Consider the following 57,671-nt stretch of genomic DNA (forward strand, 5'->3'; position numbering starts at 1 on the left):
AACACAACCCCTTTTTTTAATTATTTCATTTGTTCGTACAAATATTATCCATTAATCAAATTTATTCACACTTTTTAATCAAATTTGCTTTAATACATATGCAACAACTACTGTTAGAATACGAAAGTGTCTTTAATAATATTATCGACCATTTTTACTATAAGCATATTTCAAGGAATTCTATGCGTCCTTATCACGTACTTTGGGCTTGTTTACTCAGCATTGGTCTGACGAGCCATGTATTTGCTCAAGAAGAATTATCTACCCAAGAAAATTCTGACAATGCTGTTGACTCTGTTTCAGCTGATAAGTTGTCTCAAGAGAATTCTTCTGATCCAGCAATGTCTAAGCACCCAAGAATTGAAGCACTTAAAGAGCTCAAAAACATTACAAAAAATGATTTAAAAGTAAATGCAAATGCTGCTCAACCAGATGCTGTAAAAGATCCCCTACAACCGTTAAACCGCGAAATTTATGCATTTAACGATATGATTGACCGTAATGTCGTTCGACCAGCAGCCATTCAATATAAGCAAAAAGTTCCTGAAGATGTACGCTCTTCATATAGTCTGTTTCGTAAAAATTTAAGCGAGCCGTGGAATGCGGTTAATCAGCTTGCTCAAGGTCGTTTTAAGCGTGCAGCTAAATCATTGGGTCGTTTTACACTGAATACTGTTACTTCTTTAGGTCTAGCAGACCCTGCAACTCGTTTAGGTTTATCGACTGAAGAAGAAAGTCTAGGCATTACACTTGGCTATTATGGTGTACCGAGTGGTCCTTATCTCATGTTACCTGTCTTAGGACCAAGTACACTTCGCCACTCTGTGGATTACGTTGCTGAAAGCTATGCAAATCCCATTAGCTATCCAATGGATGATAACAATCAAACAGGTTTAATTTGGGGAAATCGTGTTTTAGGCGGGATCAATACACGCTCAAAACTATTAGATGTGGAAAATGTATTGCAAGGTGATCGCTATTCAGCAATCCGTGATATTTATTTACAGCGCCTTGCTTTCCAAATCGCAGAGAAAAAAGGCGGTGGTGCAGAAGCTGTTTCTTTTGTTGGTGATGACGACGATGATACTGATGATTCATCTGATACAGGCACAAACAAATAATCACAATATTTTGTTAAACTTATTTGCTAGTAATCTCTTTAGTTTTACTAGCAATGTGGTGTTATCTATAGTAAATCTAGTGGGTATCGCTTTTTATATTGATTAAGGATCATTCATTTCTTCTATGTATTTCATTCAACCCAGTCGCCAGATTTCAAGTTTAGAGCACGTATTAAATACGCTTCCAAGCTTGCAGATGATTACCATTGAAGAGATTCATCTTTATGATCCGACCAGAATCGCGATTGCAGATGTACATGATTTTTTAGAATATCAATGGGCACTGCCAACGATTGTCATTGCACAAGAGAACGAAGGTGCTGAGCTTTCCCAAGCATGGGAACTCGGTGCGCTTGCTGGTTGGATCTGGACCAAGCTTCCTAGCAACCTTGAAGGTTCGCTCTTTAAGATAGATGCCCAATATAAACGAAACCAAGATAGTCGCGATCTACCCTCTGCTGCAGAATTACAAAAAAAACTCCTCCCCAATCCAATAGACTTGCAAAACTATAAAGTTGAAACCCTTTTTCAGCCTTCAGCTTACTTGTCTGGTGACTGGTATGATTACTGGAAAATCAGTGATAAAGAAATCATGTTCTATTTGGCGGATGTCTCTGGTCATGGCGTAACCAGCTCTTTGTTGACTTCATGGATGGCAGCTTTTCACGGGCGTTCAAAAACACCAAGAGAGTTAATTAAGAAACTGAATGGAATGCTTGTCCAAGAGAATATTGAAAAACACATCACTATGCTGGCAGGAATTCTCAACATTGAGACACATACATTAAAGTGGTCAAGTGCGGGACACTATCCTCCCCCTATTATTTTTGAACCCAATCAAGCTCCTCGTGTTTTAAATACCAGTAGCTTTCCTTTAGGACTTACAGAAGACTTAGAGGTTGAAGAATTTGAATGTACTTTAAATAAGCATGCGCGGTTCATTATTTGTTCTGATGGTGCACTTGAACCTTTTTCTGGTGGCTTGAATGAACAATTCGCTCAATTGGTCTATCATTTGCAAAATCAATCATTCCGCGCGCCAGATCACGTCGCAGATGACATTGCCATCCTCAGTCTTCGTAGAATGAATTAACATTATAATCAAATACATATAACTAATTAGACTATTAACTGATATGCAAACGCTTGAGTATAGACTTGCGCTATGTGATAATTTTCCTATCCTTCTCTGCAAATGGCATTTATATGTCAACAGGTCATGTTGAATATGCAAGCTTGAATGGAACGCATATTTTCAAACTTATTGGTGAAGTGCGAGCCCAATCTTGTATTAGTTTAGACAAACTTTTGGCAAGGATTGAACAACAGAAAAACGTCATTGGCGCAATTGTTGATTTAACCCAAACCACATTTATTGATAGTACTGTTCTTGGAATACTTGCGAAACTTGGTTTAAAGTTAAAACAAGTACACCACATCCAAGCAGTCATGCTATCCACAAATCCAGACATTACCACTCTAGCCAATAGCATGGGCTTAGGGCAGGTGTTTGTCATTTTAAATTATTGTGGTGACCCTAAAGTATGTACCAATGCTTTGATTGACGACAATGTGAATCACAGCACCATGTTGTGTACCGTTCTCGATGCACACAAAACGTTAATGAAGCTCAACGAAAACAATCAAAATATGTTCGAGCCATTAGTGAAACAACTTGAAAAGCAGCAAGATACTATGGAATGTGTATCTTCAGATCAGCAAAACGCTTAATCTTTTCAAAATTGTTATGATTAGGGATAGCACATGACTTTACTTTCTGTTGTTCAAATGAATTCTCAAAATGACATTGAAGCTAACTTCAGTGTGATTGAGTCATTGGTGCAACAAAGTAAAGCTGATGGTGCATCTTTGATTGTTTTCCCAGAAAACTTTGTCTGTTTCGCGGCTGGAAAACAACGAGAAACTGCGACACGCTTTGAAGATATTCAAAAGCGTTTAGAGCATTTAGCACATCGTTATCAAATATGGATAGTTGCCGGTACATTACCGTGCCCGTTCCGTCCAGATGGCTCTATCATTGAAGATGGTCGTGTACGTACAGTAAGCTTATGTATTAGCCCTGAACGTACTGAGGCGCGTTATGACAAAATTCACTTGTTTGATGTGCAAGTGGGCGATGCTGTTGGTGGCTATCAAGAATCAAAATTCTTTGAACCAGGCAATGATGTTGTGGTTGCAAAAACACCTTTTGGCAATATCGGCTTGATGGTGTGCTATGACCTACGCTTTCCTGAACTTGCACTGATACTTCGCTCCGAAGGTGCAAATCTTTTAACAGCGCCTGCTGCATTTACTTATACCACAGGTCAAATGCATTGGCAGTTATTACTGCAAGCTCGTGCGATGGACAGTCAATGTCAAGTTTTAGGTGCTGCTCAACAAGGTTGGCACGGTGAGAAACGCCAAACTTGGGGCCATGCTGGGGCAACCAATAGCCGAGGTCAAATTTTGGCAATGTCAAATCAGGAAGGCGCTCAACTGCTGACTGTACCTTTTGATTTAGCTGAACAAGATGCTGTTCGTGCATCAATGCCACTGATACAACATCGCCGATTGATTACTCTCTAATATTTTCCCAAATGACTTTATTTTATGAATATGACAAACAGCGTTATACTCAGTATGAGTCATATCTTTTGAGACAAGCATGCAACAAGACTATTCACATTTAAATCTTGATCATCAAGTTTGCTTTCTTGTTTATTCTACGAACTTGGCACTCAATCAACTGTACCGAAAAATACTTGCACCATTGGGCTTAACTTACCCACAATACTTAGTCATGCTCGTGCTTTGGGAAAAAGATGGTGTAACTGTCTCTGAAATAGGTGAAAAGCTGTTTTTAGAATCCTCTACGCTAACCCCTTTGCTTAAAAAATTACAAAGTCATGGTTTACTTAATCGGGAACGTTCGACCCTTGATGAACGTCAAGTGATCATTAGCCTAACTGAAGAAGGACAGCAATTAAAATTAAAAGCCGTTGATATCCCACTTCAAATCGCTCAAGCCAGTGAATGTAATTTAGATACTCTGGCTGAGCTTAAAGCGCTTCTTTCAACTTTACGCGACAACATTTCAAAATAATTTTTTATTAAATTTTACACAAACACTACTTGTTTAAATATTTATATCGTATACGATATATTTGAACACAATCAAAGGAAGCATCCAATGTCTTTAGAAAAAGTGGTTTATACAGCACATGCAAAAGCAACAGGTGGTCGTGATGGTCGTGCAACATCATCAGATGGAATTTTAGATGTTAAACTCGCTGTTCCAAAAGAAATGGGCGGTGCTGGTGGTGGAACCAATCCAGAACAACTTTTTGCAGCAGGTTATTCAGCTTGTTTCTTAGGTGCGATGAAATTTGTTGCGAATCGTGATCATTTAAAAATTACCCCAGATGTATATATCGAAGGTGATGTCGGTATTGGTCCTATTCCTACTGGCTTTGGTATTCAAGTGACGTTAAACATTCATTTAGAAGGTTTAGAGCAAGAAGAAGCACAGAAATTAGTCGATGCTGCTCATATTGTTTGCCCATATTCAAATGCGACTCGTGGCAATATTGATGTGACATTGAATGTGATTGTTTAATGCTATACCCCTACTTAAAAATAGAATTTTTATTTCTTAAGTAGGGGCTCACTGTTTTATTTCTGGTTGAACTTTATGAACAAAATAGAATTAATTGCTACTCCAGCCACACACTCAGTAAAGCGAAAAAAAATTCCAATTATACAACCAAGTCAACTCTAACTATTCAGCTGCCTCATTGGTCACACGTAATACTTCTTCCATGGTCGTTTTACCCGCCAATACTTTACGTAAACCATCATCACGAATTGAACCCGCATCTCTACGTGCATATTCTTCAAGTTCGTACTCAGCTGCATTGCCATGAATTAAACGACGCATTTGCTCATCAATCGGTACAATTTCATAAATTGCAGTACGTCCTGTAAAACCCGTATGTGAACAATAATCACAACCGTTTGGCACAGGTAGTTTCAGATCCGATTCTAAACTCACAGGTTTAAATACATCTTTTTCAAAATCATCTGCTTCACGCCATGTATGGCAATGAGAACATAAAGTCCGTACCAAGCGTTGTGCAATCACACCAATTAATGAACTGGATAATAAGAAGGGTTCAATTCCCATATCTTTCAAACGTGTTACCGCACCAATTGCAGTGTTGGTATGGAGTGTAGATAAAACCAAATGACCTGTTAAAGAGGCTTGAACTGCAATTTCTGCGGTTTCTAAGTCACGAATTTCCCCCACCATCACAACATCAGGATCTTGGCGAAGCATCGCTTTCAGCGCACGCGCAAAAGTCATATCCACTTTGGTGTTAACTTGGGTTTGTCCAATACCTTCAAGTTGATATTCGATTGGATCTTCAGCGGTCAGAATATTTTTTGAACCATCATTTAAGTCAGAAAGTGCGGCATATAAAGTTGTTGTTTTACCAGAACCTGTTGGTCCCGTAACCAAAATAATGCCGTGTGGACGGTGAACCAATTGAGTCAAGCGATCATAGTCGTTTTTCATCAGTCCCAAATGCGTCATGTTTAAACGTCCAGCCTGCTTATCCAGCAAACGCATCACCACACGCTCACCATGAGATGATGGCAGTGTGGATACACGAACATCCACCTCACGCCCAGCAAGACGTAAAGAAATACGACCATCTTGCGGAATACGCTTCTCAGCAATGTCCAGTTTTGCCATCACCTTGATACGTGATACCAACAACGGTGCAAGCTCTCGACGTGGTTGTACAATCTCACGCAACTGACCATCAACACGTAATCGCACAGATAATTTCTTTTCAAATGCTTCAATATGAATATCAGATGCGCCCACACGAATGGCTTCTGACAATAAGGCATTGATGAGTCGGACAATAGGTGCATCATCCTCCTGATCCATCAAATCTTCCATTTCAGGGACTTGATCGGCAAGGCTTAATAAGTCGGGATGATCTTCCAAGCCAGCTGCGACTTGTTGTGACTCACCTGTTTCACCTGCATAGCTTGAACTGAGCATTTGATTAAATTCAGTTTCATTGCATAATTGATGTTGTGCAACGCGACCAAGATAACGACGTGCTTCCTGAATCGCAATTTGTGCGGTATCCTGACGACGAACAATAAAAACTTGATCACCTTCATAACGCAACAGCACTCCATGCCGTTTTGCAAAACTATATGGTATTTGTAATTGTTTAAGAACTTGCATTACAACTTATATTAATCATTTAAATTGCTTTGAGTGTACTCTATGCACATGACAGCGTGAAGTCTGTTTGTTAAAGATTTGATGATGATTTTATGAATAGGATGAACACTTTTGTCTAAAAAGAAAGACCATCTTGAACCAGAACTCCCTGACTTAAAATGGTGGGGAGAACAAAATTTTGAATTGAACCAATCCAAAGCATGGCAATTTGGTTCAATGATGATGCGCATTACACGTGGTTTACAAGAATGGCGTTTAGAATACTATCGCCCACACTTCCAGTACGACTATGAACAGCAATGGCATAAAATTCATGATGTGAATTTTGGTTTTCCTGAACCCGTGCATGTTGAGCGCTACATGTTTAGAGAAACCCACAAAACATTTCAGCTAATGCCCCGATTGGCTGACCGTTCTGTAGTTATTCGTCCTGTCGATCCTATTTATATTCCAGCAGGACAACGTGGTACGCTTTATATCAGTACCCCCTTATGGATTTCAGGCTTTGTTCAGGCACAGAAAGAGCCACTATTTGATATTCCTGTGATTTTGCCTAAGGATACATGGTTTGGCCCAGATCACCGTACAGGTGAAATGTGTTATGCGACCTCAGTCGATGGTCGTACAGAATTGAATTTATTGCGCCCCCGTGCTTTTCGTGCTGTTACCCCGATTGATTTTCACAATGTCAGCAGTCATCAATTACGCTTTGATCGGATGAATGTGCCTGTTCCTGCATTGCCTTTATTTTATAGTGAAAGTACAGGTCGTCTATGGACCTCACAAATTAAGGTCATTTATGAAGGCAATGATCGCCCAGCTCGCGTTAGAATTGAAAATCGTACCCCACCACTGGCTGGAGAAGTGATTTATGTTCATCCACCACGTTCACCGGGTGGCGCATTATTTAACATGTTTGATTCATTTTTCTAAGGGATGAGGTAAACAATGGCTCAATCCAATATTCCCAAAGATATCGCGGACAGCTTAAAAGGCATTTTCACCAATGTAAATTTAGATCGTTTAAGTGAAATTGCCGTTGCACTGATTCTCTGCTTTGTTGGCTTTGTACTGGCGCGTGTTATTTCCAATACTTTTATTCGAACTATAGGTGCACGTTTTAATGCACATCAACGTTTGGTGTGGCGTAGAGGTATTTTTTATTTTATTTTCTTGCTGTTTGTAATTGCCAGTTTAAAAGAAGCAGGATTTAAACTCAGTGTATTTTTAGGTGCAGCAGGGATTTTGACCGTAGCACTGGGTTTCGCCTCACAAACCTCAGCATCTAACTTGATCAGTGGATTATTTTTAATCGGTGAAGGTTCTTTTGAAGTCGGTGATACAATCCAAATCACCCTCATTCGTGGGCATACGATTGAAGGTGAAGTGATTTCGATTGACCTTTTGTCTGTGAAACTTTTAACCATGGACAATGTTTATGTACGCTTGCCTAATGAGCAACTGATTCGGGCACCAGTCCATAATCTATCAAAATTCCCGATACGACGATTGTCGATCACGGTAGCAATTAATTTTAATGAAAATATTAACAAAGTCCGTGAAGTATTGATTGAGGTCGCCAACGATTACCCATTGGTTTTGGCAGATCCTAAACCACGTGTAACTGTATCCGCGTTTGGTGAATCATCCATTGAAATTTTATTTGCACTTTGGTGTATGCAAGCCAACTATCTACAAGTTAAAGATGAAATTCATGAGCTGATCCGTAATCGTTTTGTCGAAAATCAAATTGAGATTCCTGTGCCTAAAATTGGTTTTGTGGATCGTCCAAATCCAAATGAACCACTGCAAGATGCAGACATTGATGGATATGCCAATCAACAAGATTTAAAGTTAGAGCAAAAACAAGATAAACAGCTTTAAAGCTCAATGGACAGATGAATCCTTGGTATCAAGCATTCATCTGTCCAATTACAAAACCTTCATCAATTTTTAAACAATGAGCTGATAAATTAGTCACTTCAAAACAACAAAATGGACACAAGCACAATGCAACTCAATCATTATTTAAATTTTGAAGGTCAAACAGAAGCCGCTTTTAACTTTTATAAGTCGGTTTTTGGTGGAGATTTCTCTTTTTTAAAGCGCTATTCAGAATTGCCTGATGTCCAAGTCCCTGAACAAGAGAAAAATTATATTTTGCACGTTTCTTTGCCCATTAATGACTTTACTGTATTGATGGGCTCGGATACAACTGAACAGTTCTGTGCACCAAATAGTGCTCCATTCAGCAAAGGAACTAATCATTATATTTCGATTAATTTAGAAGCACATGAAGCGGATGAAGCTCAACGATTATTTACAGCACTCTCTGCCAATGGTCAGATTGAAATGGCTTTGGATAAAACGTTTTGGGGTGCTCTATATGGCGCTTTCACAGATCAGTTTGGTATTCGATGGATGGTAAACTGCCAACTCAATGAAGTTTAGGGGCTGTGGACATTTCATAAATGGCTTGCGTTGTAAGTTAAAATTGAGCAGGCAAGGCATGAAATGAAGAGAATAGCGAGACTATTTTTAAGTTTCATAACGTAGCCTGAGATAATTTTAACCACAACCCTTCGGGACTAGCGTGTTTTTTAGCGCTTCGTCGTTACGAACTACTCATTTAGAATGACTAAATTTCGTATTTCGCGCCTAGAATCGCCTAAAAAACACACCTAGTCGCAAACATAGACGAATTGCCCACAGCCCCTAATCATCTCATTAAAATATAGCCTATTGATTCGACATGATATAGGCTATAGTTCACTCAAGAAAACGACATCATTTATAACAAATATGATCACAGGGCTTACCCATACACTTCTGATTATTCTCATCACGATTGCAATTTCTATCATTGCTTGGCAACAACGCCATGTCATGAATCGTTTGATTTTCAATATTTCAGCAATTAAGCATGGTCAATATGATCGCTTTTTAACACATGGTTTCATCCACAATGATGGTATGCATTTATTCTTTAATATGTTTACCTTGTATTTCTTTGGACGAAATATTGAATGGTTTTTCCGTGGTTATTTAAGTGGTATGGGCTTTGTCTTATTTTATTGTAGCGCCATCATTATTGCTGCTATTCCAAGCTATTTGCATCATCGGAATTTAAACTCTTATCGAAGTTTAGGCGCCTCAGGTGCTGTCAATGCAGTACTGTTTAGTTCGATCTTATTTAATCCTTGGGGCATGATCTATATCTATATTTTACCTGTTCCCGCAATTATTTTTGGAACAATATATTTGTGCTATAGCATGTATGCGATTCGTTCTGGGCATTCACCACTGATTGACCATCGTGCTCATATTACTGGTGCAATCTATGGTTTCTTATTCCCATTACTTTTAGAACCTTCTCTGGGCACAGCATTTTTTTATAAGTTTATTAATTCACCACTTTTTTAAATTTTGCATTCACCCACTGATGTCTAAGCTATGGTTAAGCTTTAGACATCAATATTGGAAAATTGCGCAATAATTGTGAGACCAACAGTAATAAAAGCAATCCCGACCCAGCCAGCAAAATCAATATTTTGACCTAAAAATGTCTTGGCTAATAACGCAGTGGCAATCACCCCAAGCCCAGACCATAAAACATATAGAATTCCAGCTTGCATAAATTTCAACGCATAAGCCGCACATGCAAAAGAAATGATATACAAAACTAGAGCGATGCCTTGATCAAATTTATTGACCAAACCATTGCCTTTAGCAGAATAAAATGTGGATAGAACATCAGTCGCAATTGCGATTAACAACCAAAATACCCCAGGATTAATTTTTGCAAGTAAGAAAGACATTGTCGTTTTAGTTCAAATCATCATCGGCAAATTTTATCTTGAGTAAACCTCAACAACCAGTAGAATCTTTGAATAAATAAAAAGGTGAATCCCTCGATTCACCTTTTTTGGTTTGAATTTTAAAAACTATGCTTGATCCAACCTAAATGATGTCATGGTCAAAGAACCTGCTACGGCTTGATCATTAAAAATACTCAGCTGATCATTTTCTTCCTGTAAACCTAAAGCATATAACATTGGATAATAGTGATCGGGTGTTGGAATCGACAATAAAAATTCAGGACCCTGCTTTTGCCAATCAATCAATGCTTGATGATTATGACTTAACAAAAAATTCTTCATTTTTGCATCTGCTTCTAAAGCCCAATCATAACCAAAGTGACCATCAAATTTGTCAAAAGCAACTTTTCTAAGGTTATGGACCAAATTACCACTCGCAACAATCAAAACACCTTTACGGCGCAATTGAGCTAATTCTTTTGCCAAATCATAATGATATTGTGCATCCTGACTGTAGTCGATACTCAACTGTACGACGGGAATATTGGCTTGTGGAAATACATGACATAACACCGCCCATGTTCCATGATCCAAGCCCCACGTATGATCATGATGAACTTCAACACGATGAATCGCAGCAGTTGTTTCTTCAATCAGTGCCTTATTTCCAGAAGCAGGATATTGCATATCAAATAGTGCCTGAGGAAAGCCACCAAAATCATGAATCGTTTTTGGTTGTTGCATGGCAGTAACTGCTGTAACACCCTGTGTAAGCCAATGTGCAGAAATACATAAAATTGCTGTCGGTTGTGTCTCCATTTCAGCACCAATACGATTCCACGAACGTGTAAAATCATTGGTTTGAATGGCATTCATTGGAGAACCATGCCCAAGAAACAATACAGGCATGACTTCAGTATTCGGTAAAGTTGCATTCCAACCTTTGAGTAACGATAAATCACCTGTTGTTTGATTGAGCATTTTATTCACCATAATAAATCTTTATTTCATTATGTGATCTTTCAATTCGGTAAAACAGCGACTTTTACAGCATACAACATTGCAAAAATGCAACGATCAATTTAAATTCCTGATTTAACTTTGAACATAGTTTTAGTCGGCATGAAAGCATTCATGTTTAATAATTCGACCAATCATCCAGAAAAAAGCCGAACATATGTTCGGCTTTCTAATTCAAAATCAATGCTTAAAATAATCAAGCGCCGGTTTGATAATGCGCTTTCGGTACTGCTGTAGAGGCTTGATAAGGGTGAGTAAAATCACCTAAACCAGCAGCAGCTTCTTGAATATCTTTACCTTCTTTAATTACAAAGGTATCAAAACCTGAACGCTTCATATAATTCAAAACGTCTTTAAATACATCACCAGTTGCACGAAGCTCACCTTGGTAACCTTGGCGACGCAATAATGCTGCAAAGGAATAACCACGACCATCATTAAACCCTGCAAAATCAATAAAGATTGCATCTAACTGATCAAGCGGAAACTGGTTAGTTTCTGGCGAAGCATCCACAGTGATCAATAGCGCTTTTTTACCTGTTACATTGGCAAGCTGATCCAACTGTTCAACAGTCAACAATACATCACCTTGAGGTAACACACCATCCTCACCAATAATTTGATAAGTATTGTCTGCAATAGAGCCATCTTTAGAGAGGACTTGAAGTGCGGTATTAAGCATATGCACGCTCCTTAAATGGTTTAATGCCGACACGGCGGTAAGTTTCAATAAATGCTTCACCTTCATTACGAAGATCAAGGTAAGTATTTAAAATTTCATCAATAATATCAGGTACAGCTTCCGCAGCAAATGATGGTCCTAAAATGTCACCAATTGAAGCATCGTGGTCTGCGTTTCCGCCCAAAGTAATTTGATAGAATTCCGCACCTTTTTTATCTACACCTAAAATACCGATATTACCGACATGGTGGTGACCACAAGCATTCATACAACCTGAAATATTCAAGTCAATATGACCTAAATTATAAACTGTATCTAAATCATCAAAACGGCGTGTAATCGCTTCAGAAATTGGAATTGATTTCGCATTCGCCAAAGAACAGAAGTCACCACCCGGACAGCAAATAATATCGGTAATAAAGCCAATATGTGCACGAGCCAAATTGTTCTTTTCAAGAACTTGCCACAATTCAAATAAATCTTTTTGCGGAACATCCACCAATGAAATATTTTGTTCGTGCGTAGTACGCAACTCGCCAAAAGTATATTTGTCTGCAAGATCTGCAATCAAATTCATTTCTTCAACAGTCATATCACCCGGTGCAATACCTGCACGTTTGAGTGAAATGGTGACAATACGATAACCAGCCACTTTATGTGCATTGGTATTGATATTGAACCAATGCTTGAATTTTGGATATTCAGCAAATAAGGCACTAAAGTCTTCATCCGCATAATCTTGATAATCAAACGGCATGAATTCTTGATCTAATTTTTCTAAGATCTCGGGTTGTACTTTCAATGTTTTGATGGTTTCTGCAAACTCAGCTTCCACTTTTTCAGCAAACACTTCAGGTGTTAATGCTTTCACCAAAATTTTAATACGTGCTTTGTATTTATTGTCACGGCGTCCATGTAAGTTATATACACGAAGTACTGCTTCCAAATATGCAATTAAATCTTCACGTGGTAACCATTCACGAATCATCGAACCAATGATCGGCGTACGTCCTAAACCGCCACCAACTTTGATTTTATAACCCAATTCACCCGCTTCATTGCGAGTTAAATACACACCGATATCATGGAATGAAGTTGCAGCACGATCAATTTCTTCAAGTGCAGACACTGCAATTTTGAATTTACGTGGTAAGAATGCAAATTCAGGATGGAATGTCGACCATTGACGAATCAATTCACAAGTTGGGCGTGGGTCGGCAATTTCTCCAGCCACAACGCCAGCATATTGATCTGTAGTTGTATTACGAATACAGTTTCCTGAGGTTTGAATGGCATGCATTTGAACAGAAGCAAGACCTTCAAGCATATCAGGAACGTTTTCCAGTGCAGGCCAGTTAAACTGAATATTCTGACGTGTTGAAACATGCGCATAGCCACGGTCGTATTCTTTAGCAAGTTCAGCAACTTTGCGCAATTGTTTAGAATTCATTAAACCGTAAGGTACAGCGATACGTAGCATTGGCGCATAACGCTGCACGTATAAACCATTTTGTAAGCGTAAAGGACGATACTCATCTTCAGTGAGTTTTCCAGCTAAATAACGTTCCGTTTGATCACGGAATTGTGCAACACGTTCGTTGATCAGTTGCTGATCAAAATCAGTATATAAATACATGGCGTACAGCTAGTAGTTTCATTATAACGATGGACAATATAACGAGTATTGATCTATCAAAGAAATGCTTTTTTTCCATATTTTATAGCGGTTTTATTGATAAGCATCCTCCAGGGATTGAATTGGCAAGACTTCGCTTAATATCCTCAGCGTTATAATGCATTTGATGTTTTTCTTCATTACTTATCTTTATTTAAGATAATAAAAAAAGAGCATAGATGCTATGCCCTTTTTAACTGATTGAAGACTTATTAAAAGAGGATTAACCATGAAGCAATTTAAATACTTGAGTTAAACACATGATCATCTCTTGGATTCACTCGTAGATAAAGATTTAAAGAGCTAATTTAGGATTGGTCATCCGAGCTTTGCTGTTCAGTATCATTTTCCAGTTTATTTTCAGCAATTTTTGCAGCTTCATATCCTGCAAATGCACCTGCCGCTTTTTCTAAAAATCCAGCATCAGGATCTAATTTATCAACACCTTGCTCAGCAATTACAGCACCTGCAATTTTACCCAATTCATCTAATAATCCGCTCATTGCATACACTCCACAGTGTTTTGTTTGAGTTCTCATTGTATTCAGTCTCATGTTCAACATTGCGGAGACTATGTTGTATAAGCAACAGGCTTATGCGTAAGTACTGCAAAGAATTATATTGTTTATTGCTAATTAAGCCACTGTTAATCTTTTAAGGCTGAAATACTGCGCCATTTCGATGAATCAAATCGCGTTTACTGTTAAATCGTCAAGTAGGTATTTTCCCACGTACTTTCACAGAATTGACTTAAATCTGTTTTCGTATCTACTTCAATCAATTCAACATAGCGACCATGTACATGATCAATGGCAATACAATCATCGATATCTAAAACTCGATCTGTGTGCTGCTTTTGCCAATGGTTGGCAAAATGCTGTTTGCCCTTGCTTTTTGCTTCACTGGCATCTTGGGCGACAACAAGAACATAACGATGCAACTCGCCAAACTCATTTACATCGTAGCCACCTAGGTTAATTAACCACAACTTAGCGTCTAATAGATTCGGTTGAGCATCACTAAAACGGATCTGATATGTCTTATTTTCAAACTCAATGACTTGTAGCTTTTGCCAAGCATCAATATGCAAACCTTGTTGTTCACCAAACCACGCATTTTTTAATTGAGGATAAATTTCTTCAAGTGTGTCTCCAACAGCCAAAACGACATCATGGACTTCCGTATTGGCACGTGCATGGCGACCACCCAACATAACGATAAATAAACTAGACATATGCAACAACTAAATAACTAAGTGAATGTTTGAATAAGTTTTAATAGTAAAATCCCACCCACAGATAATACCGCATTATTGAGAAAATGAATGAGCAACACATGCCATATATTTCTTGTGCATAAGTAGATCAAGTTTAAAAATAATCCTGCACTCATAAAGCTGATTGTTGCGACTAGGTTCCCATCAAAATTATAATAATGAATCAAACCAAATAAAATCGAATTCAGCATGATCAAAACCATGCGCCATAACCACGGCTGAATAAATAGTTTTTGTAATAAGGTATAGCGGAACACGATATCTTCTAAAAGTGCAGTAAATAAAGGTCCAAAGCTGATGAGTAACAAACTCAGAAAAGCAATTTTTTCAGGATCAATAAATGGTCTTTCTTCGTGACTTTCACTCACAGGAAGAAATTGACGTGTGAGTGAGATAATCACTTGTAAGCATATTGCACCCACCACAACCAATATACTTGAACGCCAAAAAGCCTGTTGATATTTTTTCCAATGCCTAAACAACATATCCTTATATAAGCAGCACACTAAAATAAACAGTACGCCTCTTAAAATAGTATCGCCCAAACTGACAGCTATCGAGGTTCCAAATATTTTTTCTAAAATAAGACCATTTATAACAATCAATGGGAGAATAGAAACGGCAAAAGTGTCTTTCCATCCCCAGATAATTTTTTCAGGGAAGTTTTCAGCCCGAACTTTTTGTAAAAAATGCATAACCAAGATAATCTTTTATTTTTAGTAGATTTTGCGCAAAAGAACGTAAATTCCAAATACTGTGTATAGAGTGCTTATCATCAAGATATAAAAAAGCCCCTTATAAAAGAGGCTTTCCAAATAAAAATGATGAATTACATTTCCACCATTTCCACACCATCAATACGCGCCACAGTCATTAAATCTTTATCACCACGACCTGATACAGTTGCGATAATAATTTGATCTTTTGACATCGTTGGTGCCAGCTTAGTGACATAAGCCATCGCATGTGAACTTTCCAATGCAGGAATAATTCCTTCAATATGGGTCAAATCACGGAAACCTTGTAAAGCTTCTGTATCGTTAATTGGCACATAATTTACACGATGCATATCTTTCAAGAAACTATGTTCAGGTCCTACACCTGGATAGTCCAAACCAGCTGAAATTGAATGTGTTTCAATAATTTGACCTTGTTCATCAGACATTAAGTAAGTTCGGTTACCATGTAGAACACCAACGTGACCTGCATTAAGTGGTGCTGAATGTTTACCTGTTTCTACACCCAGACCAGCAGCTTCAACGCCATACATTTTCACATCTGGATCATTTAAGAATGGGTAGAACAAGCCCATCGCATTTGAACCACCACCCACACATGCAACCAAGGCATCAGGTAAACGACCTGCCTGTTGTTGAATTTGTTGACGTGCTTCACGACCTATAATTGACTGAAAATCACGTACTAATTGTGGATACGGATGCGGACCTGCAACTGTACCAATGACATAATAAGTTGAGTCTACATTAGTGACCCAATCTCGCATTGCTTCGTTCATGGCATCTTTTAATGTTTTAGAGCCACTTTCTACAGGAACAACAGTTGCCCCGAGCAAACGCATACGATAGACGTTCATCGCCTGACGTTTAACATCTTCAGCACCCATAAAGACAACGCATTCGAGACCTAAACGTGCTGCGATGGTTGCTGTTGCAACACCATGTTGCCCCGCACCTGTTTCTGCAATAATACGTTTCTTTCCAGAAAGCTTCGCCAATAATGCCTGACCGATGGTATTGTTGACCTTGTGTGAGCCTGTATGATTCAAGTCTTCACGTTTAAGATAAATCTGCGCACCACCCAACTCTTTCGACCATCGTTCAGCATAATACAAAGGACTAGGGCGTCCTACATAATAAGCGAGATCACGGTCGAATTCTGCCAAAAACTGAGCATCATCTTTCATACGGAAATAGAGCTTCTCTAAATCCTCTAAAGCTGCCATTAAAGTTTCTGACACAAAACGTCCGCCATGGATACCAAAATGCCCGTTTTGATCTGGGAATTGGGTATAGTCAATCACACTATTTTGTTGATTACTTTGCTGATCCACGTTGGACTCCTTGCATAAATCGTTCTACGAGTTGTTGGTCTTTAATACCTTTTGCGGACTCTACGCCTCCGCTCACATCGACTGCATAGGCTTGAGTCGTTTGTATGGCGTTTTCAACATTTTCAGGCTTTAAACCACCTGCCAAAATCAAAGGAATATCAAGTTTAGGGAATTGCGACCAGTCAAAACTGTGCCCTGTTCCCCCTTTCAATTCAGGATGCCATGCATCTAAAAGCATAGCACTCGCGCCTGCCTGTTGGTATGGTCGAATTGTCGTAATAATTGCTGAATTGTCTGCGTCAGGTTTGATCTGAATTGCTTTATACCAACGACGCTTATTATATTGGGCAATCTGTTGGCATTGTTGTGCAGTTTCATCCCCATGAAATTGAATAATATCTAAAGGGACAGATGCTAAGACTAGTGCAATATCTTCTGCACTGGCATTCACAAACAAGCCCACAATACTGATATAGGGTGGAATGAGTTGCGCGAGTTGTTGTGCTTGTTCAATTGTCACGTAACGTGGGCTGGGTTCATAAAACACAAAACCAATCGCATCCACACCTGCATTTACGGCAGCATGAATATCCTGTGGTCGTGTAATTCCACAAATTTTGGCACGGGTACGCATAGTTTTGAACTCGAATTTGTTTAGATCAAACTGATTTTTTCAATATTTTGGACAAATCATTGTAAAGCAAATTCCTTCACTTGCGTTAAAGTTATATAGGATTATCTGTTTTACATTGTTTATACACTTAACAAACTTTATACTGCACACAAATGCAACAAGTCTAGCTTTAGGCTTTGGGAAGTTGGTGAAAATCCAACACTGCCCCCGCAACGGTAAAATGAAAATATTATTCTTTATAAGTCTCATGGCTTACACCACTGCAATATTTTGTGGGAAGGTGGAATAATCTGAATTGTTTTAGATTCTATATTTAAGTCCGGATACCAGCTTGTTGTGCCCTTAAACTCAATCATTCACGGGGAGTGGATGTATGGAGCATATCATGTCTGTTATTTTTAAACCTACTGCACTTGTAGGTGCTGTCGCTATTGCGATGGGGTTATCTTCTACTGCATTTGCTGAAACGTCGTCAAATTCAGAAGCGAATTCTAAGCTGAATACAATTGTTGTCACTGCTACACGCTCAGAAGAGAAGATTGAAAATGTACCTGCCCGTATTTCAATTATAGAACCACAGATACTTGAACAATCTCCAATTGCAGAACTACCGCATTTACTCATGAGTGATGCTTCTATTGATATGATGCAATATGGTGGTTATGGTCAAGCTGCGTCTATCTTTACACGTGGTACAAATTCGACTCATACATTAGTACTGCGTGATGGTGTTCGTTTAAATACAGGTTCTGCCGGTTCTGCTTCATTGGCTTTTATTGATACAACAGATATTAAACAAATAGAAGTATTAAAAGGACCAGCATCAGTTTTATATGGAACTGATGCAATTGGTGGTGTTGTACAACTGATTTCAAAAACGCCTGAAAAAACTGGTGCTTTCATCACTGGTGAAATAGGCGAACAAAATACTTATAAATCTGTGGTTGGTGCAGATCTGGCTGAAAACGGCTTTTATGCACAAATTCGTGGGCAACGTTTAGAATCTGATGGTACTCAAGTTACAGATTTTAAAAATACCAATGTAAAAACAGGCTCATATGATCAAAAAGGCTTAAGTGCAAAATTTGGTGTTGAAAAAGAACAGTATGCTGCTTCAGTCGACTATTCACAAAACCAAGGTACAGCAACTTATATTGATGGTATTAATGATGCGAATTGGAATTTAATTGGTTTAAAAAATCTCTCTCAAGATTTTAAAAATGAAATCATCAACATTAAAGGTCGTGTGAACATTAATGATAGTGTATCTGTTAATGCGCGTTTGTCTCAATTTAAAGATGATTTAGAGCAAAATGAATCACATGATGCTATCTATAACACAACCAAAGAAGCTGAACTTTATAGTAAGTGGCAATTTACACCAAGTCAGAATATTTTAGCTGGCGTAGCCACTAAAAATATAAAATCTGATGTCCTTTCAGGTAGTGGTGCTTACGGAGTTGATTATAATAAAAATGTTGACAGTACTGGCTATTTTGTACAGCATCAATATCAATCAAATAAATTACACACTCAATTAGGTTTACGTGTAGAAGATCACGAAACATTTGGCACACATACAGTTGGGCAAGCAGCAGCTCGCTACCAAATTTTACCTGCAACAAGTATTTATACCAATATTGGTACAGCATTTCGTGCTCCAACGAACAATGATCTCTATGCACTCAGTTGGGGTGGAAACCCTAATTTGAAACCTGAAGAAAGTGTATCCTATGAGATTGGTTTAGATCAAAAAATTACCGATCAATTAAGTTTAGGACTATCTGCATATCGTAATGAAGTTGATGATTTGATCACTTATGTTACAGATCCAGTTACATATGAAGGCAGATTATACAATGTCAAAAAAGCAACTTTTACAGGTGGTGAATTCAATCTAGATTGGGCAAATGATGAATTATTTACTCATCTTTCTTATGCTTATGTACAACCAAAAGACAAAGAGACAGATCAAGATTTGAGTCGTCGTTCGCGTCAAAGTCTAACATTAACAGCTGGTTTACAAAACGAGGTGTATGGGATAAGTACATCTCTCTCTGCTAAATCTAGACCTAAAAACAGTACAATTTCAGGCTATGCTACTGTCGATGTAAATGCCTTTTGGAATGTGAATCCCAATATAAAACTATTTACAAACATCCAAAATATTGGCGACGTCCAATACAAAACCACTTCATATAGTAATGGTTATTACTATATCAACGGTGGTCGTCTTGCATCAGCAGGGGTAACTTTCCGTTACTAAAAGCTAGACTCAAAAAAATATCTAAAACAGCGCAGTTTATGGATAATGTTTTGACCGACATTATCCTTTTTTATTCTTTAGCTTTTCATTTTTATCTAGGACAAAATCATGGGACATCGCTTAAGTAAAATTTACACCCGTACAGGTGATTCGGGAACCACTGGATTAGGAGATGGCTCTCGTGTACCTAAAGATGACTTACGTATTACCGCTTTAGGTGATGTGGATGAACTCAATTCGATCGTAGGTGTATTACGTTCACAAATCTCAATCAGTGATATTACGGATAAAGCCCATTGGGACAAATCGCTCAGTTTAGTTCAACACTGGCTGTTTGATTTGGGGGGTGAAGTCTGTATTCCCAACTACAACTTGCTGCAACCTGTTTGTGTGGAATTTCTTGAAAATGAAATTGATAAAATGAATGAAGATTTGCCGATGCTAAAAGAGTTTATTCTTCCATCAGGCACCTTGGCATGCAGTTATGCTCATCAAGCACGTGCAGTATGTCGCCGTGCTGAACGTAGCCTCATGACTGTGCATAGCAGAGACCAAAATATTCAAGCCACAGCCTTGCAATTGCTCAATCGCTTGTCAGATTGGTTTTTTGTTGCCTCTCGTACATTACAACGTGCAGAAGGTGGCAGTGAAGTGCTTTGGCAAAAGAACATCAACGATACAATTTAACTATCTTTGACCATTCATCTATGATTTTTTGACAGTATGATCATGTTTAGTCCTGCTGAAAGAATAGGACTAAACACAAATTTCCAGTTAAAGATTAAAGTTTCATCATCAGTCAAAATAATCTAATGGTTAGGCTTCTATGATGAGATCGATGATCTGAATATCGAGTTTATTCTATGAAAATTATCGGACATCGTGGTGCACGTGGCGAAGCACCTGAAAACACCTTGAGTGGCTTTCAATATATTCATGACTTAGGCATCCGTGCAGTTGAGTTTGATGTGCGACAATTAAAAGATGATGAACTGATTATCATGCATGACGATAATTTCTTAAGAACCACAGGAATTGATCAACCACTTTACCCTTTAGACAGCACACAACTCGCATCGTTTAACCAAGCCAATATCTGGATGGATTGGGAAAAACAAATGACACCGACTTTGAGCCAAAGTTTAAAGATCATGCATGATTTTGAACATATTGAAGTTGAAGTAAAGGCTGTTGAAACCGTAGAAGATGCTGAAAAGCTTACTATTGAATTACAGAAACAGCTCAAAGATTTTAAACATACTTCGGTCATCACCAGTTTTGACTTAAAAATACACCACGCTTTACAGGAACAAAAATCAGAATTTAAACGTGGTTTACTGATTGAAGAGGACATTCAGGAACAAGCCATTGAACAGGCATTAGAACTGGGTTGTTGCCAAATTGGCTGGATGAATCAGTTGGCAAGCGATGCAATAGTTCAAGCGACTCAAGCAGCAGGTTTGAATATCAGCGTTTGGACAGTGAATGATATTCAACGTGCTCAACATTTACGTGATTTAGGCATCCAAGGGTTAATTACTGATTTTCCAAAACTGATGCAAAATGGATTAGGTCAATTGCAATAATTTAAAATAATCTGAGTTCGATAAAAATCCTTGATGAAAGATGATACAGCCAAACCGCCTGATTATTCATACAAGTGATTTGGATGATTCATTTATTTTGTACTTTTGAATCATAAACAGTTTTGCTATCACGAGGCGACATGGATGTCGCCATGTTGAGCGGGGGTATTAGGATGTACCCCTCGCTCAACGGAAGATTTTTGTTACTTTTCATCTCTGAAAAGTAAAGTATCGCCTACGCAAAACAATTTAAACTCTAGAGCTAAAGCGTGGCAGTGCAAGCTTTATATCATCAAACAATATATTGATCGCTTTAATTTTATTGATCAAGAGAAATGAAAAGCTATTGATGGTTGCGCTTGCGGAGCTCCGCTCCTCATCCTAAAATTTGATGAAAACGCAGCAAGACTCCATAGAGATTTATTATTTTTCAATGAGTTGAGGATTTAATTACATCGAACTCAGGTTAAAATAAATTGAGTCGCATAAAATCAGATTTTCTTTACCGTGTTGGAAGTGATTTAACTCAAAACTTTCGTGCATTCAATCACGACCAAGTATGAAGTTGTGGCACTTATTCTGGGTAAAATTTTTTACGCACTTTTGACAATCAAGTACGACTTTTTAATCATTCATTTTTTTCGATCAAATCGCTAAAATCTGTGTTTTATTCTGTTACTGTTTTATACAATACAGATGTACACTAATACTAGTGAACATCTGTTCGCTCATGATACTATTCGTGAAAGTATAGCCTAGAAAAATGCTGAAGCTATGCGTTTAACTTTACCTAATGAAGGTTCTTAGGAGTGCTGTTGGAGATGAATGCTCCCCTACCCAAAGCCCCAATAAATTGGATCGGTGTTTTTGCTCTGGTATTCTTACCACTTGTGGCATTAATTGCGATTCCATTGTATGCCTACCATCATGATTTTAGTGTGGCAGCTTGGATTAGTTTATTCGTTTTACTCGGTCTCAGTAGTTTAGGCATTACTGCGGGTTATCATCGCTTGTGGGCACACCGTGCTTATGAAGCGACTTTACCTCTTAAAATTATTCTGATGATTATGGGAACATTTGCTGTTCAAAACAGTATTTTGTTCTGGGCTTCAGGTCACCGTACTCATCACCGTCATGTAGACGATGTTGATCAAGATCCATATTCAATTAACAATGGCTTTTGGTATGCACACATTGGCTGGATGTTACGTAACTATCCTGCTGCTGAATCAAACTATAAAAATGCACCAGATTTGTTAAATGATAAAGTGGTGATGTTCCAAGACAAATATTACATTCCATTGGTCATTGCAGTTCACGCAGCTATTCTCCTTCCATTGGGTTGGGCTGTAGGTGACATGTGGGGCGTATTGCTCTTAGGTGGTTTACTCCGCTTAATCATCAGCCACCATGTAACCTTCTTTATTAACTCTTTATGTCATATGTGGGGCAAACGTCCTTATACAGATGAAAATACTGCACGTGATAACTTCCTGCTTGCCATTGCGACATGGGGTGAGGGTTATCATAACTACCACCATATTTTCCAATACGATTATCGTAATGGCGTGAAATGGTGGCAATATGACCCGACGAAATGGTTGATTTGGTCATGCTCTAAAATTGGTTTAGCAAAAAATCTTCGTCGTATTCCGAGCTTTAATATTAAAAAAGCAGAATTAGCAATGAAGTTTAAATATGCTGAACAGGACTTAGCAATTTACGGTCACAATGTAAATGCTGACATTTTAGCAATGAAACAAAAAGTCTCTCAAGAATATGAAGCTTTCACCCATACATTAAACGATTGGGCAGCTTTAAAAGAGCAAGAGTTACAAGCTAAAAAAGCCTCGGTTGCGGAAAAAATTCACCAAATGGATGTCAAACTTAAAGTTGATTTTCAGTTGGTTGAGCAAAAATTGGCTTTCCACCGTGAGCGTTTAGAAACATTGATGCGCGGTATTAAAAAGAACGTTGTTTCTTAATCTATCGATCATCAAATCAGTAAAAATCCACATAAATAGAAAAGCTCCAACTGGAGCTTTTCTTTTGCCTAATTTTTATAACCATCTAAATCTAAACCGAGCAACTGACATGCAGATCAATAATATCCCTTTTGGCATCACCAACTGGACAGAGATTCCGACCACCCGTCACCAAGGTGAACAAGGTTTTGCACTTTGGCGAACTCAACAATTTGATCAAATTCGTGTTCGAATGGTCGAGTACTCAGCAGGATATTTAGCAGATCACTGGTGCTTGAAAGGTCATATCCTTTTTTGTTTAGAGGGTGAGTTATATACAGAACTTGAAGATGGACGTACATTTACTTTAACCGCTGGTATGAGTTATCAAGTTGCAGATCAAGCGGAAGCACATCGTTCTTCAACCACATCAGGCGCAAAGTTATTTATTCTCGACTAAATTAGTCAACATTCTCCCACAGCATTAAAATTTTGCTATATTGATCAAGTCATGATTTATCCAGTGCGATCAACTTCTATGTACTTCAATCCTCGTTATCCCACGTTGAATTCAAAACTATACCATGAGCAAATGCCCAACCCGCTCAAAGGTGCAAAAGCAGGACATTTTAATCTTGCACTCGCTGATGAATTACAATGGTCGGAGGAAGAAAAAGCACAGTGGGTGGAGATTTGCAGTGGACAAAAAACATTCCCAGAATTCCATCCTTTAGCGATGGTCTATGCAGGACATCAGTTTGGTCAATGGGCTGGACAATTGGGGGATGGGCGAGGTTTGTTGATTGCACAAATTCTCAATCGTCATCATCAAACCATTGATCTGCATTTAAAAGGCGCAGGCTCTACGCCCTACTCTCGCATGGGCGATGGACGAGCTGTACTTCGCTCAGTCATTCGTGAGTATTTGGCAGGTCATGCCTTAAATTCGCTTGGTGTCCCATCAAGTAATGCGGTAGGTTTTACCTCATCAACTCAAGGTGTTCAGCGAGAGAAGCTTGAACTTGGTGCAATGATGTTACGTACATCAGATTGTCACATTCGTTTAGGGCATTTTGAATGGATCAACCAATACCAACCTGACCTATTGCCAGAATTCACCCAAAAATGTATCGAATGGCATTATCCTGAGTGTTTGGAGCTTCAGCAAGCTGGCACTGAAAATCATATCTTGGCTTTTGCACGCAAAGTGATTCAAAATACAGCCATCATGATTGCCAAGTGGCAACTAGTTGGCTTTGCGCATGGGGTGATGAATACTGATAATTTAAATATTACAGGTTCAACTCTCGATTTTGGTCCTTATGGTTTTATGGAACGATTCCGTCCAAACTGGATCAATAACCACAGTGATTACAATGGACGTTACACTTATCAAAACCAACCTAGTATCGCACATTGGAACTTATGGAATTGGTTAAATCATTTAATTCCACTTGCTCAACCTGAAACAAAAGAAAAATTTAAACAGGATTTGGTCGAATGCTTAGAAGATTTTGAACCTACCTTTCTTAAGCACTATACAGATGGGCTATGTCAAAAACTTGGACTTCCAAACTTTCACAAAGACAGCTTTGACTGCGGTATGAGCTTTTTAAAAATTTTACAAAGCGAACAGCTTGACTATACCGATAGCTTTATACGTTTACAAAATAAGCAGTATGAAGCCATTCAAGATGATTGCCTAGATCGCCGTCAATTTGAATTATTTTTGACTCAATATGAAAGTATTCGTGAACATCAAGATTTAGATGCATTGGATGCTAATATGAAACTTGCCAATCCAGTTTATATCTTAAGAAATCATATGGCTCAAAAAGCCATTGAACTAGCTGAGCGTGATGATTTTTCTGAAGTTGATCGTTTATTTAAGTTACTCAGCCAACCTTTTACACGTCAAACTGATTTAGAAACCGCTGCAGATTTGGCTCCCTTAGCAAGTGATTTACCTGAAGTTATGGTGAGTTGCTCGTCTTAGATAAAAGCTCCCTAGAAATTTAGGGAGCTTTTTAAATTATGCTAAATTAACGCTGTGGAACATCTAACCAACGAGGTGATTGATAAGACATTTTCATCTTTTTCATCATTGGTGATGGTAATTCACTCGTCTCTCCTTCATCAGATTCGTCTTTTCCTTTAAAGAGCGGGAAAGTTCCTTGCGTTTTTTTGATTTGGATGTCGTCAATCATCCAACCTCTAAAACCATTGTATAAACCATCTTCTGTGCTGAACTGGAATCTTAATTTTACATTTGCTTGACCAGCAAATTCATCTAAAGATATAGGTTCTTGTTGTGATACCGCTGGCGCATTGTTAAAACCAAAATTAGTAAATGGTCGTGGTATTTTCGTCTCTAGGTCCACAACAGGGTCAGATAATGGATTTAAACGCGCAATCGTTTTATAGTTTTTTCCACCATCCGTGGACACTTGAATATCCATCAGATCAAATCCTTTATTATTTGGATTGACTGATTCAATTTCCCACCATGTTTTAAAGTTTAAACTGATTGGTTTAGATACTTTGCTTAAATCAATGGATGGTGATGTCAACTGAGCATCATTCAGACTTACAGAGGTACCGCCATCTAATAATTTATCTGTCTGTTTTTGTTTACCAATAAAATTGCCTTGTTGAATATCACCAAACCAATATGCTTGAATACCTTGTGGCGGATTCGGTACAGCGCCTTGACTACTGTCATTGGGTGCTAAAAGTACAGATATATCCACTAATTTATTTTGAATACTATGACCTGTTTTGATTAAATTCCACATCGGTTGCTGTAAACTACTTTCTTTAGTCCACATATTTACTGTGGGTGAATCTTGCTCAAAAGTTTCTTTCCAAACGATATCATTTAATGGCTTTGTTATTGGTTTTAAATTCAAATGGTTACCAAAAGATGCTGAACTGTTGACTGATATTACTTTATATAGTGTTTCATAACCATCAGCACTAATCTGTAAGCTTGCATTTTTCAATGTCGATTCAAAATCTTTGGATACATTAAAACTTAGATTAAATTGACCTTTATCATTGGTTAAATCTGTGATAAATGCACCATTGGTTCCACTAGTACCAGACAAAGAAACTTGTGCATTTTTAATCGGTTTCCCATTATAGGTAACATACCCTGATAACGAACCAACAACTGCATCAACCTTTGCACATTTTATTTCCGCTTGTTCTTTTTTCGAACATGCGAAAGGTATCTTGAGTACAACATTTTCATTTGTATTTTTTGCTTTTAAGACGAAGCTTGTCATCACGGGTGACTCTGCTTCATTGACCAAAACAAAATATTGATCAGGACTTAAATTGTTGACTTTAATAAATCCTTGCTGATCTGTGGTGAGAACCGTTGTAGTAAAACTTTGCGCATCTGGTAATTTTTCATTTGATGCAAATATATCATTACTCTCAGAATAATTTATCCCTAAACTTTTTGCAGAAGCGATTTTTACTGCAAGATTAGCAAAGGGCTGGTTATTCGAATCTAAAATCTGAATACTATTCACATTCATTTGCTGTAGAGCAGGGTTCGTCGGCTTACCATTGTCCGTTTTAGAATCAGTGGAATCATTTCCACAAGCTGTGAGTAGCATCGTTGATCCAACGAGCACTGCGATTAGATTATTTCTCATATCATTAGCCTTGGATACTATTAATCCTTGTTGTTATTACATATTTAATTAAATCTACTCTTTAACATAGTTTGATAACGCCTAGAAATAATGATATTGGTGTGCTAAAAAAACTTTGCATTTAAGACATGATAAACTTGTAATTAACGTTTTTTCTGTGATAAACACCACATTTCATTATTTATATAAATTCTTTAAGTGATTAATAAAATTGACTTTATAAAATAATCTCAATATATTTTTGCTCGAAACCCAGATTTCAGAAATTAAACAATGTCAAAGTCAATAAGATTAATTGTATTTGCCAAAAACGTTCATGCTTTGAAGAAATTGAATGGCTCTATATAGTACAAATGTAGATGTATGATCTGTTTTTAAAGATTCCTAAGTGTAATTAGAGTTACCCACAATTTCTGTGGATAACCATGTGTTTATCCACAGGATAAATCCACAATCACAATTCAACTACAGCTTCCCAGTTTAATTTGGGTAAAATTTAGACAATACATTGCTTTACAACATTCTTAATTTAAAATGAATAAAAAATATCTCTTTTCAATTTTTGCTATTTTCATTGTGATGATCGCTGGTGGATGGTTCTATCAAAAATATAATCAATTTATTCCAACAGCAAATGCTGCCATACATGTCAAAAATTTATCACAGCAAGACATCACCCTTATTCGTCAAAACACTCCGATTACAGAGGTTAAAGTTTATAAGTCTGCTCGCATTGTCCAATTGATGCACCATGATCAAAAAATTCAAAGCTATCCAATGCGCTTAGGCTTTACCCCACAAGGTCATAAAGTACAAGAAGGTGATGGAAAAACACCTGAGGGACAATATATTTTAGATTGGCGCAATCCGAATAGTGCCTTTTATAAATCTCTGCATGTGTCTTATCCAAACCAGCAAGATCTCGCACAAGCCAAACAGTTGGGTGTTTCCGCGGGTGGTGATATTATGATTCACGGTTCTGCAACCACTTCACAAATCGAGAAAATGCCGAGTTTAATGAACTATTTACCTCGAAATGACTGGACATGGGGCTGTATTGCCGTTAGAAATGTTGATATGGATGAAATCTGGAAACTGGTGGATGATGGAACCATGATTCGCATTTACCCATAATTGAATTAAAAAGAGAACATAATGACTGGTGAAGAAATCCGAACTTTAGCATTTAAGATTGCGTCACATTTGCCTAAATCCGAACTTGACTATCCATTTGGTGAGGATGTTCCTGTTTTTAAAGTGATGGGAAAAATGTTTATGTTAGGCTCTGAACTGCATGGCAAAAAACTGATTAATTTAAAAGTTGAACCTGATCATAGCGAAATGTTGAGAGATCTCTACCCCTCGATTCAGGTGGGCTACCATATGAATAAACGTCATTGGATTTCAGTCTATGAAGGCGAACAGATCAGTGCTGATCTGATTCAAGACTTGGTTGAAGGCTCTTATGAGCTTGTGAGCAAGAGCCTGACCAAAGCCCAAAAGCAGGTATTGGCGGTTTATCAACACATCAAATAATTAGCAGGCTTTGGATCGCACATTAGATCAACAGAGCTAACCTCTATCTATTCACGATTCAGTCAAAATTAGAATGTATCAATAAATATAAAGTTATATGTTTATTTTTCAAACATAACTTTTTACATTTATAAACATTTACCCACAATATCTGTGGATAAACCTGTGTTTATCCACAACGATGAACTTAAAATGTCGAAAACTTAATCTTCTGGATATTCAAAACGATAGCCTACGCCATAAACAGCTTGTACCCATTCATGACGATTTCCTGTTTCCGCTGCTTCAGATATTTTACGACGTAAGTTCTTGATATGACTATCAATAACACGGTCAGCAACATCAAAACTATCTGGGTTAATATGGTCTAAAAGTTGCGCTCTAGAATAGACTTGTCCCAAATGTTCGAGGAAAAGCTCTAAAAGACGAAACTCAGTTGGTGTTAAATTCAACGATTTTTGTTGATACCAGATGCGTTGTTGTGCTTTATCAATCCGGAATAAATCATTGGCTTCAGGTTCAGCTTTACGTTCTAAACGACGTAACACAGCTTGTACACGTGCAACCAATTCCTTAGGACTAAATGGTTTACAAACGTAGTCATCAGCACCCATATTTAAGCCCAACACACGGTCAATTTCTTCAGTACGCGCTGTGACCATAATGATCGGCAGATCGGTTTGTTCACGCACTTTACGACAGATCGTGAGACCATCCATACGAGGAACCATCAAGTCCAAAACCATGAGGCTTGGCTTACGTTGTTGAAAGCTTTCATAGGCTTCTTGACCATCATGAAACATACTGACTTCAAAGCCTGCCGCTTCTAGATAATCCCGCACCAATTGCGCAAGTTCAACTTCATCTTCTACCAGCATGATATGTTTCATGTTGTGCTATTCCTTTTAAACTTTCGTATGTTTTGAAAATGTCAATTTGCAACGCAAACCGCCTAAAGGTGAATGATCAAAATTTAATTGTCCACCCAGTGCTTGCGCAATTTTACCAGATAAAGCCAAGCCTAATCCTGTGCCACCTGTACTACGCGTACGTGAATCATCAACACGATAGAATCGCTCTCCTAAACGTGCAATCTGTTCATCACTCAAGCCAAGCGGGCTGTCATCCACAATCACACTCCAAGATTCAGCGTCTTGTTCAGTATGTACCTGAACTTCACCACCCGCTTCAGTATAACGAATACTATTTCCCAGTAAGTTGACCATAATTTGCTTAAAGCGATCTATATCTAATTGTAATTTCGCCCCCTCACCTGTTGCTGAGACATTGAGATTGGCTTGTTCAAACTTTGGTTTAAAATTATCAATCTCTTGCAAAACCACAGACCACGGATCAACTTCTGCAAAATAACATTTTAATTGCTGTGCTTCTGCCTGTGCTAAATCAGCCAAATCTTGAGTGAGTTTTTTCAAACTCGTCACCTGACGCAACATCGCAGCAAAATGTTCAGGTGTAGGTTTACGAATACCATCCTGCATGGCTTCAATTTGTGCTTGTAATACAGCCAATGGTGTTTTTAATTCATGTGAAGTATCTGCAACCCATTGTCGACGAGAGGTTTCATGCTGATCTAGAATCACTGCCAATTGATTTAATTCTGTAGATAAATCACCAAGCTCATCATTTCGTTTAATTGCAACTTGATGCTGGAAATTACCTTTGGTGAGTTCACGTGTACCATTAAGTAAGCGTTGAATTGGCGTTTTAAAATAGGTCGCTAAAAGTAATGCTGCAACCAAACTCGACAAAAATGTAAAAATATAGATCAGTACCAAATAGCGTTTTTGGCTACTAAAGAAATTGATGCTCGAAGCATCATCTTCATCCAAAACAGGTTTAAGCCCTAAGTAACCCACCACTTGTTCATTGACGATAATTGGGCGATAAGAGACTTGATCATCTGAAGGCTCACCCAATACAAACTGATGTTTGGCATCATATAAAGAAAGACGTGAACTCAATCCTAAACGGTCTGGCATGGATACAAACATCTTCTTGCCATTTTTTGGACTAACCATACGCATTGGATCACGCATAGACGATTCTTTTCCTTCAGCAGGAGGGTTTTCGTGAACTCCCGCGATATGTCCTTTGTCCATCGGGGGCTTAGCTTTGCGATCAGAAGGTTTAAATAAGTTTTGATTTGAACTGAGCGGAAATTTCAAACCTTCAAAAGGTTGGTAGGCTGAAGGCAAGTTTTCTTCAAGAATTTTTATTTCTTCTTTGTCTAATTGGGATTTTGGCGTAGCACCTTCGGTCTGCCCCAAAGTTGCCATCATCGTATGTTCTTTAAAATAACGTTGCTGCAAAGCAATATCGTACTGACGACGTAACCACCACCGCGATAACTTGTCATAATCATCAGGTGCAGCATCACCTTCGATTTGTAAAATTTGCGCCTGAACTGCATTGCCCCAGTCTTGATATACACCATAAACATCTGCCAAATTCTCAATCAAATGATCAAGTTTTTGCATTTCGACATCAGCAACATATCTGGCAAAGTTTTTCTGCATGGTCCAATGCAATACACTCAAACTCACTGTCGTGATGACTAATGTCGTCAACAACACCGTGAGAAATAAACGTAAAGCGATGGGGACTCGGCGTATTTTCAAAACTGATCTCTCGTTTTTCTTCTCATTTCAACATTGTACCCAACACTTGCTTAAAATACTCTCCATTGTTTCTACATCATTATTATTTAATCTTTACTGTATCCACAAATATACAGAACATTCATTGGAGTAGTAACAATGAAAATGATCACAAAAATCACATTATTGTCAGCAAGTATTCTAAGTATGGGGGCTTTAACTGCCTGTCAATCTAATCCAGGTCCCAAAGACGATCCAGAAGGTCGTCCAATGATGCATGGCGGACATCATAAAATGTCACCTGAGCAACGTGAAGAAATGAAAAAAATGCGTGCGCAACATAAAGAGATGCGCAAGCAAATGCAAAAAGCCTGTGACGGTAAAGCGATTGGTCAAACTGTTCAGGTCAAAGCTGGTGAACAAAGTATTGATGGAACATGTAATATTGTATTCAAAGCTGATCGTAAAGCGATGAAAGAAATGAAGCATGATTTCCGTCGTGATGGAGAGGATCGTGGACGTATGATGCGTCACGATGGACCACGTATGAAAGATATGACAGAAGAACAGCGTGCTCAAATTCAGCAGGAATTTGCGCAAAAACGCGCAGAGCGTAAAGCACAATGGGATGCAATCCAAAAGTCTTGTGCTGGTCAAACTGATGGAAAAGCCATTCAAGTGAAAATCGGTGATAAAACTTTAGCTGGTCAATGTGTTGTGAAATTTCAACCCGATTTTAAAGCAGACCGTGCAATGCCGACCATGCCACCTAAAGTATAAAAGATATGTGGGATAAGACGGCGTAACTTGTTGATTATCCCGATCATAAAACCTGAATCTCAGCACTGAGATTCAGGTTTTATTTTATAGACAAAACGCCTGGTTTTTCATACAAGTGATTTGATTTCAATCATTCAACAATATATTCATCACATAAATTTTATTGATCAAGAGAAATTATTTTTACGGTATAAGCTTTTCATCAGATTGGCTCTATCCCCCCCTACTGAATTTTTCTCGAAGCATCAGTCATATTTCATCTCTCATAAAAAACGATCCTTTCGGATCGTTTATTCTATTTTAGCGATTCAATTACTTTGAATTGTCTGAAATCAATGCCACTTGTTGAGCGTAATTTAACAACTTCAGTTTTGAAGCTGCTAATTCTTCAGCAGAAGCCTGACGCGTAATATCACGGTGAATACGTAATACATGCTGACGTAAGGAATGCCCTTCTGCCGCATTATAAGACTTACAAAACTCTTTAATTGCAGGGTCACGTTGTTCAATCATACGTTCAACCCAACGATCAAGCTGTGCGAGCTTTTTAACGCCTTGTTTTGGCGTTAAATACGATAAAATTACAGCTTCATCTTCATTACGCAAAAGCTTTCCAATGCGTTGAAATTGACGACGGCGCGCTTCAAAAGATGTAATCAACTGCACATCTAATAAAGCCTCAATTAAGCGCTCTTCAACAGGTAAAGATTGAATTTGTTTTTTTGACAACTCAGCGAGTTGCTCACCTAAAGCAGCCATACGCTGTACAGCTTTTTTCTGTTCGGTTTTACTTGCACGCCCTTCTAAAGACTCAAAATCATCTTCAGTAAAACGTTGCGGACGACGTGCCACGATTATTCTGCCTCGTAAAATTTATCTGCAAAAAGTGCTTGAACTTCAGACAAAGCTTTTTCTTCATCTACACCGTCAATCACTAAACGCAAGGTTGTTCCTTTACCAGCTCCCAGCATAAGTAAAGAAAGGATATTCTTGGCATCAACCAACTTGTCACCTTTCCCAATTTGAATAGAACATTTAAATTTGGTAGTGACTTCGATGAGTTTTCCAGATGCACGCGCATGTAACCCTAATTTATTAATTACGTCAACAGTTGTGTCAATCATGACCAGTGCTTCATTTCTCTATGTAATACTTGAATGGTCCATTTCGACTCAAGAGCCTTTTTCAACCGATCCACAATATAAACCGAACGATGTTGACCGCCCGTACAGCCAATTGACACTGTAATATAGTGACGATGACCTTCCGCAAAAGCAGGCAACCACTTATTTAAAAACTGATAGATGTCTTGATACATCTCATTTGCTTGCTCGCTGGCTTCTAAAAATTTACGCACAGGTTCATCCAAACCCGAATATTTACGCAACTCTAAATCCCAATGTGGATTAGGCAAATGCCTTACATCAAAAACAAAATCTGCATCTAATGGAATACCATGTTTATATCCAAAAGATTGCAAAATTAAAATTAGTTTATCGGACTGTCCCAGTTTGGACAATAAGGTATCTTTTAAATCATGTACACTTTTGTCAGTGGTATCAATATGTGCTGTTGCCCGCAGTTGAATCGGCAACAATAGATTTTTTTCTTCTTGGATACATTCATTTAAACTTTGAAAACGATTTGAAAGCGGATGAGGACGTCGAGATGCACTAAAACGTGAAATTAACTCCTGATCACGGGTCGTTAAATAAATAACATCTACACTGCCATGTTTTTGTATTTGTTGAAAAACATCATCAAAACCTTGTAAATCTTCTTTTGCACTACGAACATCTACACCTAGCGCTAATAATTCTAAATTATTTTCTCGGTCAAGTTTTTCAACAATTTCAGGAAGCAATGCCAGAGGCAAATTATCAATACAGTAATAACCCAAATCTTCCAGTACCTGCAAAGCAGAGGATTTACCTGAACCAGATTGTCCTGTCACGATAAGTATACGCTTCATGGCATAGCGATCCTAAAAGCAAAGTTTATGCAGAATATTTCACTTGTAAATTGTCAATCAGACGGGTTTTGCCTAATTTCGCTGCAACAAACAATACAACATCTTGGTCGAACTGTTCAACTTTTTGTAAGGTTGGGCTACGTGCTTCAACATAATCCACCACTAATCCTGCATCAGTCAGACTTTGACGAATCTGTTGAAGCACGTTTACAAGTGTTTTACCCGCATGTAGATCATCTGCAGCAGTTGTTAAAGAATTAAAGATAACAGGAGCTGTTTGGCGTTCCTGCTCAGATAAATATCCATTACGAGAACTTAAAGCTAAACCATCTTCAGCACGAGCAATCGGTACACCAATCACTTCAATCGGCATATTCAAATCACGAACCAACTGTTTAATCACAGCCAATTGTTGATAATCTTTTTGCCCAAAGAATGCAAAATTGGGTTGTACAATATTGAATAGCTTGGTGACCACAACAGCAACGCCATCAAAATGACCTGGACGTTGTAAACCACATAAATCATCTGTAATTTCACCAACACTAATATTGGTCAATCGTGGATATTTACCATACATTTGCTCAACAGATGGCGCAAAAACAATATCACATCCCACTTCAGCCAATAAATGGCTGTCATGCTCTAATGTGCGAGGATAGTTATCAAAGTCTTCATTTGGTCCGAATTGGATCGGATTGACAAAAATACTAACTACCACCACATCACACAACTTACGTGCTTCACGAACCAGATTTAAATGACCTTCATGTAAATTCCCCATCGTTGGTACAAAACCAATGATTTTACGCGCTGATCGAGCAGGATTCAGTGATGCTGATAATCCTTGAATGGTCGTTTCTGTTTTCATCTTTTACAGCTCTACTTGGAAAGTATGTTCTTTCGAAGGGAAAGATTTGTCTTGCACAGCAAGATGATATGCTTTGAATGCATCTACAATTGCTGTTTCACCTGTTTGCTCTGTCATAAAGTTGCGTACAAAACGTGCCACTTTTCCAAAAGTCAAACCCAACATATCTTGCACAACCAATACCTGACCATCTGTATCAGCACCAGCACCAATACCAATTACAGGGACATGTGGGAATAATTCAGCAATTTCTTTACCCATTTGTGCTGGAACACATTCGAGCAGTAATATTGCCGCACCAGCTTCAACCACAGCTTTACAGTCTGCAATCAATTGATCTGCAGCTTCACGTGTTTTTGCCTGAAGTTTATAACCACCGAAAACATGTACCGATTGAGGTGTTAAACCTAAGTGTACACATACCGGAATACCATTTCGTGTCAGCACTTGTACAGTTTCTGAAAGCCAAGCACCACCCTCAATTTTAACCATTTGCGCGCCTGCTTGCATGACAGTTTTAGCATTCACTAAAGCGTCATTGAGCGTTGCATAACTCATAAATGGGAGGTCACATAAAATAAAGGCATGCTGATTCGCACGACGTACAGCGGCAGTATGATATGCCATATCCACGACCGTAACAGGCAAGGTTGAATCATGCCCTTGAATGGTCATCCCTAAAGAATCGCCAATTAAAATAGTATCAATTTCGGCAACTTCCATACCTTTTGCCATACTTGCATCGTAGCAAGTCAAGCATGAAAATTTACGACCCTGAGTTTTAAATTGTCTTAAATCACTTAGACTGATCATGACGATATCCTCTATCAATGAGAGTTCTTTAGCACATCCAACAGTTCAGCCTGCCCAACTTTGATCAGCCAAAACAGTCAATGTTGAATGTTGCACAAGTTCTAGGTTTTGTAATGATTGTCCGTTTACCTTTAACTCAGTATCCAAGTCTAATAAAGGAATCACCACAAAATCACGCTGCAAAATACCAACATGTGGTACTGTGAGTCGCTCATTTATAATGTTTTTTTCAGCATAAAGCAAAAGATCTAAATCCAAAGTCCGCTCACCCCAATGGCGTAAACGCACTCGACCTGATTCATTTTCAATCCGTTGCAACTCATTTAATAAATCTAATGGCGCTAAATGGGTTAACAATTGGGCAACTGCATTGTGGTAATGCGGTTGATCTTGTGGACCCATGGGTGGGCTGTGGTAAAGCTTGGAAACCTTCACCTCACCCAATTGTTTTAACTGCTCAACAGCTTCACGCAAAATCTGTTCTGAATCACCCAAATTACTGCCTAAACCAATATAGGTTTTATTCATCATTGCGTTGGTCCAAAGATCACTTTGCTCAAATCACGTTGTACACGTCTACGCTTGGTGATCGGGTGATCCGCTGTAATTTCACCTTTGTTGACTGCTGCTCTGCTGTCATTTCTGCTTTTAAAATCATGTGATGCTGCAGATGGTGTATGGCTAGCATTGGCTTTTTGACGAGAACGGCGACTACGTGACTCTTGTTCTTTGACTAGCGGTTCAATCTCGGTTGAAACAGTTTTCACTTCTTCAACAACAGGAGATTCAGCTAACTTTTTACGGCTTTTAGCTCGTTGGCGATTATAACTACTGATTGCACGCTCTTTTTCATCGCTAGACATGGTTTGGTAAGCTTCCCACCAAGCCCCCATACCGTTGGTCGTCGAATCACCAGACTTTTCTCTTAACAGTAAAAAGTCAAATCCAGCACGGAAACGCGCATGCCCTGACAGCGCTTCAATTTGTTGCGGTTTTGGATTTAACAGACGTGTCTGCATTTCCCAAACCTCACGGATAAACGTCTCCGCAAATCGAGGGATAATGGTCCGCGTCGCTTGTCGTTTTAAAACATCCAAACCTGCTTGTGCACGGGCTTCTGCCGCAACTACACCTTTAGCCTGATAAAAATCACAACGTGCTAAAAAATTGTTCCAAAGTAACACGGCATAGAAAAAAGCAGGATTGATGGTTTTGCCAATTTGAATTCGCTGGTCAGTATTTTTTGCTGCACGCTCCATAAATTGAGTAATTTCAGGGCTAATATCAGCAAATAATTGTTTCCAAATACCAAACTCGATCAACATTGGCATGACACGATGTAAATGTCCCATCGTAAATAGTTTTTGTGATTCATCGTATAAACGGTGTGGAGAAACATCACGCAAGAGCTGAGTCATCTCTTGGGTAAAAATTTTTAAAATTTTAGGATCGATACTGAAATTTAATTTTGCCGCAAAACGCAATGTACGCAACATACGTACAGGATCTTCTTCAAAACGTAGAGTCGGATCACCCAATAATCTTAAAGTTTTGGTTTTTATATCATCAATGGCATTACAAAAATCAAGCACTTCACCCTTACGTGGCTGATAATACATCGCATTGATAGAAAAATCGCGACGTGCAAAATCTTGCTCGATGGTTCCCCAGTTATTATCACGCAGAATCATGCCTTGAGCCGAAGTGATCGCTTTCTTGGGTGGGGCACGAAATGTTGCGACTTCAATCAATTCACGACCAGAATAGACATGTGCCAATTCAAAACGTCGACCGATAATTCGACAACGTCGACCGAAAACTTCTTTGACTTGCGATGGCGTTGCATTGGTCACAGCATCGAAGTCTTTCGGATTTAAGCCGAGCATTAAATCACGCACACCTCCACCGACTATATAAGCCTCATAGCCAGCTTTGGTTAAAGAATCAATAACATCTAAAATGGAAGAAGGTAATTGAGCGGTGGATAATCCACACTTTGACGCACGCAAAGTTTGCAAAAGACACTGTCTCCTACGTCAGGACGTAAAAATCATAATTGTGCTAATCATATCGCTTACACAGCTAAAGGGCAATTTGATTCTCGCAATCTTGCATTGAAATTGTGATCCTTAAATGATTAATCTCAATTTTAAGCTTGCATGTTTTTTAACAATACTTTATTTCAGATCAATGACGTTTAGCTTTGATTATAAAAACAATATAAGATGATTGATTATATTCCAAGTTGGTTTTTGTTTTTCTCATAAAGTGAAGGACCAATCCCTTTGACATTCTTTAGCTCTTCCACATTTTTAAACTTTCCGTACTGATTTCGATAATCAATAATGGCTTGTGCTTTCTTTGCACCAACCCCACTTAACTGCTGTAATTGCAAGACATTGGCACTGTTCAAATTTATTTTTGGACTGGAAGCGGATGGAACCTGTGCTGAAGAAGCCTGTCCTTTTCTTCCCAAATGAGTTTGGGAAGGCTGGATATTGGGGCGTGAAAGATAGTAATTGTCATCTACTTTTTTTAGCTGAGCATCTTGTGCTTGTTGCTCAGCTTTCCATTTTAAATAAGCCTGATCAAATTTCTGTGCATGTGACATCACGGTCATACCCAATAAAACTAGGTATAACCCACTCAAAAACACAGATTTATTTAATTTAACTATACAATTTATCACATATTTAAAACGACTCATGATGTTCCTAATGTTGTAATTTTTGCTTTGCTTCATCCCATAATTGATCCATTTCAGTCAAAGTCACTTCTTCTATTTTTTTGTTTTTAGAATTGATTTGTTCTTCAATATAAGCAAAGCGTGATTTAAATTTAAAAATGGTGGTTAAAAGTGCCATTTCGCTCGAGATATTCAGTTTACGCCCAACATTGATTAAAGAAAATAAACAATCACCAAATTCTTCGATAATTTTTTCAGACTCTCCCGCTTGCATGGCTTCTTCAAACTCAGCCAACTCCTCTCTGACCTTGTCATAAGCTTGCGCAACATCGGGGAAATCGAACCCCACTTTTGCCACATTTTTTTGAATATTTTCTGCCTGAGTCAACGCTGGTCCATGTTTTACCGTATCTAATCGGGATTGAACTTTACCCTGCTTTTCCTGTTTTTTTATTTCTTGCCATAATGACGATACTTGTTCTGGGGTTAAATTTTCAAATTTTTGCTTTTGGAATACATGTGGATGACGTCTAATTAATTTCTGACAAATTGCATCAACCACGTCGTTAAAATCAAATGCACCTTGTTCACTGTACATTTGTGACTGAAAAACGACTTGGAGTAATAAATCCCCCAATTCATTTTTAATCTCATCAATATTTCCAGAACGCACAGCCTCTTCGACTTCATAAGCTTCTTCAATCGCAAATTGAGTTAGGCTTTCTGGGGTTTGTTCACGATCCCAAGGACACTCTGTACGTAACTGTTTCATGATGGCTAATAACTGTTCCATTTTATGTCCTTTAAGATCAATAACAAATGACGGTACAACGCTTGTTGTTGCGAATATTTTATGTTCAACTCTTTGCAATTAAAAAATAAAATTGAAGGATGTTGTAATGAGCCAAAGTATATTCATTAGTGGAGCAGCACAAGGCATTGGGGCTGCAATCGCACGTCTATTCTACCAACAAGGTTACCAAGTTGGTATTTATGATATCAATGAAGTACAGGCTCAGGCATTAGCAGATCAATTGGGTCATAATGCCAAAGCTGGAAAATTGGATGTTCGTGATTATGCACAATGGCAAAAAGCATTAGCTGAATTTTCTGAGTGGGCTCAAGGCTTAAATATTTTAGTCAATAATGCGGGCATTCTTTATTCAGGTGATTTTGAAAAAACAGATATTCAAGCACATCAGAGAACGATTGATATCAATGTGAATGGCGTACTCAATGGTTGCCATGCTGCATTTCCCTACCTTAAAGAAGCTAAATTTGCTCGTGTCATCAACCTTTCTTCAGCATCAGCCATCTATGGTCAGGCTGATTTAGTTTCTTACTCTGCCAGTAAATTTGCGGTACGTGGCATTACAGAAGGTTTAGATATCGAATGGCAAAAATATGGCATTCGTGTACTTGATGTCATGCCACTCTTTGTTCAGACGGCGATGGTCAAGGATATGGATTCTGGTGCGATTCAAAATATTGGTGTTAGTCTTTCTCCGCAAGATGTTGCAGAACAGGTATTTGCTCAAGTGAAAGCCAAAGGTACACTTTTCACAGCAACACATCGCCCAGTGGGATTAAAGACCAAGGTCATGTTTACACTTTCTGCGATTAGCCCTCAAATTGTGAATCGATTTGCCAATTTATTATTAAGTAAAAAGTGAATTATTTATTTTACTGAATAACAATTTCATAGCCCTAAAACAAGAGTACCTCCACCAAAAGGAATAAAATAATCTTTTAAAAAATAATAACATATTCACATTAAAAGTTTTGTGTTTTAAGGTTCATGACAGCTTTGTAATCATTTTTTTGATGAATTTGATTTATAGTTTTATTTCCAATGTATATATGGAATAAACAATGAAAAAAATATTGCTAACAATGATTATACTTATTGTACCTTCTTTCACAATGGCTGCTCTAATCAGCACGTCTGAGCTTAAAAACATGGATTGTGATGCGCTTGCTGTCGAAAAAGCCAATGCAAATCGTGTATTAACCTCTTCAAATAGTAATGCAGCAACGAAAACGATTAGTAAATGGGCGAGTCTTGCAAGTAGTGCTTTAAGTTCTTTTGGTGGGGATTCTGAAGTTGCAACAAAAGCGGGAGGTTTTGCCAATAAGGTGGCAAATCAATCAGAAGCTGGACAAAAAGATGCACAACTTTTTGCAGATGCCCAAGCCAATGTTGAAAATATCTCGATTTACCAAAAATCAAAAAAATGTAATCTTTAAGTATATGAGGTATTTTAAATAAAAAAACTCGCATTTTAGCGAGTTTTTTTATGGCTTCAATGAATGAGTCTAATCAATGCAATCCTGTTTAGTTCCCTTGAACCAAACGGCGTGCACTGATAATACCTGGTTGTTGCTCCAAACGAGCGAGCAAGCGAGACAATTGCGCCAAGCCTTTGACCTCAATCAATAATTTCATATTCGCAATACCATCTGCTTCTGAAATCGTATTGACTTGGCGAATATTGATTTGGTCAGAGAAAATCACTTGAGTCAAATCTTTGAGCAATCCACGACGATCATAGGCTTCCACAACGATTTGAACACTTTGCCCACGCGTTGGTTGCATTTCCCAATCCGCTTCGACTGCACGATCAGGTTCTAACTTAATCATCCGCATATAATCAGGACAAGCAACTTTATGGATACTTACACCACGATTTAAGGTGATATAACCTGCAATCGACTCACCATGAACAGGTTGGCAACATTGCGCAATGTGCAATTCAACATTATCCAAACCATCAATTAAAATACCATGTGCAGACAACGTATGGCTTGCGCGTGGATTTAATGTAGGTTTCAGTACAAGTTCTGGTTCATCCTGATCCAAATGCATATGGCGGTTGACTTGATTAATCAACGCATGAAGACTGATATCACCACTGACCAGTGAAACCAAAATATCATCACCAGATTTCACATTGAAGTGATTGCAGTAATCACTCAGATCAATACTTTTTGGATGAATCGCTAAACGTGAAAGCTCTTTATTTAATAGCTCACGTCCAACTTCCAAGTTCTTACTACGATCTTGTTGTCTAAACCAATGACGAAGTTTATCTCGTGCACGAGCAGTCTTGATATAGCCCAATGAATTGACCAACCAATCACGGTTTGGCTCACGGTCTTTTTTGGTTAAAATCTCAACCTGTTCGCCCGTTTTCAAGGTATAAGTCAATGGTACATAACGTTGATTTACCCGTGCTGCATAGCACTTGTTACCGACTTCTGTATGCACATGATAGGCAAAATCAAGCACTGTAGAGCCACGGGGTAACTCTTTAATGTCTCCATCACGGCTGAAGACATAGATCTTTTCAAAACCCTCAAAATCTTGGATTTGTTCAAAATCTTCAGTTTCATCTTCATTAGGATGTGCACTGGTTTCAGTCCGTTCCTGATAATGTTCCAATACCGCACGTAAAGAATGTAGACGATGATTAAATGAATAATCTGTCGTTTTAGAACCTTCTTTATAATTGAAATGTGAACATACTCCAAGTTCCGCTTCTTCATGCATTTCTTTGGTACGAATTTGAATTTCCAAAGATTTGTTTTCAGCAATTACCGCCGTATGCAATGAGCGATAACCATTGGCTTTCGGATTGGTAATATAGTCATCAAATTGATGTGGGATATGACGCCAAATTTGATGAACGATGCCCAAGGCGTGATAACACTCAGCAACCGATTTGACCAACACCCGTAAAGCACGAATATCATAGAGCTGATCAAAGCTTAGATTTTTACTCTTCATCTTCCGATAGATTGAGTAAATATGTTTCACCCGCCCTGATATTTCAGCTTCAATATCATGGTCAGCCAGTTCACTTTTAAGTTTTTCCACCACGAATTGAATATATTGCTCTCGTTCTAAACGCTTTTCATTCAGTAATGAGGCAATTTCTTTATAGCGTTCAGGTGCCAGATAACGGAAAGCGAGATCTTCCAACTCCCACTTTAACTGAGCAATCCCCAGACGATGCGCCAATGGAGAGTAGATGGTTAAAATCTCTCGTGCAACACGCTCTTGGCGTTCTTTAGAAGAATGTGCCAATTCACGAAGTGCAAAAGTACGTTCAGCCAATTTAATCAACACCACACGCACATCTTCTGTGACAGAAATCAGCATCTTATAAATGCCTGTCAAATGCTCACGTTGATTGTTATTAAAATGGTCTTCTAAACGTTTATTTTTTTCAATCAGTTCAGACAGTTTACCCATTGCCAAAGTGCCTTTGACAAGATTATAAACCTGCTCCCCACACTGCTGCTGAATTTCCTCTAAAGTGGTGAGATCTTCACGCACACTACGATAGAGTACTGCTGCTGCCAGTGTGTCTTCGTCTACATGCAAGTGTGCAAGAATATCTGCCATCCCAATACCTGTAGCAAAGGTATTGGTTCGTGAATTTACTGTGGTCGCCAATTCTTTTTGTAATACTAATTGTGCAACTTCTTCTAACTGTTTTAGTTCAGCACCGTCTAAAATTCCACGCACCCGATCTAGCCAAGTTGCTAGAGCTTGTTGCGCTTCATCGGCATGCTCTACAGTCGCTTCCTCTGATAGCTCATTGAGCTGATCAGGAAGTTGCTCACGTACTGTGACCATACCCTACTCCTCTAACTCTATATTTCATTATAAATCGTTTATCTCTAGTTTCTTTTCAAATAAAGCGATGGATTCAACATGTCCAGTATGTGTAAACATGTCCATTACACCTGCCTTTTTTAGCTGATAACCGTGTTGCACCAAAATCCCTGCATCCCTCGCTAAAGTCGCTGGATTACACGATACATAAACGATTCTTTTCGCACCAAATTTAGGGAGATAATGCATAACCTGCTCAGCTCCCGCACGAGGTGGGTCAATCAATAATGCATCAAATCCTTGATTTGCCCAAGAATAATGCGAAAAGTCTTTTGTTAAATCTTGTGAATAGAATTTAACATTGCTGATACGATTGTTCAGTGCGTTTTCTGTACCACGCGTCACCATCGCCTCACTTCCCTCCACCGCAACAACTTTGCCTGTGTCACCCACACATTTTGCAAGCGGAAGAGAAAAATTACCTAATCCACAAAAAAGATCTAAAACTTTTTCACCTTGCTTTAACTCAAGCAAATCACATGCCAGTTTGACCATTTGCGGATTTACTGTCGGATTGACTTGGGTAAAATCGGTAGGATTAAATGCAAAATCAACATCAAAATCATTTAAGCGGTAATGTAAATACATCGCTGCATCAACATCATCGACCCGATGGACACTTTCACCCCCTGCTGGTTGCAAATACAACTGCCATTGCTTCTGTAACGCATATTGTTGCAATAGGTTGACATCATGCTGTTTTAATTTTTCAGTATGGCGAACCAGTAAAGAAATTTCACAATCCCCTTTGGCTAATTCTATATGACCAATACTGCTTTTGCCTTTTAGACTTTCGAGTAATGCCTTAATTTCAGGTAAGGCTTGATCCAGTTGAAGGTCTAAGATTTTACAGGTCTGGATTTCAGTGAGATGGTTGCTTTGAGCTTCCCGAAAGCCCATCAATAATTTATTTTGTTTGGGCAAAAACCGTACACCAATCCGTGCTTTATGACGATAATCGACACGTGTAGAGCGTAGTGGTGACAACCATTGCGCTGGTTCTAAACCTGCAAAATGACTGAGATGGGATTTTAACACATCCTGTTTTAAGCGAATTTGCTCATCAGGATGAATGTGTTGCATATTACATCCACCACAAGTCCCGAAATGCGGACAAATGGGTTCAATACGATAAGGGTTTGGCTCACTCAGTAATTCAATACTGTCAGCTTCTTCAAGTTTTGAAACCTGACGTGTGATTTGAGCTTTAACGGTTTCACCAGGCAATGCGTAGCGAATAAAAACTTTTTTACCTTGTTTTTCCGTTGGGTGGGAAAACTCTGCCCCGTAATGTGCAATCCCTCGCCCCTCATGTGACAATCGTTCAACTTTAAAAACATATTGAGGAAGTTGAGATGGTCGAGGTTTGGCTCTATGCTTCAAAGGAATACCTAATTGGGTGTTGAGGAAAAATCTGCCTGAGTAAATTCAGTAAGTTGTGACATTTCACGCCAAACATTTAAAAACTCATGTTGCTGAGGTTGTCCTTGTAAATAATGAATCGAAGCTTGAACCCACAAACGGTGATCTTGCAAAGTGATCTGTCCTTTTAACAAGGACCAACGCAAATAAATCAACCAGGTATTTAAAACATCACCCTCGCAATAACTGGTCAATTTTAGCCATTGCTGGGTCTTCACATATTCAGGGACAAAATAACCTGAGATACCACGTTTGCCGGGATAACCTAGCAAATGCGCAACATCATCCAATTTCTGAAAATGACGCCCATTAAACATCGCCATCACATCCATTAAATCAACATGACGGTTGTGGTATCGGTTCTGGTAGTTATTATACCTTTTTTGCGTGTCAATCTCACCTTGATCGAACAAACTTGGTGCAGATAATCCGTGATACATCGAACGGAATAAAATCACAGGTAAATCAAACTGTGAGCCATTCCAACTCACCAAAGTCGGATGACGCTTATCAAAAATAGATAAAAATTTTTGTAAAATTTCGGCTTCGGTATAATGTTCTCGGCTAAATGAAAAGAGCTTCATCGCCCCATTTTCATCAATCCATAAACCTGAAATGCAGACAATTTCATGCAAAGCCAAACGTTGAAAATCCATACCAGATTCTTGACGGCGTAACTTGGCAAGTGCTTGCTCTAAATCATCTTCAGCTAAGTCCAATCCATACAAATGCGCCCCAGATTTGAGATCTGTTAGGGTTTCAATATCAAAAACTAAAACAGGAAGACGCATATAACTTACTCAATTACTCTCTAGTGATCATGAAATCATGGATCGACTTAAAACCATTATTCATCATCTTCAACAGAGAATAAACCTGTAGATAAATAACGATCACCACGATCACACACGATACATACAATCACCGCATCTGGATTTTCTTCTGCAATTTTTACTGAAGCCCACACTGCCCCACCAGAAGATGTTCCTGCGCTAATACCTTCCTGACGTGCTAAACGGCGAGCCGTTTTTTCCGCTTCAATTTGCGGAATATCCATAATTTGATCAACACGCTTTGGATCAAAAATCGTCGGTAAATATTCTTGAGGCCAACGACGAATCCCTGCAATATTTGAACCTTCAGAAGGCTGCAAACCAATAATTTGAATCTCTGGATTTTGTTCTTTTAAATATTTTGAAATACCCATAATCGTGCCTGTAGTTCCCATAGAACTCACGAAATGGGTAATTTTGCCGCCTGTTTGTTGCCAAATTTCGGGACCGGTGGTCAGATAATGCGCTTCGACATTATCAGGATTACCAAATTGATTGAGAACCAAACCCAAACCTTCAGTTTGCATTTGTAGAGCCATATCTCGTGCAGCTTCCATATTCGGTGCTTCAATCAATTCTGCACCATAAGCACGCATCGCGTCCTTACGTTCCTGACTTGAATTCCCAGGCATGATTAACTTCATTTTATAACCACGCATGGCAGCCACCATTGCCAACGCAATCCCTGTATTTCCGCTTGTCGCTTCGATCAACGTATCGCCTGGTTTGATTTGACCACGTTGTTCAGCTTTCATAATCATGTTATATGCTGGGCGATCTTTTACCGAACCTGCAGGGTTATTCCCTTCCAGTTTAGCCAATACTGTTGCTTGAGTATGACTTGCCAAACGCTGTAGACGTACTAATGGTGTTTTCCCAACATAGTGATCTAACAAAAATTCGTCGGCTAAGAAATCAGGTTGTGTGTTACTCATGGACTGCACCTATATTGAGGTGGGCATATTGTATGAAAAAATAAATGTCACTGCACATCTTTCCATTTGATTTTTACGAGAATGATCAAACAAAACCCATTCTAAACAATTCAGTTAAAACCAAGAAAAAAATTGTTTATCCAATAAAATTAGATAGATATAAAAAAAACATCAAGACTTAGAATTAGAAGTGATAAGGTTATCTCTAAAACAGCATAGCTGGAACGTAATTTGCAAGATTTTTAATCATATTGTCATGCAGGATCATTAAAGCATGTTAATATCTTGCGCATGGTCAATGAGTTGCTGGAACCATGTCGAATTTCAATAAAAAGCTCTTTAAACGTTTAAAACTCAATCACGCTTATGGTCAACTCATCGCGTTAATTTTCGTGCCGATCATGATTTTGGCATGTGTTGGAACAGCGCTTGTACTTTCCGAAACATCTGCAGCTGCAAAGTCTAAACAACGCTTTCAAGCCATTGCAATATTGAGCCGTTATCAATACACCGCGGAACAACTCACCGCAGTGATGGAGAAAAGCCCACTACAGCACACCAAAGCTGAAAATATTTTACAAAAAATATTTAATGAAAAACATTTGCTCAGTGCGGCGATCTTAGATGGAAACAATGTCAATCATTTAAGTGTCGGTTATCAAAATCAGCGTGAATGGCCCAAAATACCTAAAACAGGAACATTTTTTGGACCTATTCATAATAAGTACAACAATATTTATGGAATCAAACTCAATCCAATCAATAATGCGCAAAATATGTGGTTAGTGATTGAATTAGATAATCAACCTTTAGAAATCTCACATTATCGCGTCATGATTGTTTTGATTACGACTGCGCTACTGACATTGCTTTTGCTTTTATTGTGTTTGAATTTTTATTCACGTCGCTGGATCGCCCCGATGTACGAAATTCGGATGCAATTACAACGTTTAAATGCCGATACTCTTGATCAACACATGGTGATTAACAGTACAGGTGAGTTACGTTTGTTACAACGTGACATTGCCAATGTGGTTAAACGACTGCATTTCAGCTTTTTAGAACTTAAAGAACATACTGAACAAACAGAAGATGATTTAAGACGTACTTTAGACACCTTAGAAGTTCAAAACATCACGTATAAACAAGCACGTGATCAGGCAATTTCTTCAAATCAGGCAAAATCCGTATTTCTTGCAAACATCAGCCATGAATTAAGAACACCATTGAACAGTATTGACGGTTTCATTCATCTGATGCTACGTCAGGATAATCTGAGCAATGATCAAAGTTTGTATTTACAAACCATTCGAAAATCTTCTGCGCATTTATTGGCATTGATTAATGATGTACTCGATTTTTCTAAAATTGATGCGGGTAAATTAGAGTTAGAAACAGCACCATTCGATCTTGAAGAAGCGATTTTCGATGTGATGGATATGTTGTCGCCATTAGCCGCGCAAAAACATATTGAAATGGCATTCTATTTTGCCGATAACGTGCCAAAACATGTGATTGGTGATGCCTTACGCTTTAAACAAGTCCTGACCAATTTAATTTCCAATGCGATTAAATTTACCCCTGATGGTGAAATTATTGTTCGTGCGCGTATGGAACATGATGATATTGGGCAATGCTTACTACATTTCAGCGTACAAGACAGTGGTATTGGTCTGAGTGGTACAGATCGTAAAAAACTATTTGAATCATTCTCGCAAGGTGATGCATCTGTTACTCGTCAATTTGGTGGTACAGGTTTAGGGTTGGCAATTTCTAAACAATTGGTTCACTTGATGCATGGTCAGATTGGTTTTGAAGATAATCAAGAGCGTGCGCCTACAGAAAAAGGCTCGACATTCTGGTTTACCGCGATGTTGACGACCAATGAAAATGAAGAGATTATCCATCCATCATTTAGAGATTTAAATGTGGTGTCCTTCTTGGCACACCCAGCCACAGCCAATGTTTTACGACACTATTTAGAAAATTATCAAGTTCAGCACACTGAGGCACAATCAATTTTAGATTTGTTCAGCCGTCTAAATAGCTTGGAAAAAAATATTGAAAATACATGGTTAATCGTTGATCACAGTGGCGATACAGAAGCCTTATTAAAAGAAATTCGTGGTCGCTATCAAGGGCATCTGGCTGTTTATGGTTATCAGATGTCACTTGATCCTAATATGTTAAACGAATATATGGCGCGTCCATTGTATCAACCCCTTAGTCGTAGCTCAGTGATTCAATTACTCAGCAATAAACCGATCTTTGAGCAAGAACAACATAAAGACTTTAAAGGTCAAGATTTACATATCTTGGCAGTTGATGATCATTTACCGAACTTAATTGTACTCGAAGCACTACTTGGTGAATTGAATGTAAAAACCACCAAGGCACAAAGTGGTCAAGAAGCGCTCACCATTATTCAACAAGCTGTTGAACAAGGTTCAAAACCATTCGATTTAATCTTTATGGACATTCAAATGCCTGTCATGTCAGGCATTGATACCACACGAGCGATCCGATCATTAGAATCAACTTTAGATGGCATGCGCATGCCAATTATTGCCTTAACTGCTCATGCATTGGCAGATGAAAAACAGAAATTACTTAAAGTTGGCATGGATGACTATGTCACTAAACCGATTCAAATCGAACAAATTATTCAAATCTTAACCAATTGGACATCGGATAAATTTATCCAACATCAAACACCTGTTGAAAATACAATTTATATTGAGGCATTTGACACCGATATTCTCGATTGGAAACAAAGTCTTGCCCTCGCAGCCAACAAAGAGGATCTTGCACAAGATCTTTTAAAAATGCTGGTCGACAGTTTCCCAACTGAACTGGATGAAATTTCACAGCTGATCGAGCTTGAGGACTTCCCTCAGCTTGAACATGTATTACACCGTTTATATGGTGCGACCCGTTATGTTGGCACACCAAAATTGCAGAGAGTTACAGGTGATTTTGAACAATTTATCTCAACCTTACGCAAAGAACGTCGGAAGGCAGATGAGGCATTCATTCAGGATGTGATGCAACGTTTGGATGATTTGCAATTGGTGATTCATGAAGTAGAAACAGCCGCACAACAAATCTTAGTGAATTAATTTCTATATCAATCGCCCATGATTACCAAGTACCTATCATCGTCTGCTAGCGAATTTCTAATACCGAATAAATGTGGAGATATATCGTTCAACTAAATGATGCTTAATCAAGCTTAGAATTCAGCATTGACTTCCGCTTTAACTTTCTGTGACTGTACTGTCATGTAACTCTTCCATCCACATGCTATGCTGATGACCAAGGAAAAATGAGTCAAGATCATGGCACTATTACATATAGAAAAAAACAATGGTATCGCAACAGTTACATTAAATCGCCCAGATAAACGCAACGCCATGAGCTTTGCTTTACTGCGTGAACTCGTCAAAGTCGCAGAGAAAATTAAAAAAGATCGAAGCATTCGAGTAGTGATTTTGACAGGCGCAGCCAATGTATTTAGTGCAGGGATTGATCTAGCTGATTTAAATAGCCCTAAAAATACTGCATTTGCAACTTGGGAACTGATTAAACCGGGGCAAAGCCTGTTCCAAAAAGCATTCCTAATTTGGCAAGAATTGCCTGTTCCTGTCATCGCCGCCATTGAAGGATTTTGCTTTGGTGCGGGAATGCAACTTGCTTTAGCTGCTGATATTCGTATTGCGCATCCAGAGACTAAAATGTCAATCATGGAAAGTCGTTGGGGGCTTGTACCAGATATGGGGCTTACACGTTCTATCAAAGGCGTAATCGGCATCGATTTAGCCAAAGAGCTTACACTGACTGCACGAATTTTTGATGGACATTATGCCAAAGAAATTGGTTTGGTTACGCATCTAAGCACCTCACCCTTAGAAAAAGCCCAAGCCATTGCTGAAGAAATGTTACAACGCTCTCCTGATGCTTTGATGGCTGCCAAACGTGTTTTAGATGCCATGGAACACCAGCCTAAAAAAGCGCTACGCTTAGAAAAGATTTGGCAGTTAAAATTACTTCTAGGAAAAAACAGTCAAATTGCGCGTAAAAAAGACAAGAATCCTGAAGTACAATTCTTACCACGCCAATATAAATAGTTTAAAAACATTTCTGTACAAGGCTTGGGAACAATAAGATGAATTTTGATCGTAACAGTAAAATTGCATTTCTTGGTATGGGCTTGATGGGAAGTCGCATGGCAGCTCGATTAGTTCAGGCTGGATTTGATGTGGCAGTATGGAATCGCACAGCAACAGCATGTGACCCCTTGATTGATATGGGTGCGCATACTCTAGAGTTCGGGCAAATTGCAGACTACCCCATTATTTTGACCTGCCTCGCGGATGACCAAGCCGTTCAACAGGTTTACCAACACATTGAACCTTACTTACGCGCTCAACAAGTTATTGTGGATTTTTCAAGTTTATCTGTGGCAGTCACCAAACAACTTGCAAGTCAGGCGGCAAACAAACAGGTGATTTGGATTGACTCACCTGTTTCGGGTGGTACGGCAGGTGCAGAAAATGGTACGTTAGTGATTTTCGCAGGGGGGCATCGCGAAACCATCCAAGACTTGAGTTTGGTTTATAACGTTCTTTCGCAAAGAGTGACCTGCATGGGGGAAACGGGCACAGGACAAGCAACCAAAATATGTAATCAATTGATCGTTGCTGCAAACAGTACACTGATTGCGGAAGCAGTTGCACTTGCTGGTCAGGCGGGTGTTGATACTACTCTGCTTGCACCTGCATTAGCCGGTGGATTTGCAGACTCTAAACCCTTTCAAATTCTTGCGCCACGTATGGCGAGTCATACCTTTGAACCCGTACAATGGAAAGTGCAAACCTTATCCAAAGATCTCAATAATGCCGTTCAATTAGCCCAACAATTTGGTTTAGACATTCCTGTTGCTCAACGCGCCTTAGACCAGTTGCACAGCCACCAAAGCCGGGGTTTTGCAGAAGCAGATCTTGCTACAGTCATTCACCAAGTCGACAAAATTTAGGCATATAGGCGCTTTACTTCATACAGAAATAAGTTGAAAAATAATCTATTGCCGTCTACATTGAAGATAAAAGCCAAGAAGAGCACGGAAGATTGCCATGACTAAACTCGCAGTAAACCTATCGATGATTTTTACTGAAGTTCCACTCATTGAACGCTTTGCTTTGGCACATTGCCACGGCTTTCAACATGTAGAAATTCAATTTCCCTATGAATTGAGTATTGAAGAAATTCAAGCACAATTGGAACAATATGATTTGCATATCTGTCTCATCAACGCACCTGCCGGAGATTTGATGCAAGGCGGTAATGGACTTGCAGGCGTACCCGGTAAAGAACTTGAGTTTCACCAAGCTTTAGAACAAGCACTCGAATATGCCGATGCACTGAATGTTCCAAACATCAATATATTGGCAGGTAAACAACCTGAAGATGCAGATTTACTGCCATGTTTAAACACTTTAGCAAACAACCTCAAACTGGCATGCCATATGTTGTCTGAATACGATATTCAACCAGTTTTTGAAATGATCAATGGAACAGACATGCCTCGCTTTCTGGTACAGAATATTGCCCAAGCCCAAGAAATGCTTGAGGCAGTGCAACACCCTGCTTTAAAAATGCAGTTTGACTGCTACCATATGGCGATGATGGGCGAAGATGTTCTTCCTGCTTTGCAAGAAAATATTGACTGGATTGGACATATTCAATTTGCAGATTGCCCAGGGCGACATGAACCAGACACTGCACAGATTGATTATTCATCCATTTTTTCATGGTTAAAGCAAAGTCATTACACAGGTTTCATTGCGGCAGAATACAAGCCACAATCCCATTCGAATCAATCTTTTGCATGGAAAGAAAAATACTTTTCAAACAATCATAGCTATTAATTGAACAATATCTTGCATCATTATTGGCACTGAATAATTGTATTTTTTAGCCAAAAGCGCTATATTAGAAGATGAGATATTTTCTGGAAAATATACCTTATATGAATTTAGAACCATCGCCCAGCGCTTCTAATTCTCACGAACTTGCAATGAACACTCAAAATCAAGACGTACAGACCTGTTTAAATGTCGTACAAGAAGCTCTACTTGATGTAAAAGCCAAAGATATTATTCAACTTGATGTAAGCAAAATCAGTAACGTAGCAGATGCTATTGTTATTGCGAGCGGAACATCAACTCGTCATGTTAAAGCCCTTGCTGATAATGTTGCTGATGAAGCACGTAAAGCAGGTTTTCGCCCAATTGGTGTTGAGGGTGAAAGAGATGCTGAATGGATCCTTATTGATCTCGGTGTTGTGGTTGTACATGTAATGCTTCCAACAGCACGTAAATTTTACGATTTAGAAAGTTTATGGCGTGCAACACCAGAAAGTGTAGTCTAAACTTTTTCTGAACTTGTAAAAATAGAAAAAGCGACTTTATGTCGCTTTTTTTGCATCTATAACCTTCATTAATAAGCGCTAGTCGATCTATTAAACCCCATAAGATACTATAAATTTTTTCTTGATCTCTCACATCAATGCAATGAATCTATCATCAAATGATCTAAAGCGTTCATTGTCACACTTTAGCTCTAAAGTTTAAATAAATTTGCTTAGGCAATATCTTACTTTGCTTCACCCATTTTTTGCTTTACTCTTTTTTGGCCTTACTCTTTTTTTTAACCACATTGTTGAGCAGCAAACACAATTAAGCTTTGTTTTTGTTCATATACTCTGTTTGACGTTACAACATCTATGTCGCCTCACCATAGAAAGATTATCAATGATTTAAAAGTACGCAATAAATAAATCACTTATGATTTTAGCAATCTTTACAAAAGTATAAAGCCGATTGAATATGAATGATTGAAATCAAATCATGCATATCAATCATCAGGCAGTTTGAGCATAAGGGTCTTAAATCTGAGCTTTAAATCTTGAATTGATGCTACAAATCAACTTAAAAACTAGGAATGCAATGCCAAAGCTCCAAATAAAATTCACACCAATTCCCATAATTTGATCTAGTACACTGGCTCTATGGGTGAGTTGAATATTTGGATTATTGCTCAATGATACTGCCAAAGTTCCCCAAATGCCGCATATTCCATGTACCACGACAACTTCGCGAATATGTTTTGAAGCGATCCAACGGGTCAACAAATGAGGAAGATAGTTTGTCAATGCACCTGAAACCAAACCAATAATCAATGCAGATGAAAAGCCCACCAAGCCACAACTGGCGGTAATTGCAACCAAACCACCTAATGCAGCTTTGATCAATTCAGCCCATGAAATGATTTTATTATTCATCAACAAAGATAAAGCCCAAGAAGCCAGCATTGCACCAAATAAAGCGGCAAAAGCATTGACGACAATCAGACCAATATCAATACGGTATGTCGAAATATAAACAATATTTAAGCCCGACCACGCTAACCAAAGAATAAAACCCGCCAAAGCCAAGGATAAAATTTTGTAATCTTCAAAGATTAAGTCTTTCTTAGAAATTTCCTGCTTATCATTTGATTTAGAGGTGAAATATCCCGCCAAGACAATCCATGCCGCAGTTGAATGTACTACAGTTGAGCCAGCAAAATCGATAAAACCTAGGGCTTTTAACCAACCACCACCAAAAGCAATATTTCCCCAAACCCAACTACTGAAAAATGGAAAAATAACCCCTGCGATCATAAAGCCGACAATCCAGTTGACCCATAAAGAAGTTCTATTTGGAATAACCCTTCCAACGACAGTGGTTATCGTCGTTGCCATCAGCATATAGAAAAACAAAAGATTCCAATGCCACCCCCGTAACATGGCACTAAGATAATTGACTGAATCCACCACATCAGCATGAAATATTTTGGAACACACCAAACTAAAAAACAGTGTGCCTAAAATCGCTGAAATATAATTCACAATCAGTGCATAAACGGATTTTTGGGTATTTTCATAACCACCTTCAACAACAGCAAAACCTGCTTGCATCAAGATGACAAATACACCACCAAGGAATAGAAGTTTATAATTTGTAATAAGATTAAAAGCAGCAATGTCACTTTCTATCGCGGAAGCAAATGCAAAATTTGGGCAAACAAATATGAGAAAAATTAAACTGAGGAGATATTTTAATTGCACACATTGACCCTAATGTATTGATCATTTATTACTCTAAATTCACAATAATTAATATTTCAGAGACTTGCTTTTGATTTAATTTATCAAGTATAGAGAATTTCCAGAATAAATAAACTCTTTTTTAAGAAATTATCACGACTCATCGGCTTGAGGATCTTTATATATTTTAGATGATATTGATAATATTCAATTTGCTTGGTGATTTGCAAAAACCAGTCCTTGACTCACACAAACAAACATCAAAATTTCTGTCTATAATGCAGTGTATATTCAAGAAAATAGATGTATTCCTCTTATTCAACCATTCAATTGAGTCAGTGCTTTTGAGTCGTATTTTAATCATGCTGAATAATTTCAATTTGTGGAAAAGCAAAACCTTTGCAGGATAATTCTGAACGCCACGCAACCGTAAGCATGACCCGACTGAGATTAAAATTCTGATAGGCAAAACTGCCTAATAATGGATGAGTACATAACCCCCCATCATTTATACGATGCACATGCGTATTAAGCTCATTTAAACTTAAACGAATCCCCAAGCCCGAAGCTTTTAAAATCGCTTCTTTGGTTGTCCAGACTTTAAACCAAAATACTGGATCAAAATCTAACGACTGCCAAGTCTGATATTCTTCAGGATGAAAAGCATGTTTTGCCAGTGCTTCAAAACGCACTTTACGATCTAAATCTTCGACATCCACCCCTAAATCATGCATGTGTTGGCTACTTGCCAATGCATAATGTTGCTGGCTGTGTGAATGATTCACGTGAAACTTTGGATAATCAATTAAGTATGGTTTGCCAAATTCAGTCTGAGCAAAACTGGGGTTTGTGATTTCTTTGCATAACAAATCAGAGATCAATTGATTACGGTATGCATAAATAGCATGTTTGAGTTCTTGAATTTGGCTTTTACGATCAGGTGATTGAAAAGTGGGAAGAATATTTTGAATAGAATTAAGGTCAAGCCGAATAGTACGATTCACAATATATTCCAAAGATTTTTTCTTAGTTTAAATCAAAAAAACCCAAAGATCACTTTGGGTTTTTATCAACATAAAGGACTGTATTAACGACTAAATTTTTTCTCAGCCTTTTTAAACTTCTGAATATAACGACGGCGACGTGCTGCTGTACGTTCATCCACTTGGGTTTTACGCCCTTCGAATGGGTTTTCTGAGGTTTTAAAGTCAATACGAACAGGTGTTCCTTCAAGCTTATAGACTTTACGGAAAACATTTTCAAGATAACGACGATAATCTGCTGGTGTCTTATCCACTTTGTTACCGTGAATCACGATCGTTGGTGGATTTTGCCCCCCCATATGTGCATAACGCATTTTAATACGTTTACCACTAATCATTGGTGGTTGATGTGCATCAGTCGCATCATTCAAAATTTGAGTCAATTTTGCAGGTGAGACTTTCAAATGAGAAGAATCATAAGCACGATGAATGGATGGATAAAGCTCCCCCACACCTGTGCCATGCAAAGCAGAAATTAAATGTATTTTTGCCCAAGGAATAAAATCAAAACGACGTTCAACATCTAATTTACATTGTTTACGGTCATATTCGGTCATGTTATCCCATTTATTAATGGCAATTACCATCGCACGACCAGCTTCAAGTGCATAACCAATTAAATGCAAATCTTGTTCAACAATCCCTTCACGTGCATCAACCACCACCACAACAACATGTGCATCTTTCATGGCTTGTAGCGTTTTCACAACTGAGAATTTCTCAATCATTTCGTCTACTTTACCTTTACGGCGCACCCCTGCCGTATCAATCAAGGTATATTTGCGCCCATCACGTTCAAAAGGAATATAGATTGAATCTCGCGTTGTACCTGGTTGGTCAAAAGCCACTACACGCTCTTCACCCAATAAACGATTGACCAGTGTTGATTTACCCACATTTGGGCGACCAATAATTGCTAAGCGCAAACCTGTGGCTTTATCATGCTCATCTTCATTCTCATCTTCAGGAATATCCGTCAGGACGTCTTCAAGCATTTGTTGAACACCACGCCCATGACTTGCAGCCACTTGCAAAGGCTCGCCCATACCCAACTTATAGAATTCAACTAAAGCAGCTTCCGCATGGACACCATCGACTTTATTGGCAACCAAATACACTTTTTTGCCAAGCGTACGTAACTCGCGTGCAATCTGCTCATCTGAAGCCAATAAACCTGCGCGCGCATCCACAACAAAAATAATAATATCCGCTTCATTTATCGCAGTTTTTGATTGTTCTGCCATATATGAATCGATACCGCCTTCATTTTCACCAATACCCCCAGTATCGACAACAATGAAAGATTTATTTTGATAAGTTGCATCACCATATTTGCGGTCACGGGTTAGACCTGCAAAGTCAGCAACAAGTGCATCACGGCTCTTGGTAATCTGGTTGAATAACGTTGATTTGCCGACGTTTGGACGACCAATGAGCGCAATTACGGGTTTCATAAAATAACCTTTATTCAAGATCAGCCAGTATGACTGGTCTGAACATCAGAAATGTATAGGAAGAAAAGTAGGAAAAACCTAAAATAAAAACACGGGGTATTGATTTGCAATCACCCCGTGCATGAAATTCTTACGGATGGCTCTATTTTAGCACAAGACTAAAAAAATAGAGAATCCTAATCAGTTAACGACTTTGCCAAATACTTAAAGCACCTTTACGTGTCGAAACATAGAGCTGATTATCAATCACTCTTAAGGTACGGACTTCACCACTGGTTTTAGCGCGCCCCAGTGTAGTTCCACTGTTGAGATCAATTTGATGCAAATAACCATCCAAATCACCAACAACAAGATTTGAACCGAGTAACACAGGATTACTCAGGTTACGATTTAGCAATTGCTCATTTTTCCAGATTTCTTGCCCAGTAATCAAATCATACGCAATAATTTGACCGTCTGTTTGTGACACGATGACTTTACCATCTGTCACTTCTGGACGATTGATACTGCTTGAATTTTCACTCCACAAAATACGTTGTGTCGCTAAATCAAGCACAGTAACTTGCCCTTGAAAACTTGTTGTTACGACATACTGCCCAGAAACCACAGGTTCACTATCAACATCAATTAAACGTTGAATATCCGAACGCCCTTCTGAAACGGCAACGCGACGTTGTAAGCGAGGCACACCTGCAAGACTATCAATTGCAAAAAGGTAGCCTGTAGATGTTCCTATAAGCACTGTACGCGGATCCAAACTTACTGGGGCAGCTTGACCACGTAAGCTCAACGAAGCATTTGGTAATTTGTAGGTCCAGGCTTGTTGACCTG

At 38.5% G+C, this 57,671-nt stretch carries 56 protein-coding genes and 1 riboswitch (1 of these 57 running past the window's edge); of the genes, 26 read left to right on the plus strand and 30 right to left on the minus strand.

The features are described 5' to 3' along the window. Positions 1–182 precede the first annotated feature (182 nt). The 6 genes from AAV97_RS04465 (at position 183) to AAV97_RS04490 (ending at position 4,740) form a co-directional block, all read left to right on the plus strand. Positions 183–1,121, plus strand: a complete 939-nt coding sequence (locus AAV97_RS04465; RefSeq protein ID WP_046759936.1) for a VacJ family lipoprotein — start codon at positions 183–185, stop codon at positions 1,119–1,121. A gap of 124 nt (positions 1,122–1,245) precedes the next feature. Next, positions 1,246–2,214: an RsbU family protein phosphatase GigA gene (gigA, locus tag AAV97_RS04470; RefSeq protein WP_004824939.1), complete on the plus strand. Its 969-nt coding sequence runs from the start codon at positions 1,246–1,248 to the stop codon at positions 2,212–2,214. A 113-nt stretch (positions 2,215–2,327) separates the two neighbouring features. After that, on the plus strand, positions 2,328–2,852 hold the full coding sequence (gene gigB / locus AAV97_RS04475; RefSeq protein ID WP_009586265.1) for an anti-anti-sigma factor GigB: 525 nt from the start codon (positions 2,328–2,330) through the stop codon (positions 2,850–2,852). 33 nt (positions 2,853–2,885) lie between these two features. Then, entirely contained in the window at positions 2,886–3,710 is an 825-nt protein-coding gene (locus tag AAV97_RS04480) for a carbon-nitrogen hydrolase family protein (RefSeq protein ID WP_005033796.1), read from the plus strand. A gap of 79 nt (positions 3,711–3,789) precedes the next feature. Next, positions 3,790–4,227: a MarR family winged helix-turn-helix transcriptional regulator gene (locus tag AAV97_RS04485; RefSeq protein WP_004824944.1), complete on the plus strand. Its 438-nt coding sequence runs from the start codon at positions 3,790–3,792 to the stop codon at positions 4,225–4,227. Positions 4,228–4,314: 87 nt separating this feature from the next. Beyond that, positions 4,315–4,740: an organic hydroperoxide resistance protein gene (locus tag AAV97_RS04490; RefSeq protein WP_005033801.1), complete on the plus strand. Its 426-nt coding sequence runs from the start codon at positions 4,315–4,317 to the stop codon at positions 4,738–4,740. A gap of 162 nt (positions 4,741–4,902) precedes the next feature. On the opposite strand, the gene gspE is transcribed toward AAV97_RS04490, so the two are convergent. Beyond that, on the minus strand, positions 4,903–6,390 hold the full coding sequence (gspE, locus tag AAV97_RS04495; protein ID WP_046759937.1) for a type II secretion system ATPase GspE: 1,488 nt from the start codon (positions 6,388–6,390) through the stop codon (positions 4,903–4,905). 111 nt (positions 6,391–6,501) lie between these two features. Between gspE and AAV97_RS04500 the strand changes: the two genes are divergently transcribed. From AAV97_RS04500 to AAV97_RS04515, 4 genes are all read left to right on the plus strand, one after another. Continuing rightward, positions 6,502–7,323, plus strand: coding sequence for a hypothetical protein (locus AAV97_RS04500; RefSeq protein WP_004824948.1), 822 nt, complete (start codon positions 6,502–6,504; stop codon positions 7,321–7,323). Positions 7,324–7,338: 15 nt separating this feature from the next. Then, the gene (locus AAV97_RS04505) at positions 7,339–8,274 is read left to right on the plus strand and encodes a mechanosensitive ion channel family protein (RefSeq protein WP_046759938.1); all 936 of its coding nucleotides are present in this window, start codon (positions 7,339–7,341) and stop codon (positions 8,272–8,274) included. Between the two features lie 126 nt (positions 8,275–8,400). Then, entirely contained in the window at positions 8,401–8,841 is a 441-nt protein-coding gene (locus AAV97_RS04510) for a VOC family protein (protein ID WP_004824950.1), read from the plus strand. Between the two features lie 351 nt (positions 8,842–9,192). Continuing rightward, positions 9,193–9,813 (plus strand): rhomboid family intramembrane serine protease, encoded by a 621-nt coding sequence (locus AAV97_RS04515; RefSeq protein WP_004824951.1) that lies wholly within the window; start codon positions 9,193–9,195, stop codon positions 9,811–9,813. Positions 9,814–9,854: 41 nt separating this feature from the next. Here AAV97_RS04515 and AAV97_RS04520 read toward each other — a convergent pair whose 3' ends face one another. The 9 genes from AAV97_RS04520 to AAV97_RS04560 all read right to left on the minus strand — a co-directional run bounded on the left by AAV97_RS04520 (position 9,855) and on the right by AAV97_RS04560 (position 17,566). Then, complete coding sequence (locus tag AAV97_RS04520) at positions 9,855–10,208, minus strand: DMT family transporter (RefSeq protein ID WP_004824952.1); 354 nt, start codon at positions 10,206–10,208, stop codon at positions 9,855–9,857. Positions 10,209–10,334: 126 nt separating this feature from the next. Then, the gene (ygiD, locus tag AAV97_RS04525) at positions 10,335–11,201 is read right to left on the minus strand and encodes a 4,5-DOPA dioxygenase extradiol (protein ID WP_046759939.1); all 867 of its coding nucleotides are present in this window, start codon (positions 11,199–11,201) and stop codon (positions 10,335–10,337) included. Between the two features lie 223 nt (positions 11,202–11,424). Continuing rightward, positions 11,425–11,910 (minus strand): DUF934 domain-containing protein, encoded by a 486-nt coding sequence (locus AAV97_RS04530; RefSeq protein WP_004824955.1) that lies wholly within the window; start codon positions 11,908–11,910, stop codon positions 11,425–11,427. Further along, the gene (locus AAV97_RS04535; RefSeq protein ID WP_004824956.1) at positions 11,903–13,546 is read right to left on the minus strand and encodes a nitrite/sulfite reductase; all 1,644 of its coding nucleotides are present in this window, start codon (positions 13,544–13,546) and stop codon (positions 11,903–11,905) included. The genes AAV97_RS04530 and AAV97_RS04535 overlap by 8 nt, the downstream gene beginning before the upstream one ends. A gap of 347 nt (positions 13,547–13,893) precedes the next feature. Continuing rightward, positions 13,894–14,088: a hypothetical protein gene (locus AAV97_RS04540; RefSeq protein WP_004824957.1), complete on the minus strand. Its 195-nt coding sequence runs from the start codon at positions 14,086–14,088 to the stop codon at positions 13,894–13,896. Between the two features lie 200 nt (positions 14,089–14,288). After that, positions 14,289–14,819, minus strand: coding sequence for a DUF1543 domain-containing protein (locus AAV97_RS04545; RefSeq protein ID WP_004824958.1), 531 nt, complete (start codon positions 14,817–14,819; stop codon positions 14,289–14,291). Between the two features lie 17 nt (positions 14,820–14,836). Next, positions 14,837–15,556, minus strand: coding sequence for a CPBP family intramembrane glutamic endopeptidase (locus tag AAV97_RS04550; protein WP_009586259.1), 720 nt, complete (start codon positions 15,554–15,556; stop codon positions 14,837–14,839). Between the two features lie 134 nt (positions 15,557–15,690). Next, positions 15,691–16,932: a tryptophan synthase subunit beta gene (gene trpB, locus AAV97_RS04555; protein ID WP_004824961.1), complete on the minus strand. Its 1,242-nt coding sequence runs from the start codon at positions 16,930–16,932 to the stop codon at positions 15,691–15,693. Further along, the gene (locus tag AAV97_RS04560) at positions 16,916–17,566 is read right to left on the minus strand and encodes a phosphoribosylanthranilate isomerase (protein WP_005033821.1); all 651 of its coding nucleotides are present in this window, start codon (positions 17,564–17,566) and stop codon (positions 16,916–16,918) included. Before AAV97_RS04560 ends, trpB begins: the two co-directional genes overlap by 17 nt. A gap of 142 nt (positions 17,567–17,708) precedes the next feature. After that, positions 17,709–17,916, plus strand: a riboswitch (cobalamin riboswitch). Positions 17,917–17,951: 35 nt separating this feature from the next. Here AAV97_RS04560 and AAV97_RS04565 point away from each other — a divergent pair. From AAV97_RS04565 to AAV97_RS04590, 6 genes are all read left to right on the plus strand, one after another. Continuing rightward, positions 17,952–19,832 (plus strand): TonB-dependent receptor plug domain-containing protein, encoded by a 1,881-nt coding sequence (locus AAV97_RS04565; RefSeq protein ID WP_035301331.1) that lies wholly within the window; start codon positions 17,952–17,954, stop codon positions 19,830–19,832. A 108-nt stretch (positions 19,833–19,940) separates the two neighbouring features. Then, complete coding sequence (locus tag AAV97_RS04570) at positions 19,941–20,519, plus strand: cob(I)yrinic acid a,c-diamide adenosyltransferase (RefSeq protein ID WP_009586257.1); 579 nt, start codon at positions 19,941–19,943, stop codon at positions 20,517–20,519. Between the two features lie 176 nt (positions 20,520–20,695). Continuing rightward, complete coding sequence (locus AAV97_RS04575; RefSeq protein WP_046759940.1) at positions 20,696–21,418, plus strand: glycerophosphodiester phosphodiesterase; 723 nt, start codon at positions 20,696–20,698, stop codon at positions 21,416–21,418. Positions 21,419–22,239: 821 nt separating this feature from the next. After that, complete coding sequence (locus AAV97_RS04580) at positions 22,240–23,403, plus strand: acyl-CoA desaturase (protein WP_009584393.1); 1,164 nt, start codon at positions 22,240–22,242, stop codon at positions 23,401–23,403. 109 nt (positions 23,404–23,512) lie between these two features. Continuing rightward, positions 23,513–23,842 carry a DHCW motif cupin fold protein gene (locus AAV97_RS04585; protein WP_009584367.1) on the plus strand — a complete coding sequence of 110 codons (330 nt, stop codon included), beginning with the start codon at positions 23,513–23,515 and terminating at the stop codon, positions 23,840–23,842. Between the two features lie 78 nt (positions 23,843–23,920). Then, positions 23,921–25,378, plus strand: coding sequence for a protein adenylyltransferase SelO (locus tag AAV97_RS04590; protein WP_035300202.1), 1,458 nt, complete (start codon positions 23,921–23,923; stop codon positions 25,376–25,378). Between the two features lie 46 nt (positions 25,379–25,424). Here the strand turns inward: AAV97_RS04590 and AAV97_RS04595 are convergent, their stop codons facing one another. Next, the gene (locus AAV97_RS04595; RefSeq protein WP_035300177.1) at positions 25,425–27,047 is read right to left on the minus strand and encodes a carboxypeptidase-like regulatory domain-containing protein; all 1,623 of its coding nucleotides are present in this window, start codon (positions 27,045–27,047) and stop codon (positions 25,425–25,427) included. A 534-nt stretch (positions 27,048–27,581) separates the two neighbouring features. Here AAV97_RS04595 and AAV97_RS04600 point away from each other — a divergent pair. Both AAV97_RS04600 and AAV97_RS04605 read left to right on the plus strand, forming a co-directional pair. After that, a complete protein-coding gene (locus AAV97_RS04600; protein ID WP_004824970.1) occupies positions 27,582–28,181 on the plus strand; it encodes a L,D-transpeptidase family protein in 600 nt (199 codons plus the stop codon). Positions 28,182–28,202: 21 nt separating this feature from the next. Beyond that, positions 28,203–28,583: an MmcQ/YjbR family DNA-binding protein gene (locus AAV97_RS04605; RefSeq protein ID WP_004824971.1), complete on the plus strand. Its 381-nt coding sequence runs from the start codon at positions 28,203–28,205 to the stop codon at positions 28,581–28,583. 203 nt (positions 28,584–28,786) lie between these two features. Here the strand turns inward: AAV97_RS04605 and AAV97_RS04610 are convergent, their stop codons facing one another. After that, on the minus strand, positions 28,787–29,473 hold the full coding sequence (locus AAV97_RS04610) for a response regulator (protein WP_004824972.1): 687 nt from the start codon (positions 29,471–29,473) through the stop codon (positions 28,787–28,789). Positions 29,474–29,488: 15 nt separating this feature from the next. Continuing rightward, entirely contained in the window at positions 29,489–31,222 is a 1,734-nt protein-coding gene (baeS, locus tag AAV97_RS04615) for a sensor histidine kinase efflux regulator BaeS (RefSeq protein WP_046759941.1), read from the minus strand. Between the two features lie 138 nt (positions 31,223–31,360). On the opposite strand from baeS, the gene AAV97_RS04620 reads away from it, so the two are divergent. Next, positions 31,361–31,981 (plus strand): hypothetical protein, encoded by a 621-nt coding sequence (locus AAV97_RS04620; RefSeq protein WP_046759942.1) that lies wholly within the window; start codon positions 31,361–31,363, stop codon positions 31,979–31,981. 312 nt (positions 31,982–32,293) lie between these two features. Here AAV97_RS04620 and yjgA read toward each other — a convergent pair whose 3' ends face one another. The 9 genes from yjgA to mazG all read right to left on the minus strand — a co-directional run bounded on the left by yjgA (position 32,294) and on the right by mazG (position 39,116). Next, positions 32,294–32,833, minus strand: coding sequence for a ribosome biogenesis factor YjgA (yjgA, locus tag AAV97_RS04625; protein WP_004824975.1), 540 nt, complete (start codon positions 32,831–32,833; stop codon positions 32,294–32,296). A gap of 2 nt (positions 32,834–32,835) precedes the next feature. Continuing rightward, positions 32,836–33,105, minus strand: a complete 270-nt coding sequence (locus tag AAV97_RS04630; protein ID WP_004824976.1) for an HPr family phosphocarrier protein — start codon at positions 33,103–33,105, stop codon at positions 32,836–32,838. Further along, positions 33,102–33,953 (minus strand): RNase adapter RapZ, encoded by an 852-nt coding sequence (gene rapZ / locus AAV97_RS04635; protein WP_004824977.1) that lies wholly within the window; start codon positions 33,951–33,953, stop codon positions 33,102–33,104. Before rapZ ends, AAV97_RS04630 begins: the two co-directional genes overlap by 4 nt. 25 nt (positions 33,954–33,978) lie before the next feature. Further along, positions 33,979–34,824: a pantoate--beta-alanine ligase gene (gene panC, locus AAV97_RS04640; RefSeq protein WP_004824978.1), complete on the minus strand. Its 846-nt coding sequence runs from the start codon at positions 34,822–34,824 to the stop codon at positions 33,979–33,981. Positions 34,825–34,827: 3 nt separating this feature from the next. After that, complete coding sequence (gene panB / locus AAV97_RS04645; protein WP_004824979.1) at positions 34,828–35,637, minus strand: 3-methyl-2-oxobutanoate hydroxymethyltransferase; 810 nt, start codon at positions 35,635–35,637, stop codon at positions 34,828–34,830. A 45-nt stretch (positions 35,638–35,682) separates the two neighbouring features. Continuing rightward, positions 35,683–36,168, minus strand: a complete 486-nt coding sequence (gene folK / locus AAV97_RS04650; protein WP_004824980.1) for a 2-amino-4-hydroxy-6-hydroxymethyldihydropteridine diphosphokinase — start codon at positions 36,166–36,168, stop codon at positions 35,683–35,685. Continuing rightward, positions 36,165–37,655 (minus strand): polynucleotide adenylyltransferase PcnB, encoded by a 1,491-nt coding sequence (gene pcnB / locus AAV97_RS04655; RefSeq protein ID WP_004824981.1) that lies wholly within the window; start codon positions 37,653–37,655, stop codon positions 36,165–36,167. Before pcnB ends, folK begins: the two co-directional genes overlap by 4 nt. A gap of 215 nt (positions 37,656–37,870) precedes the next feature. Then, a complete protein-coding gene (locus AAV97_RS04660; RefSeq protein WP_046759943.1) occupies positions 37,871–38,344 on the minus strand; it encodes a ComEA family DNA-binding protein in 474 nt (157 codons plus the stop codon). 7 nt (positions 38,345–38,351) lie between these two features. Beyond that, entirely contained in the window at positions 38,352–39,116 is a 765-nt protein-coding gene (gene mazG, locus AAV97_RS04665) for a nucleoside triphosphate pyrophosphohydrolase (RefSeq protein ID WP_046759944.1), read from the minus strand. A gap of 106 nt (positions 39,117–39,222) precedes the next feature. Between mazG and AAV97_RS04670 the strand changes: the two genes are divergently transcribed. Beyond that, a complete protein-coding gene (locus AAV97_RS04670; RefSeq protein WP_042090336.1) occupies positions 39,223–39,996 on the plus strand; it encodes an SDR family oxidoreductase in 774 nt (257 codons plus the stop codon). A 199-nt stretch (positions 39,997–40,195) separates the two neighbouring features. Continuing rightward, positions 40,196–40,570, plus strand: coding sequence for a hypothetical protein (locus tag AAV97_RS04675; protein WP_004824986.1), 375 nt, complete (start codon positions 40,196–40,198; stop codon positions 40,568–40,570). Between the two features lie 88 nt (positions 40,571–40,658). On the opposite strand, the gene AAV97_RS04680 is transcribed toward AAV97_RS04675, so the two are convergent. From AAV97_RS04680 to cysM, 4 genes are read right to left on the minus strand one after another with little or no spacing between them, the layout of a single operon-like run. Continuing rightward, a complete protein-coding gene (locus tag AAV97_RS04680; protein ID WP_004824987.1) occupies positions 40,659–42,965 on the minus strand; it encodes a RelA/SpoT family protein in 2,307 nt (768 codons plus the stop codon). 27 nt (positions 42,966–42,992) lie between these two features. Then, positions 42,993–44,387 (minus strand): 23S rRNA (uracil(1939)-C(5))-methyltransferase RlmD, encoded by a 1,395-nt coding sequence (gene rlmD / locus AAV97_RS04685; RefSeq protein ID WP_046759945.1) that lies wholly within the window; start codon positions 44,385–44,387, stop codon positions 42,993–42,995. 8 nt (positions 44,388–44,395) lie between these two features. Further along, the gene (locus AAV97_RS04690) at positions 44,396–45,217 is read right to left on the minus strand and encodes a 3'-5' exonuclease (protein ID WP_005033866.1); all 822 of its coding nucleotides are present in this window, start codon (positions 45,215–45,217) and stop codon (positions 44,396–44,398) included. 56 nt (positions 45,218–45,273) lie between these two features. After that, complete coding sequence (cysM, locus tag AAV97_RS04695) at positions 45,274–46,194, minus strand: cysteine synthase CysM (RefSeq protein ID WP_004824991.1); 921 nt, start codon at positions 46,192–46,194, stop codon at positions 45,274–45,276. A 314-nt stretch (positions 46,195–46,508) separates the two neighbouring features. Between cysM and AAV97_RS04700 the strand changes: the two genes are divergently transcribed. From AAV97_RS04700 to rsfS, 5 genes are all read left to right on the plus strand, one after another. Beyond that, positions 46,509–49,313, plus strand: coding sequence for an ATP-binding protein (locus AAV97_RS04700; RefSeq protein WP_004824992.1), 2,805 nt, complete (start codon positions 46,509–46,511; stop codon positions 49,311–49,313). 219 nt (positions 49,314–49,532) lie between these two features. After that, positions 49,533–50,321 carry a crotonase/enoyl-CoA hydratase family protein gene (locus AAV97_RS04705; protein ID WP_046759946.1) on the plus strand — a complete coding sequence of 263 codons (789 nt, stop codon included), beginning with the start codon at positions 49,533–49,535 and terminating at the stop codon, positions 50,319–50,321. A gap of 38 nt (positions 50,322–50,359) precedes the next feature. Then, positions 50,360–51,229 carry an NAD(P)-dependent oxidoreductase gene (locus tag AAV97_RS04710; protein ID WP_046759947.1) on the plus strand — a complete coding sequence of 290 codons (870 nt, stop codon included), beginning with the start codon at positions 50,360–50,362 and terminating at the stop codon, positions 51,227–51,229. A gap of 97 nt (positions 51,230–51,326) precedes the next feature. After that, positions 51,327–52,121: a hydroxypyruvate isomerase family protein gene (locus AAV97_RS04715; protein ID WP_046759948.1), complete on the plus strand. Its 795-nt coding sequence runs from the start codon at positions 51,327–51,329 to the stop codon at positions 52,119–52,121. A gap of 101 nt (positions 52,122–52,222) precedes the next feature. After that, positions 52,223–52,624: a ribosome silencing factor gene (gene rsfS / locus AAV97_RS04720; protein ID WP_046759949.1), complete on the plus strand. Its 402-nt coding sequence runs from the start codon at positions 52,223–52,225 to the stop codon at positions 52,622–52,624. A gap of 516 nt (positions 52,625–53,140) precedes the next feature. Here rsfS and AAV97_RS04725 read toward each other — a convergent pair. From AAV97_RS04725 to bamB, 4 genes are all read right to left on the minus strand, one after another. Beyond that, on the minus strand, positions 53,141–54,364 hold the full coding sequence (locus tag AAV97_RS04725) for an ammonium transporter (protein WP_046759950.1): 1,224 nt from the start codon (positions 54,362–54,364) through the stop codon (positions 53,141–53,143). A 335-nt stretch (positions 54,365–54,699) separates the two neighbouring features. Further along, positions 54,700–55,347: a 4'-phosphopantetheinyl transferase family protein gene (locus tag AAV97_RS04730; protein ID WP_046759951.1), complete on the minus strand. Its 648-nt coding sequence runs from the start codon at positions 55,345–55,347 to the stop codon at positions 54,700–54,702. 83 nt (positions 55,348–55,430) lie between these two features. Next, complete coding sequence (der, locus tag AAV97_RS04735) at positions 55,431–56,840, minus strand: ribosome biogenesis GTPase Der (protein ID WP_009584395.1); 1,410 nt, start codon at positions 56,838–56,840, stop codon at positions 55,431–55,433. Positions 56,841–57,024: 184 nt separating this feature from the next. Then, a protein-coding gene (gene bamB / locus AAV97_RS04740; protein WP_046759952.1) for an outer membrane protein assembly factor BamB crosses the window boundary here: on the minus strand, positions 57,025–57,671 show its 3' portion. Its footprint extends 502 nt past the window's final position; only the last 647 of its 1,149 coding nucleotides appear in the window; its start codon lies off the right edge, out of view — the gene reads right to left on this strand; it ends in the stop codon at positions 57,025–57,027.

This window comes from Acinetobacter sp. Ag2 (assembly GCF_001005515.1).
Classification (GTDB): domain Bacteria; phylum Pseudomonadota; class Gammaproteobacteria; order Pseudomonadales; family Moraxellaceae; genus Acinetobacter; species Acinetobacter bereziniae.

What these genes read in the sequence shown, in the direction of transcription:
- cysM (WP_004824991.1), bottom strand. Translation starts at nt 46,194, where the DNA reads ATGAGTAACACACAACCTGATTTCTTAGCCGACGAATTTTTGTTAGAT.
- gspE (WP_046759937.1), bottom strand. Translation starts at nt 6,390, where the DNA reads ATGCAAGTTCTTAAACAATTACAAATACCATATAGTTTTGCAAAACGG.
- AAV97_RS04565 (WP_035301331.1), top strand. Translation starts at nt 17,952, where the DNA reads ATGTCTGTTATTTTTAAACCTACTGCACTTGTAGGTGCTGTCGCTATT.
- AAV97_RS04535 (WP_004824956.1), bottom strand. Translation starts at nt 13,546, where the DNA reads ATGTATTTATATACTGATTTTGATCAGCAACTGATCAACGAACGTGTT.
- AAV97_RS04570 (WP_009586257.1), top strand. Translation starts at nt 19,941, where the DNA reads ATGGGACATCGCTTAAGTAAAATTTACACCCGTACAGGTGATTCGGGA.
- rsfS (WP_046759949.1), top strand. Translation starts at nt 52,223, where the DNA reads ATGAATTTAGAACCATCGCCCAGCGCTTCTAATTCTCACGAACTTGCA.
- AAV97_RS04480 (WP_005033796.1), top strand. Translation starts at nt 2,886, where the DNA reads ATGACTTTACTTTCTGTTGTTCAAATGAATTCTCAAAATGACATTGAA.
- AAV97_RS04485 (WP_004824944.1), top strand. Translation starts at nt 3,790, where the DNA reads ATGCAACAAGACTATTCACATTTAAATCTTGATCATCAAGTTTGCTTT.
- AAV97_RS04710 (WP_046759947.1), top strand. Translation starts at nt 50,360, where the DNA reads ATGAATTTTGATCGTAACAGTAAAATTGCATTTCTTGGTATGGGCTTG.
- AAV97_RS04605 (WP_004824971.1), top strand. Translation starts at nt 28,203, where the DNA reads ATGACTGGTGAAGAAATCCGAACTTTAGCATTTAAGATTGCGTCACAT.
- AAV97_RS04505 (WP_046759938.1), top strand. Translation starts at nt 7,339, where the DNA reads ATGGCTCAATCCAATATTCCCAAAGATATCGCGGACAGCTTAAAAGGC.
- AAV97_RS04700 (WP_004824992.1), top strand. Translation starts at nt 46,509, where the DNA reads ATGTCGAATTTCAATAAAAAGCTCTTTAAACGTTTAAAACTCAATCAC.
- AAV97_RS04540 (WP_004824957.1), bottom strand. Translation starts at nt 14,088, where the DNA reads ATGAGCGGATTATTAGATGAATTGGGTAAAATTGCAGGTGCTGTAATT.
- mazG (WP_046759944.1), bottom strand. Translation starts at nt 39,116, where the DNA reads ATGGAACAGTTATTAGCCATCATGAAACAGTTACGTACAGAGTGTCCT.
- AAV97_RS04590 (WP_035300202.1), top strand. Translation starts at nt 23,921, where the DNA reads ATGTACTTCAATCCTCGTTATCCCACGTTGAATTCAAAACTATACCAT.
- AAV97_RS04705 (WP_046759946.1), top strand. Translation starts at nt 49,533, where the DNA reads ATGGCACTATTACATATAGAAAAAAACAATGGTATCGCAACAGTTACA.
- AAV97_RS04660 (WP_046759943.1), bottom strand. Translation starts at nt 38,344, where the DNA reads ATGAGTCGTTTTAAATATGTGATAAATTGTATAGTTAAATTAAATAAA.
- AAV97_RS04630 (WP_004824976.1), bottom strand. Translation starts at nt 33,105, where the DNA reads ATGATTGACACAACTGTTGACGTAATTAATAAATTAGGGTTACATGCG.
- AAV97_RS04680 (WP_004824987.1), bottom strand. Translation starts at nt 42,965, where the DNA reads ATGGTCACAGTACGTGAGCAACTTCCTGATCAGCTCAATGAGCTATCA.
- AAV97_RS04690 (WP_005033866.1), bottom strand. Translation starts at nt 45,217, where the DNA reads ATGCGTCTTCCTGTTTTAGTTTTTGATATTGAAACCCTAACAGATCTC.
- AAV97_RS04465 (WP_046759936.1), top strand. Translation starts at nt 183, where the DNA reads ATGCGTCCTTATCACGTACTTTGGGCTTGTTTACTCAGCATTGGTCTG.
- AAV97_RS04600 (WP_004824970.1), top strand. Translation starts at nt 27,582, where the DNA reads ATGAATAAAAAATATCTCTTTTCAATTTTTGCTATTTTCATTGTGATG.
- AAV97_RS04595 (WP_035300177.1), bottom strand. Translation starts at nt 27,047, where the DNA reads ATGAGAAATAATCTAATCGCAGTGCTCGTTGGATCAACGATGCTACTC.
- AAV97_RS04560 (WP_005033821.1), bottom strand. Translation starts at nt 17,566, where the DNA reads ATGCGTACCCGTGCCAAAATTTGTGGAATTACACGACCACAGGATATT.
- AAV97_RS04515 (WP_004824951.1), top strand. Translation starts at nt 9,193, where the DNA reads ATGATCACAGGGCTTACCCATACACTTCTGATTATTCTCATCACGATT.
- rapZ (WP_004824977.1), bottom strand. Translation starts at nt 33,953, where the DNA reads ATGAAGCGTATACTTATCGTGACAGGACAATCTGGTTCAGGTAAATCC.
- AAV97_RS04715 (WP_046759948.1), top strand. Translation starts at nt 51,327, where the DNA reads ATGACTAAACTCGCAGTAAACCTATCGATGATTTTTACTGAAGTTCCA.
- AAV97_RS04670 (WP_042090336.1), top strand. Translation starts at nt 39,223, where the DNA reads ATGAGCCAAAGTATATTCATTAGTGGAGCAGCACAAGGCATTGGGGCT.
- AAV97_RS04580 (WP_009584393.1), top strand. Translation starts at nt 22,240, where the DNA reads ATGAATGCTCCCCTACCCAAAGCCCCAATAAATTGGATCGGTGTTTTT.
- AAV97_RS04545 (WP_004824958.1), bottom strand. Translation starts at nt 14,819, where the DNA reads ATGTCTAGTTTATTTATCGTTATGTTGGGTGGTCGCCATGCACGTGCC.
- panC (WP_004824978.1), bottom strand. Translation starts at nt 34,824, where the DNA reads ATGAAAACAGAAACGACCATTCAAGGATTATCAGCATCACTGAATCCT.
- panB (WP_004824979.1), bottom strand. Translation starts at nt 35,637, where the DNA reads ATGATCAGTCTAAGTGATTTAAGACAATTTAAAACTCAGGGTCGTAAA.
- ygiD (WP_046759939.1), bottom strand. Translation starts at nt 11,201, where the DNA reads ATGGTGAATAAAATGCTCAATCAAACAACAGGTGATTTATCGTTACTC.
- folK (WP_004824980.1), bottom strand. Translation starts at nt 36,168, where the DNA reads ATGATGAATAAAACCTATATTGGTTTAGGCAGTAATTTGGGTGATTCA.
- der (WP_009584395.1), bottom strand. Translation starts at nt 56,840, where the DNA reads ATGAAACCCGTAATTGCGCTCATTGGTCGTCCAAACGTCGGCAAATCA.
- gigA (WP_004824939.1), top strand. Translation starts at nt 1,246, where the DNA reads ATGTATTTCATTCAACCCAGTCGCCAGATTTCAAGTTTAGAGCACGTA.
- AAV97_RS04585 (WP_009584367.1), top strand. Translation starts at nt 23,513, where the DNA reads ATGCAGATCAATAATATCCCTTTTGGCATCACCAACTGGACAGAGATT.
- AAV97_RS04510 (WP_004824950.1), top strand. Translation starts at nt 8,401, where the DNA reads ATGCAACTCAATCATTATTTAAATTTTGAAGGTCAAACAGAAGCCGCT.
- AAV97_RS04620 (WP_046759942.1), top strand. Translation starts at nt 31,361, where the DNA reads ATGAAAATGATCACAAAAATCACATTATTGTCAGCAAGTATTCTAAGT.
- AAV97_RS04675 (WP_004824986.1), top strand. Translation starts at nt 40,196, where the DNA reads ATGAAAAAAATATTGCTAACAATGATTATACTTATTGTACCTTCTTTC.
- AAV97_RS04530 (WP_004824955.1), bottom strand. Translation starts at nt 11,910, where the DNA reads ATGCTTAATACCGCACTTCAAGTCCTCTCTAAAGATGGCTCTATTGCA.
- AAV97_RS04610 (WP_004824972.1), bottom strand. Translation starts at nt 29,473, where the DNA reads ATGAAACATATCATGCTGGTAGAAGATGAAGTTGAACTTGCGCAATTG.
- AAV97_RS04520 (WP_004824952.1), bottom strand. Translation starts at nt 10,208, where the DNA reads ATGTCTTTCTTACTTGCAAAAATTAATCCTGGGGTATTTTGGTTGTTA.
- AAV97_RS04550 (WP_009586259.1), bottom strand. Translation starts at nt 15,556, where the DNA reads ATGCATTTTTTACAAAAAGTTCGGGCTGAAAACTTCCCTGAAAAAATT.
- AAV97_RS04575 (WP_046759940.1), top strand. Translation starts at nt 20,696, where the DNA reads ATGAAAATTATCGGACATCGTGGTGCACGTGGCGAAGCACCTGAAAAC.
- AAV97_RS04490 (WP_005033801.1), top strand. Translation starts at nt 4,315, where the DNA reads ATGTCTTTAGAAAAAGTGGTTTATACAGCACATGCAAAAGCAACAGGT.
- gigB (WP_009586265.1), top strand. Translation starts at nt 2,328, where the DNA reads ATGTCAACAGGTCATGTTGAATATGCAAGCTTGAATGGAACGCATATT.